Annotated in this window: 55 protein-coding genes and 5 pseudogenes (2 of these 60 running past the window's edge); 27 read left to right on the top strand and 33 right to left on the bottom strand. The window is 72.2% G+C overall.

Annotation, left to right across the window (positions count from 1 at the left end):
* Positions 1-283 carry the 5' end (the start) of a DNA-3-methyladenine glycosylase gene (locus AMK31_RS21480; RefSeq protein ID WP_073942205.1) on the bottom strand. The gene continues 359 nt to the left of window position 1, outside the view, so 283 of the gene's 642 nt are visible here — the first part of the coding sequence; the start codon lies at positions 281-283; its stop codon lies beyond the left edge, outside the window.
* Between the two features lie 93 nt (positions 284-376).
* On the opposite strand from AMK31_RS21480, the gene AMK31_RS21485 reads away from it, so the two are divergent.
* The 3 genes from AMK31_RS21485 (at position 377) to AMK31_RS21495 (ending at position 2,390) form a co-directional block, all read left to right on the top strand.
* Positions 377-1,159, top strand: coding sequence for a sporulation protein (locus tag AMK31_RS21485; protein ID WP_073942206.1), 783 nt, complete (start codon positions 377-379; stop codon positions 1,157-1,159).
* 40 nt (positions 1,160-1,199) lie between these two features.
* Positions 1,200-1,739, top strand: coding sequence for a YbhB/YbcL family Raf kinase inhibitor-like protein (locus AMK31_RS21490; RefSeq protein WP_073942207.1), 540 nt, complete (start codon positions 1,200-1,202; stop codon positions 1,737-1,739).
* A 144-nt stretch (positions 1,740-1,883) separates the two neighbouring features.
* Complete coding sequence (locus AMK31_RS21495; RefSeq protein WP_073942208.1) at positions 1,884-2,390, top strand: HNH endonuclease; 507 nt, start codon at positions 1,884-1,886, stop codon at positions 2,388-2,390.
* A 76-nt stretch (positions 2,391-2,466) separates the two neighbouring features.
* Here the strand turns inward: AMK31_RS21495 and AMK31_RS21500 are convergent, their stop codons facing one another.
* The 3 genes from AMK31_RS21500 to AMK31_RS21510 all read right to left on the bottom strand — a co-directional run bounded on the left by AMK31_RS21500 (position 2,467) and on the right by AMK31_RS21510 (position 4,887).
* Entirely contained in the window at positions 2,467-3,420 is a 954-nt protein-coding gene (locus AMK31_RS21500) for an SPFH domain-containing protein (RefSeq protein ID WP_073942209.1), read from the bottom strand.
* Positions 3,421-3,575: 155 nt separating this feature from the next.
* A complete protein-coding gene (locus AMK31_RS21505) occupies positions 3,576-4,007 on the bottom strand; it encodes an NfeD family protein (protein ID WP_073942210.1) in 432 nt (143 codons plus the stop codon).
* Between the two features lie 82 nt (positions 4,008-4,089).
* Positions 4,090-4,887 carry an ABC transporter ATP-binding protein gene (locus AMK31_RS21510; RefSeq protein ID WP_073942211.1) on the bottom strand — a complete coding sequence of 266 codons (798 nt, stop codon included), beginning with the start codon at positions 4,885-4,887 and terminating at the stop codon, positions 4,090-4,092.
* Positions 4,888-5,038: 151 nt separating this feature from the next.
* On the opposite strand from AMK31_RS21510, the gene AMK31_RS21515 reads away from it, so the two are divergent.
* Positions 5,039-5,827 (top strand): hypothetical protein, encoded by a 789-nt coding sequence (locus tag AMK31_RS21515; RefSeq protein ID WP_073942212.1) that lies wholly within the window; start codon positions 5,039-5,041, stop codon positions 5,825-5,827.
* 120 nt (positions 5,828-5,947) lie between these two features.
* Here AMK31_RS21515 and AMK31_RS21520 read toward each other — a convergent pair whose 3' ends face one another.
* From AMK31_RS21520 to AMK31_RS21530, 3 genes are all read right to left on the bottom strand, one after another.
* Positions 5,948-6,193, bottom strand: coding sequence for a chaplin (locus tag AMK31_RS21520; RefSeq protein ID WP_073942213.1), 246 nt, complete (start codon positions 6,191-6,193; stop codon positions 5,948-5,950).
* Between the two features lie 169 nt (positions 6,194-6,362).
* The gene (locus AMK31_RS21525) at positions 6,363-7,004 is read right to left on the bottom strand and encodes a response regulator (protein WP_073942214.1); all 642 of its coding nucleotides are present in this window, start codon (positions 7,002-7,004) and stop codon (positions 6,363-6,365) included.
* Entirely contained in the window at positions 6,997-8,142 is a 1,146-nt protein-coding gene (locus tag AMK31_RS21530; protein ID WP_073942215.1) for a GAF domain-containing sensor histidine kinase, read from the bottom strand. The genes AMK31_RS21525 and AMK31_RS21530 overlap by 8 nt, the downstream gene beginning before the upstream one ends.
* A gap of 212 nt (positions 8,143-8,354) precedes the next feature.
* On the opposite strand from AMK31_RS21530, the pseudogene AMK31_RS21535 reads away from it, so the two are divergent.
* The 3 genes and pseudogenes from AMK31_RS21535 to AMK31_RS21540 all read left to right on the top strand — a co-directional run.
* A pseudogene (locus AMK31_RS21535) lies at positions 8,355-8,775 on the top strand (SDR family NAD(P)-dependent oxidoreductase); the annotation flags it as partial.
* Positions 8,776-8,838: 63 nt separating this feature from the next.
* A pseudogene (locus AMK31_RS39220) lies at positions 8,839-9,216 on the top strand (S-adenosylmethionine:tRNA ribosyltransferase-isomerase); the annotation flags it as partial.
* A 333-nt stretch (positions 9,217-9,549) separates the two neighbouring features.
* Positions 9,550-10,308 carry a transglycosylase SLT domain-containing protein gene (locus AMK31_RS21540; RefSeq protein ID WP_073942216.1) on the top strand — a complete coding sequence of 253 codons (759 nt, stop codon included), beginning with the start codon at positions 9,550-9,552 and terminating at the stop codon, positions 10,306-10,308.
* 85 nt (positions 10,309-10,393) lie between these two features.
* Here AMK31_RS21540 and AMK31_RS21545 read toward each other — a convergent pair whose 3' ends face one another.
* Positions 10,394-12,955: an ABC transporter ATP-binding protein/permease gene (locus tag AMK31_RS21545; protein ID WP_198948531.1), complete on the bottom strand. Its 2,562-nt coding sequence runs from the start codon at positions 12,953-12,955 to the stop codon at positions 10,394-10,396.
* Positions 12,956-13,198: 243 nt separating this feature from the next.
* On the opposite strand from AMK31_RS21545, the pseudogene AMK31_RS21550 reads away from it, so the two are divergent.
* A pseudogene (locus AMK31_RS21550) lies at positions 13,199-14,944 on the top strand (streptophobe family protein); the annotation flags it as partial.
* Between the two features lie 684 nt (positions 14,945-15,628).
* Positions 15,629-16,837, top strand: a complete 1,209-nt coding sequence (serB, locus tag AMK31_RS21555) for a phosphoserine phosphatase SerB (protein ID WP_073942218.1) — start codon at positions 15,629-15,631, stop codon at positions 16,835-16,837.
* 111 nt (positions 16,838-16,948) lie between these two features.
* Here the strand turns inward: serB and AMK31_RS21560 are convergent, their stop codons facing one another.
* The 4 genes from AMK31_RS21560 to AMK31_RS21570 form a co-directional block, all read right to left on the bottom strand.
* Positions 16,949-17,467, bottom strand: a complete 519-nt coding sequence (locus AMK31_RS21560) for a SixA phosphatase family protein (RefSeq protein WP_073942219.1) — start codon at positions 17,465-17,467, stop codon at positions 16,949-16,951.
* A gap of 65 nt (positions 17,468-17,532) precedes the next feature.
* On the bottom strand, positions 17,533-17,739 hold the full coding sequence (locus AMK31_RS21565; RefSeq protein ID WP_073942220.1) for a hypothetical protein: 207 nt from the start codon (positions 17,737-17,739) through the stop codon (positions 17,533-17,535).
* Positions 17,740-17,940: 201 nt separating this feature from the next.
* Positions 17,941-18,057, bottom strand: coding sequence for an SGM_5486 family transporter-associated protein (locus tag AMK31_RS42160; protein ID WP_274535971.1), 117 nt, complete (start codon positions 18,055-18,057; stop codon positions 17,941-17,943).
* Between the two features lie 55 nt (positions 18,058-18,112).
* Positions 18,113-19,459: a CynX/NimT family MFS transporter gene (locus tag AMK31_RS21570; RefSeq protein WP_079186894.1), complete on the bottom strand. Its 1,347-nt coding sequence runs from the start codon at positions 19,457-19,459 to the stop codon at positions 18,113-18,115.
* A gap of 82 nt (positions 19,460-19,541) precedes the next feature.
* On the opposite strand from AMK31_RS21570, the gene AMK31_RS21575 reads away from it, so the two are divergent.
* Complete coding sequence (locus AMK31_RS21575) at positions 19,542-20,237, top strand: FadR/GntR family transcriptional regulator (protein WP_073942222.1); 696 nt, start codon at positions 19,542-19,544, stop codon at positions 20,235-20,237.
* Here the strand turns inward: AMK31_RS21575 and AMK31_RS21580 are convergent.
* From AMK31_RS21580 to fabG, 3 genes are all read right to left on the bottom strand, one after another.
* Positions 20,212-20,565, bottom strand: a complete 354-nt coding sequence (locus tag AMK31_RS21580) for a hypothetical protein (RefSeq protein WP_073942223.1) — start codon at positions 20,563-20,565, stop codon at positions 20,212-20,214. The two genes, AMK31_RS21575 and AMK31_RS21580, sit on opposite strands and share 26 nt — an antisense overlap.
* 173 nt (positions 20,566-20,738) lie before the next feature.
* Positions 20,739-21,506, bottom strand: coding sequence for an enoyl-ACP reductase FabI (gene fabI, locus AMK31_RS21585; RefSeq protein WP_073942224.1), 768 nt, complete (start codon positions 21,504-21,506; stop codon positions 20,739-20,741).
* A 5-nt stretch (positions 21,507-21,511) separates the two neighbouring features.
* A complete protein-coding gene (fabG, locus tag AMK31_RS21590; RefSeq protein WP_073942225.1) occupies positions 21,512-22,216 on the bottom strand; it encodes a 3-oxoacyl-[acyl-carrier-protein] reductase in 705 nt (234 codons plus the stop codon).
* A gap of 252 nt (positions 22,217-22,468) precedes the next feature.
* Between fabG and AMK31_RS21595 the strand changes: the two genes are divergently transcribed.
* The 3 genes from AMK31_RS21595 (at position 22,469) to tyrS (ending at position 26,715) form a co-directional block, all read left to right on the top strand.
* On the top strand, positions 22,469-23,992 hold the full coding sequence (locus AMK31_RS21595; RefSeq protein ID WP_073942226.1) for a TldD/PmbA family protein: 1,524 nt from the start codon (positions 22,469-22,471) through the stop codon (positions 23,990-23,992).
* Positions 23,989-25,383, top strand: coding sequence for a TldD/PmbA family protein (locus tag AMK31_RS21600; RefSeq protein ID WP_073942227.1), 1,395 nt, complete (start codon positions 23,989-23,991; stop codon positions 25,381-25,383). Before AMK31_RS21595 ends, AMK31_RS21600 begins: the two co-directional genes overlap by 4 nt.
* A 63-nt stretch (positions 25,384-25,446) precedes the next feature.
* Positions 25,447-26,715 carry a tyrosine--tRNA ligase gene (gene tyrS, locus AMK31_RS21605; protein WP_073942228.1) on the top strand — a complete coding sequence of 423 codons (1,269 nt, stop codon included), beginning with the start codon at positions 25,447-25,449 and terminating at the stop codon, positions 26,713-26,715.
* Between the two features lie 84 nt (positions 26,716-26,799).
* Here tyrS and AMK31_RS21610 read toward each other — a convergent pair whose 3' ends face one another.
* On the bottom strand, positions 26,800-27,078 hold the full coding sequence (locus tag AMK31_RS21610) for a GlsB/YeaQ/YmgE family stress response membrane protein (RefSeq protein ID WP_073942229.1): 279 nt from the start codon (positions 27,076-27,078) through the stop codon (positions 26,800-26,802).
* A 248-nt stretch (positions 27,079-27,326) separates the two neighbouring features.
* Here AMK31_RS21610 and AMK31_RS21615 point away from each other — a divergent pair, with 248 nt between their 5' ends.
* Positions 27,327-27,689, top strand: coding sequence for a DUF3099 domain-containing protein (locus tag AMK31_RS21615; protein WP_079186887.1), 363 nt, complete (start codon positions 27,327-27,329; stop codon positions 27,687-27,689).
* Between the two features lie 191 nt (positions 27,690-27,880).
* Entirely contained in the window at positions 27,881-28,102 is a 222-nt protein-coding gene (locus AMK31_RS21620) for a hypothetical protein (RefSeq protein ID WP_073942231.1), read from the top strand.
* A 9-nt stretch (positions 28,103-28,111) separates the two neighbouring features.
* Here AMK31_RS21620 and moaA read toward each other — a convergent pair whose 3' ends face one another.
* The 3 genes from moaA to AMK31_RS21635 all read right to left on the bottom strand — a co-directional run bounded on the left by moaA (position 28,112) and on the right by AMK31_RS21635 (position 31,232).
* Positions 28,112-29,101, bottom strand: coding sequence for a GTP 3',8-cyclase MoaA (gene moaA / locus AMK31_RS21625; protein WP_073942232.1), 990 nt, complete (start codon positions 29,099-29,101; stop codon positions 28,112-28,114).
* 155 nt (positions 29,102-29,256) lie between these two features.
* Positions 29,257-30,879 carry a solute symporter family protein gene (locus tag AMK31_RS21630; protein WP_073942233.1) on the bottom strand — a complete coding sequence of 541 codons (1,623 nt, stop codon included), beginning with the start codon at positions 30,877-30,879 and terminating at the stop codon, positions 29,257-29,259.
* Entirely contained in the window at positions 30,876-31,232 is a 357-nt protein-coding gene (locus AMK31_RS21635) for a DUF485 domain-containing protein (RefSeq protein ID WP_073942234.1), read from the bottom strand. The genes AMK31_RS21630 and AMK31_RS21635 overlap by 4 nt, the downstream gene beginning before the upstream one ends.
* Positions 31,233-31,536: 304 nt before the next feature.
* On the opposite strand from AMK31_RS21635, the gene AMK31_RS21640 reads away from it, so the two are divergent.
* The 4 genes and pseudogenes from AMK31_RS21640 to AMK31_RS42435 form a co-directional block, all read left to right on the top strand.
* The gene (locus AMK31_RS21640) at positions 31,537-33,066 is read left to right on the top strand and encodes a S8 family serine peptidase (protein WP_073942235.1); all 1,530 of its coding nucleotides are present in this window, start codon (positions 31,537-31,539) and stop codon (positions 33,064-33,066) included.
* Positions 33,067-33,145: 79 nt separating this feature from the next.
* Positions 33,146-34,525 (top strand): CoA transferase, encoded by a 1,380-nt coding sequence (locus tag AMK31_RS21645; protein ID WP_073942236.1) that lies wholly within the window; start codon positions 33,146-33,148, stop codon positions 34,523-34,525.
* A 108-nt stretch (positions 34,526-34,633) separates the two neighbouring features.
* Positions 34,634-34,969 (top strand): annotated as a pseudogene (locus AMK31_RS42430) (hypothetical protein); the annotation flags it as partial.
* A gap of 177 nt (positions 34,970-35,146) precedes the next feature.
* A pseudogene (locus AMK31_RS42435) lies at positions 35,147-35,818 on the top strand (CopD family protein); the annotation flags it as partial.
* Between the two features lie 3 nt (positions 35,819-35,821).
* Here the strand turns inward: AMK31_RS42435 and AMK31_RS21660 are convergent.
* From AMK31_RS21660 to AMK31_RS21670, 3 genes are all read right to left on the bottom strand, one after another.
* Positions 35,822-36,475, bottom strand: coding sequence for a lysoplasmalogenase (locus AMK31_RS21660; protein ID WP_073942237.1), 654 nt, complete (start codon positions 36,473-36,475; stop codon positions 35,822-35,824).
* The gene (locus AMK31_RS21665; RefSeq protein ID WP_073942238.1) at positions 36,472-37,341 is read right to left on the bottom strand and encodes a sterol desaturase family protein; all 870 of its coding nucleotides are present in this window, start codon (positions 37,339-37,341) and stop codon (positions 36,472-36,474) included. Before AMK31_RS21665 ends, AMK31_RS21660 begins: the two co-directional genes overlap by 4 nt.
* A gap of 118 nt (positions 37,342-37,459) precedes the next feature.
* On the bottom strand, positions 37,460-38,179 hold the full coding sequence (locus AMK31_RS21670) for a VIT1/CCC1 transporter family protein (protein ID WP_073942239.1): 720 nt from the start codon (positions 38,177-38,179) through the stop codon (positions 37,460-37,462).
* A 158-nt stretch (positions 38,180-38,337) separates the two neighbouring features.
* Here AMK31_RS21670 and AMK31_RS21675 point away from each other — a divergent pair, with 158 nt between their 5' ends.
* The 5 genes from AMK31_RS21675 (at position 38,338) to AMK31_RS21695 (ending at position 43,202) form a co-directional block, all read left to right on the top strand.
* Positions 38,338-39,339: a DEDDh family exonuclease gene (locus AMK31_RS21675; protein WP_073942240.1), complete on the top strand. Its 1,002-nt coding sequence runs from the start codon at positions 38,338-38,340 to the stop codon at positions 39,337-39,339.
* Positions 39,340-39,418: 79 nt separating this feature from the next.
* The gene (locus tag AMK31_RS21680; protein ID WP_073942431.1) at positions 39,419-39,652 is read left to right on the top strand and encodes a hypothetical protein; all 234 of its coding nucleotides are present in this window, start codon (positions 39,419-39,421) and stop codon (positions 39,650-39,652) included.
* A gap of 60 nt (positions 39,653-39,712) precedes the next feature.
* On the top strand, positions 39,713-40,561 hold the full coding sequence (locus tag AMK31_RS21685; protein WP_079186888.1) for an SURF1 family cytochrome oxidase biogenesis protein: 849 nt from the start codon (positions 39,713-39,715) through the stop codon (positions 40,559-40,561).
* 92 nt (positions 40,562-40,653) lie between these two features.
* Entirely contained in the window at positions 40,654-42,441 is a 1,788-nt protein-coding gene (locus AMK31_RS21690) for a glycoside hydrolase family 15 protein (protein ID WP_073942241.1), read from the top strand.
* 5 nt (positions 42,442-42,446) lie between these two features.
* Positions 42,447-43,202, top strand: coding sequence for an SDR family oxidoreductase (locus AMK31_RS21695; RefSeq protein ID WP_073942242.1), 756 nt, complete (start codon positions 42,447-42,449; stop codon positions 43,200-43,202).
* A 32-nt stretch (positions 43,203-43,234) separates the two neighbouring features.
* Here AMK31_RS21695 and amaP read toward each other — a convergent pair whose 3' ends face one another.
* From amaP to AMK31_RS21720, 5 genes are read right to left on the bottom strand one after another with little or no spacing between them, the layout of a single operon-like run.
* Complete coding sequence (gene amaP / locus AMK31_RS21700) at positions 43,235-43,813, bottom strand: alkaline shock response membrane anchor protein AmaP (RefSeq protein ID WP_073942432.1); 579 nt, start codon at positions 43,811-43,813, stop codon at positions 43,235-43,237.
* A 5-nt stretch (positions 43,814-43,818) separates the two neighbouring features.
* Complete coding sequence (locus AMK31_RS21705) at positions 43,819-44,463, bottom strand: DUF6286 domain-containing protein (RefSeq protein ID WP_073942243.1); 645 nt, start codon at positions 44,461-44,463, stop codon at positions 43,819-43,821.
* On the bottom strand, positions 44,460-44,843 hold the full coding sequence (locus tag AMK31_RS21710; RefSeq protein ID WP_073942244.1) for an Asp23/Gls24 family envelope stress response protein: 384 nt from the start codon (positions 44,841-44,843) through the stop codon (positions 44,460-44,462). Before AMK31_RS21710 ends, AMK31_RS21705 begins: the two co-directional genes overlap by 4 nt.
* Complete coding sequence (locus tag AMK31_RS21715; RefSeq protein ID WP_073942245.1) at positions 44,840-45,025, bottom strand: hypothetical protein; 186 nt, start codon at positions 45,023-45,025, stop codon at positions 44,840-44,842. The genes AMK31_RS21710 and AMK31_RS21715 overlap by 4 nt, the downstream gene beginning before the upstream one ends.
* A 19-nt stretch (positions 45,026-45,044) precedes the next feature.
* On the bottom strand, positions 45,045-45,533 hold the full coding sequence (locus AMK31_RS21720; protein ID WP_073942246.1) for an Asp23/Gls24 family envelope stress response protein: 489 nt from the start codon (positions 45,531-45,533) through the stop codon (positions 45,045-45,047).
* 90 nt (positions 45,534-45,623) lie between these two features.
* Here AMK31_RS21720 and AMK31_RS21725 point away from each other — a divergent pair, with 90 nt between their 5' ends.
* The gene (locus AMK31_RS21725) at positions 45,624-46,382 is read left to right on the top strand and encodes a nucleopolyhedrovirus P10 family protein (RefSeq protein ID WP_073942247.1); all 759 of its coding nucleotides are present in this window, start codon (positions 45,624-45,626) and stop codon (positions 46,380-46,382) included.
* 20 nt (positions 46,383-46,402) lie between these two features.
* Here AMK31_RS21725 and AMK31_RS21730 read toward each other — a convergent pair whose 3' ends face one another.
* The 3 genes from AMK31_RS21730 to AMK31_RS21740 all read right to left on the bottom strand — a co-directional run bounded on the left by AMK31_RS21730 (position 46,403) and on the right by AMK31_RS21740 (position 49,498).
* On the bottom strand, positions 46,403-47,206 hold the full coding sequence (locus tag AMK31_RS21730; protein WP_073942248.1) for an enoyl-CoA hydratase/isomerase family protein: 804 nt from the start codon (positions 47,204-47,206) through the stop codon (positions 46,403-46,405).
* Positions 47,207-47,342: 136 nt separating this feature from the next.
* Positions 47,343-47,564: a helix-turn-helix domain-containing protein gene (locus tag AMK31_RS21735; protein ID WP_003976983.1), complete on the bottom strand. Its 222-nt coding sequence runs from the start codon at positions 47,562-47,564 to the stop codon at positions 47,343-47,345.
* 335 nt (positions 47,565-47,899) lie between these two features.
* Entirely contained in the window at positions 47,900-49,498 is a 1,599-nt protein-coding gene (locus AMK31_RS21740; protein ID WP_073942249.1) for an ABC-F family ATP-binding cassette domain-containing protein, read from the bottom strand.
* Between the two features lie 289 nt (positions 49,499-49,787).
* On the opposite strand from AMK31_RS21740, the gene AMK31_RS21745 reads away from it, so the two are divergent.
* Positions 49,788-50,201, top strand: coding sequence for a VOC family protein (locus tag AMK31_RS21745; RefSeq protein ID WP_073942433.1), 414 nt, complete (start codon positions 49,788-49,790; stop codon positions 50,199-50,201).
* Positions 50,202-50,240: 39 nt separating this feature from the next.
* On the opposite strand, the gene AMK31_RS21750 is transcribed toward AMK31_RS21745, so the two are convergent.
* From AMK31_RS21750 to AMK31_RS21760, 3 genes are all read right to left on the bottom strand, one after another.
* Positions 50,241-51,662, bottom strand: coding sequence for a hypothetical protein (locus AMK31_RS21750; RefSeq protein ID WP_198948533.1), 1,422 nt, complete (start codon positions 51,660-51,662; stop codon positions 50,241-50,243).
* A 215-nt stretch (positions 51,663-51,877) separates the two neighbouring features.
* The gene (locus AMK31_RS21755; RefSeq protein WP_073942250.1) at positions 51,878-53,005 is read right to left on the bottom strand and encodes an alpha/beta hydrolase; all 1,128 of its coding nucleotides are present in this window, start codon (positions 53,003-53,005) and stop codon (positions 51,878-51,880) included.
* Between the two features lie 87 nt (positions 53,006-53,092).
* On the bottom strand, positions 53,093-53,830 hold the full coding sequence (locus tag AMK31_RS21760; RefSeq protein ID WP_073942251.1) for a class II aldolase/adducin family protein: 738 nt from the start codon (positions 53,828-53,830) through the stop codon (positions 53,093-53,095).
* Between the two features lie 237 nt (positions 53,831-54,067).
* Here AMK31_RS21760 and AMK31_RS21765 point away from each other — a divergent pair, with 237 nt between their 5' ends.
* Positions 54,068-54,287: the start of an inorganic phosphate transporter gene (locus AMK31_RS21765; RefSeq protein ID WP_073942252.1), read on the top strand. It continues 1,031 nt past the right edge of the window; only the first 220 of its 1,251 coding nucleotides appear in the window; its start codon is at positions 54,068-54,070; the stop codon falls past the right edge of the window.

The following is a 54,287-nucleotide window of genomic DNA, read 5'->3' on the forward strand; positions in this document are numbered from 1 at the left end:
CGCACACCAGGTTCATGCAGTGCCACATGCCGTAGGTGAAGTAGACGTACACATGGCCGGGCCGGCCGAACATCACCGCGTTGCGGGCCGTGCGGCCGCGGTACGCGTGGGAACCCGGGTCGTTCTGGCCGTCGTAGGCCTCGACCTCGGTGAGGCGCACGGAGATCGGACCGTCCGGGGTGGTGCGTACGAGGATGCGGCCGAGAAGGTCGGGGGCGACCTCCAGAACGGGCCGGTCGAAGAACTCTCTGGGGAGGGGCGTACGGTCGGGGGTCGCGATCATGCCGTCCGAGGGTAGTGCAGGGAGAGGGCCCGGAACCGGGCGCCGTCTGTTCGCGTTTGTAGGGATCAAGGGTCACTCGCTAGAGGGAGAGTCATGCCGTTCAAGAAGCTGCTCGCGAGCCTGGGTGCCGGTGGGGCGTCCGTCGAGACCGTGCTGACCGAGGTCAACGTGGTGCCGGGCGGTGTCGTCCAGGGTGAGGTGCGCATCCAGGGCGGGTCCGTGAACCAGCAGATCGAGGCGCTGTCGGTCGGTCTTCAGGCCCGGGTCGAGGTCGAGGGCCAGGACACCGAGTACAAGCAGGACATCGAGTTCACCAAGGTGCGGCTCGGCGGTGCCTTCGAGCTTCAGGCGAACGCCGTGCACGCGGTGCCGTTCACGCTGGACATCCCGTGGGAGACGCCGATCACCATGATCGACGGTCAGGCGCTGCGCGGCATGGACATCGGTGTGACGACCGAGCTGGAGATCGCGCGGGCCGTGGACTCCGGTGACCTCGACCCGATCAACGTGCACCCGCTGCCGGCGCAGAAGGCGATCCTGGACGCCTTCATCCAGCTCGGCTTCCGCTTCAAGAACGCGGACATGGAGCGCGGGCACATCCGGGGCACCCGGCAGAAGCTGCCGTTCTACCAGGAGATCGAGTTCCTGCCGCCGCAGCAGTACCGCGGCCTGAACCAGGTCGAGCTGAGCTTCGTGGCCGACCAGAACGCGATGGACGTCGTGCTGGAGATGGACAAGAAGCCGGGTCTGTTCAGCGAGGGCAGCGACACGTTCCGGTCGTTCCAGGTGGGGCTGAACGACTACCAGGGGACCGACTGGGCGGCGTACCTCAACCAGTGGCTGTCCGAGGTCGGCAGCAAGCGCAACTGGTTCTAGGCTCGGTACCCACGGACCGAAACGATCAGGAGGTACCGAGGTGACCGAGCTGAAGCGGCGGCCTCTCCCCCACGACTTCCATCCGCCCGTGCCGTCGTTCACGGTGACCAGCGGGGACGTCGAGGAGGGCGCCACGCTGAAGGACGCTCAGGTCTACGCGGCCGGGAACACCTCTCCGCAGCTGCGCTGGGAGGGCTTCCCCGCCGAGACCAAGAGCTTCGCCGTGACCTGCTACGACCCGGACGCCCCGACGGGCAGCGGGTTCTGGCACTGGGTCGTGTTCGACATCCCGGCCTCCGTCACCGAGCTGCCGGCGGGTGCGGGCAGCGGCAAGTTCGAGGGGCTGCCCGAGGGTGCCGTGCAGGCGCGGAACGACTACGGGACGAAGGACTTCGGTGGTGCCGCGCCGCCGCCCGGGGACGGGCCGCACCGGTATGTGTTCACGGTGTACGCGGTGGATCAGGAGAAGCTGGGCCCGGACTCGGACGCCAGTCCCGCCGTGGTCGGCTTCAACCTGCGGTTCCACACGCTGGCGCGTGCCCAGCTGATCGGCGAGTACGAGGTGCCCGCCGAAGCCTGACGTTCACGGAACGTTCGCCCGCCCCCGGTCTTGTTCGCGACCGGGGGCGGGCACTTTTTATTGCGTTGTCCATCTCGGCGTGCCCGGCCAGAGTTGATCCAGCCCGCCAAGGGGTGGGCCGGTGCGCACGGGAGGTGGGCTGGTATGCGGGACACGCTGGTACTGAACGCGAGCTTCGAGCCGTTGTCGACGGTGACGCTGAACCGAGCCGTCGTTCTGGTGCTGCAGGACAAGGCCGTCGTCGAGCAGGCCCATCCCGAGCTGCGGATGCGGGGAGCGGCGGTCGACATACCGGCGCCGCGGGTGATCCGGTTGTGCAGGTACGTACGGGTGCCGTTCCGAAGACAAGCCCCGTGGTCGAGGCGGGGTGTGCTGGTGCGGGACCGGCACCGGTGCGCGTACTGCGGCCGGCGGGCGACGACGGTGGACCATGTGGTGCCGCGGTCGCAGGGTGGCGGGGACACCTGGCTGAACACGGTCGCCTCGTGTGCGGAGGACAATCACCGGAAGGCGGACCGGACGCCGGAGGAGGCGGGGATGCCGCTGCTCTCCGAGCCGTTCGAGCCGACGCCGGCGGACGCGATGCTGCTGGCGCTGGCCGAGGAGGAGTTCGAGGCGCTGCCGGACTGGCTGGCGCGGTCGGCTGCCTGACGTAGACCGTGGCTCGTCGCGCCCGCGCGGCGAAGCCGCATATCGGGCAGAGCCCCGCGCCCCTGGGGAGCTGCCGTCAGTCGATGGTCGGCTTCTCGCGGCGTTCCGTGGCCTGGGGGCCGATGGTGGGGGCGCCGCCGCCGGAACCGCTCGACATGGGGCCGAAGTTGCCGAGGGCGCCGGAGAGGCCCTTGAGGGCGTCGCCGATCTCGCTGGGGACGATCCAGAGCTTGTTGGCGTCGCCCTCGGCGATCTTCGGGAGCATCTGCAGGTACTGGTAGGACAGCAGCTTCTGGTCCGGGTCGCCGGCGTGGATGGACTCGAAGACCGTGCGGATGGCCTGGGCCTCGCCCTCGGCTCGCAGGGCGGCGGCCTTGGCCTCACCCTCGGCGCGGAGGATCTGGGACTGCTTCTCGCCCTCGGCGCGCAGGATCTCGGACTGGCGGACACCCTCGGCCTGGAGGATCGCGGCGCGCTTGTCGCGGTCGGCGCGCATCTGCTTCTCCATCGAGTCCTGGATGGAGGTGGGCGGCTCGATGGCCTTGAGCTCGACGCGGTTGACGCGGATGCCCCACTTGCCGGTGGCCTCGTCCAGGACGCCGCGCAGGGCGGCGTTGATCTCCTCGCGGGAGGTGAGGGTGCGCTCCAGGTCCATGCCGCCGATGATGTTGCGGAGCGTGGTGACCGTCAGCTGTTCGATCGCCTGGATGTAGCTGGCGACCTCGTAGGTGGCGGCGCGGGCGTCGGTGACCTGGTAGTAGATGACCGTGTCGATGTTGACGACCAGGTTGTCCTGGGTGATCACCGGCTGCGGCGGGAACGGCACGACCTGTTCGCGCAGGTCGATGCGGTTGCGGATGGTGTCGATGAACGGGACGACGATGTTCAGGCCCGCGTTGAGGGTCCGTGTGTAGCGGCCGAAGCGCTCGACGATGGCGGCGCTGGCCTGTGGGATGACCTGGATCGTCTTGATCAGGGCGATGAAGACCAACACCACCAGGATGATCAAGACGATGATGATCGGTTCCATCGCTGCTTCCCCGTACCCTTCTCCGCCTCGGCGCTCTTGGAAGATCTTATGGCTCTGAAGATCTTGCTGGTCGAGTCTTGCAGACCGTCACGCAACTCGTAGGGTGTTCGGTCCACTTGTGTCGTGCGAGCTGTCGTGCGAGGTGTCGTTCGAGGTCACATGACGATCGCGGTCGCCCCCTCGATGTCCACCACGTCCACTTCCTGACCGACTTCGTAGGCACGGTCGGTGTCGAGGGCGCGGGCCGACCAGACCTCGCCGGCGAGCTTGATGCGTCCGCCGGAGCCGTCCACTCGTTCCAGGACGACGGCCTGTTTGCCCTTCAGCGCCTCGACGCCGCTGACGAGTTGGGGCCGTTGGGCGCGGTGCCGGGTCGCGATGGGGCGTACGACCGCCAGGAGCGCGACCGAGACCGCGACGAAGACGAGCACCTGGACCACGACGTCGCCGCCCAGGGCGGCGGCGATCGCGCCCGCGATCGCGCCGACCGCGAGCATGCCGAGTTCGGGCATGGCGGTGACCACGAGCGGGATTCCGAGCGCGGCCGCGCCGACGAGCCACCACACCCATGCGTCGATGTCGTTCACACGGTCATGGTAGGTCCGTGGTCCCGTCGCCGACAGGGCGCGGTCGGGCGGGAACGCGCCCTGTGGCCGAGGGCGTTGGGGTTCAGCCGAGCGGCAGGCCCTGGGCCGTCCAGCGCTCGCCGACCTGCTCGACGACGAGCGGCAGGCCGAAGCAGAGGGAGAGGTTGCGGGAGGTGAGTTCGAGCTCCAGCGGGCCCGCGGCGAGGACCTTGCCCTGGCGGATCATGAGGACGTGGGTGAAGCCGGGGGCGATCTCCTCGACGTGGTGGGTGACCATGAGCATCGAGGGGGCGATGGGGTCGCGGGCGAGCCGGCCGAGGCGGCGGACCAGGTCCTCGCGGCCGCCGAGGTCGAGGCCGGCGGCGGGCTCGTCGAGGAGCAGCAGCTCCGGGTCGGTCATCAGGGCGCGGGCGATGAGGGTGCGCTTGCGCTCGCCCTCGGAGAGGGTGCCGAACTTGCGGTCCAGGTAGTCGGACATGCCGAGGCGGTCGAGGAAGGCGCGGGCGCGCTGCTCGTCGACGTCCTCGTACTCCTCCTGCCAGGCGGCGGTCATGCCGTAGGCGGCGGTGAGCACGGTCTGGAGGACGGTCTGGCGCTTGGGGAGCTTGTCGGCCATGGCGATGCCGGCCATGCCGATGCGGGGGCGCAGTTCGAAGACGTCGGTGCCGGGCTTGCCGAGGGTCTCGCCGAGGATGGTGGCGGTGCCCTTGCTGGGGTAGAGGTAGCTCGAGGCGACGTTGAGGAGGGTGGTCTTGCCGGCGCCGTTGGGGCCGAGGATCACCCAGCGCTCGCCCTCCTTGACCGACCAGGAGACCTGGTCCACCAGAGCCCGGCCCTCGCGGACCACGGATACGTCCTGAAGCTCCAGAACATCGCTCATGAGCGCGTTGTCTCCCCTTGCAGTGTCGCCGGTCTCGGCTGTCGCGTACGCCTGTGGCTCGGTCGGTCGCGCCGGTGGGCGCAGCCCTCCATGAAATCTACGCCACCGGTCGGCCCGGACATTCCCTCGGTCCGGTCCTTAGGGTGGAGGCATGCTCTCGGAACCACGCTCAGGACGTCTTGCCGCATGGGGAAATGCCCTACTTGCCGGACTTGTCTCACCGGATGACGCCGTGCTCGCCGTCGTCGGGGACGATGCCGTGCACCGGGTGGCGGGGCTGCCCGGCGAGTCGGCGCCCGTCGGGCTCACGCTCGCGCTGGGTCGGCTGCGCACGCTCGGGGTGACCGCGCTGCGGGTCGCGCTGCCCGCGCCGGGGCATCCGCTCGGTCTGAGCGGGCCGCCGGAGTTCAACCAGCGGGCGATCGACGCCGAGGAGGCGGTGATCTGCCACGGCGCTGCCCTGGGCCTGGTGCCGGAGGTGTACGAGGCCGGGCCCGAGGGTGATGTGCATGTCGAGGTCGTCTGGCACTGCCTGGCGGTGCGGGAGGCGCCGCCGGCCGATGTGCCCTCGCTCGGCGAGGCGGAGCGGGAGCTGGCGGAGGCCCTGCGGGAGGCGACCGAGGTGCTGACGCGGCTGGACGTGGCCGCGTCGGGGCCGGTTGCGGAGGCGGCGATCGACGCGTACCGCGGGCGTACGGAGCGTGGGCGTGAGGTGCTGGCGCCGGGGTATCCGCCGCGGGCGGTGCGGGTGCTGGAGCTGGCGCAGCGGGTCGGGACGCTGATCTCGGTGGCGTACGAGAACGGGCACGGGGGCGCGGTGAGCGCCGGGGAGATGGCGGCTCGGGCGCAGGCGCTCAGGCCGGTGGAGCGGACGGCGCGGCGGGCGCAGGTGGCGGCGTACAACGCCGTTGTGGAGGAGCGCGAGCGGGGGATGCGGTGAGCGCGGGTTCGCGCTGACCGGCGCCGGCGGACCGGTGGCCGCCACGGCGGCCTTCCCGGCGATGTGCTCAGCCGGCGAAGGCCGCCGCGGCCGGTCGTCCCGCGACCGCGGGACGCGACGTCAGTGGTTGACGCCCAGGTTGCCGAAGGCCGGGTTCAGCACGCCGACGACGTTCACGCTGTTGCCGACCACGTTCACCGGGACGTGGACCGGGGCCTGGACGAGGTTGCCCGAGACGACGCCCGGCGAGTGCTCCGCCTTGCCGGCCGCCAGGGAGCCCTCGGTGGCGGAGGCCATGCCCGCACCGGCGGCCACCAGGCCACCGGCCACCATCGTCACAGCCGCTGCCTTCTTCAGGTTCTTCACTTCTGAGCCCTCTCTAGCGATCACTGCGGCAGGCGCCGCAGCACGCACTGGAGAACGCCGGAGATCCGCGGAGGATGCGCCATCCGGGGGACATTCCCACGACGGTATGAATCTCAGCCCGGAGCGGAACCTTCCGTATTGCCGTCCGTAGTGCCGTACGGAGGGCTTGTCAGCCGGTGACGCCATGGCGTACGGCCCACAGGGCGGCCTGCGTGCGGTCCGCCAGGTCGAGCTTCATCAGGATGTTCGAGACGTGGGTCTTGACGGTCTTCTCGGACAGCACCAGGGCGCGGGCGATCTCCCGGTTGGAGCGGCCGTCGGCTATCAGGCCCAGCACCTCGCGTTCCCGCTCGGTGAGCGAACCGCCTCTGCCCTGGCCGGTGGTGGAGTCCTCCTGGGCCAGCAGGGCGCCCGCAACCTCCGGCTGGAGCAGGATGTGCCCGGCGTGCACCGAGCGGATGGCACCGGCCAGGGCGTCGGGGTCGACGTCCTTGTACACGTACCCCGCGGCGCCGGCGCGCAGGGCCGGGACCACCGTGCGCTGCTCGGTGAAGCTGGTGACGATGAGCACGCGCGCGGGGTTGTCGAGTTCGCGGAGTCTGCGCAGGGCCTCGACGCCGTCCATGCCCGGCATCTTGATGTCCATCAGCACGACGTCGGGCCGCAGTTCCTCGGCGCGCTCGACGCCCTCGGCTCCGTCGGCTGCCTCTCCGACGACCTCGATGTCGTCCTGCACTTCGAGGAAGGTGCGCAGGCCCCGGCGGACGACCTGGTGGTCGTCGACGAGCAGCACCTTGATTGCGTCAGCCACCGGGGACCTCCATCTCGATCGTGGTGCCCTTGCCGGGCGCCGATTCCACGGTCAGTCTGCCGCCGACTCCACCGGCCCGGTCCCGCATGGAGACCAGGCCGAGATGGCGTCCCGCGCGGCGGACCTGGCGCGGGTCGAATCCGCTGCCGTCGTCCGTGACGCGCAGCACCGCGCCGTTGCCGCGTTTCTCCAGGGCCACGTCGACGCGGTCGGCGCCGGAGTGCCGCAGGGCGTTGTGCAGGGCCTCCTGGGCGACGCGCAGCAGGGCCTCCTCCTGGGTGGCGGGCAGGGCGCGCACCCCGCAGCTGTCGAAGGACACGCGCGCGGTGTGGGCGCGGTCGAGGACCTGGATCTGGGTGCGCAGGGTGGCGACGAGGCCGTCCTCGTCGAGGGCGGCGGGGCGCAGCTCGACGACGGCGGCGCGCAGTTCGTCGGCGGCCTCCGCGGCGAGGGCGGCCACCTGCTGCAGTTCGCACTTGGCACGGGCCGGGTCGCGGTCGACGAGGGCGGTGGCGGCCTGTGCGGTCAGGCGCAGGGAGAACAGCTTCTGGCTGACGGCGTCGTGCAGTTCGTGGGCGAGGCGGGAGCGTTCCTCGGCGATGGTCAGCTCGCGGCTGCGTTCGTAGAGCCGGGCGTTGGTCAGGGCGATGGCGGCGTGCTGGGCGAGGATGGTGAGCAGTTCCTCGTCGTCCTCGGTGAAGTTGCAGCCGCCGGCGGGCAGCGCGCAGTTCTTGTTGGCCAGGAAGAGGGCGCCGAGGATCTCGTCGCCGTCGCGGATGGGCACGCCCAGGAAGTCGGCCAGCTCGGGGTGGGCGGAGGGCCAGCCCTCGAAGCGGGGGTCCTCCCGGACGTCGGCGAGGCGTTCGGCGCGGGCCTCGTGGAGCATCGAGGCGAGGATGCCGTGCTGGCGCGGGAGGGGGCCGATGGCCTTCCACTGCTCCTCACTGACGCCGTCGACGACGAACTGGGCGAAGCCGCCGTGGTCGTCGGGGACGCCGAGGGCGGCGTACTGCGCGTCGAGCAGTTCGCGGGCGGACGCGACGATCGTCTTGAGGACGTCGCGCACCTCGAGATGCCTGCTCATGGCCAGCAGCGCGGAGCTCACCGCGGCGAGGCCGGACCTGGGGCCTTGACTCATGTCTCCACGCTACCGGCGGGGTGTGACAGCGCGGATCCGACCGGTGACGGCGGCCGTCTGGTCCCGAGGTCCTAGGGCGCAGGTCCCGGGGGTTCGGCGTGGGACTCAGGGCCCCGCCGGTTCGCGGCCCGCGTCCGGGGCGGGGCGGACGGGCCGGTTCCTACGGTGCGGGCACGCCGAGGGGAGGGTTCGAGGACGAGGGGACGTCGGTCATGCCGGTGGCGATCGTCACGGGGGCTTCGAAGGGGCTCGGGCGGGCGCTCGCCGAGGCGCTGGCGGGGCGCGGCTGGGATCTGGTGCTGGACGCGTGGAACGCCGAGGTGCTGATGGGGGCGGCGGGGCTCGCCGGTGCACGGGACCCGCGTGGCGGCCGTGCCCGGGGACGCGGCGCACCGCGCGGAGCTGGTGGCGGCGGCCCGGCGGCTGAGCGGGGCGCCTGCTGGTGAGCAGCGCGAGCGCGCTCGATGCCGAGCCGCTGGTACGGCTGGAGCGGCTGCCGCTGGACGGGTTGCGGCGGGCACTGGAGGTGAGCGTGGTGGCCGCGCTGGGTCTGGTCCAGGACGCGCTGCCGCTGCTGCGGGCCTCGGGGCGGGGACGGTGGTGGCGGTCAGCTCGGACGCGGCCGCCGAGGCGTGCGCGGGTGCCCGCCGAGCAGCGGGGGCCCGGCCTGGACCGAGACGCAGCCGCTGAGCGGGGCGGGCGGCCGGTGCGGACGCCCGCGCGGTGCTGCGTGAGCACGGTCGGCCCATCCCGTACTCCTGCACGGAGCGGGACCAGCCGCTGTCCGTGTACCAGACGGTGTTCGCGCTGCCGTCGGCCGACGGGGAGGGGAGCGAGGAGATGCCGGCGTCGGCGGAGGCCTGCGAGCCCGCCGTACCCGGAGATGTTCGTGCGTAGGGACGACCGCGGTGCGGGCCAGTGGAGTCGGCGGTGGGCGCCGGCGGGGTCGTACGCGCGCGTTCGGGGTGGACGGATGCCGTGGTCACTCCGGGGTGCGGGGTGCGGGTGGTGGGCGGGCTGCACGAGCCGGAGGCGTCGCGTCTGCCGATGCCGGAGGAGGCCTCTCACCGAGCCCTTACATAGGGCATTGCTTCCGCAACGGTCAGTGAGACGGGGTGGGGCGCGGTGTGAGCCCTCGCATAGGGCGCAGGTCACGTACGAAGGCCCTTAGGAGATGGACAGCCTCCACATGAGCGGGAAAGACGGTCCAATCTGTCCTGATTTGCCCCTAGGTGATCCACTATCGGACATCGTACGTCACACCTTTGCCACCGAATTTTGCGGCCGCTAAGAATTGCAGCCGTCGCTCAGCGCCGCGGGTTTCCGCCCGCGGCGTTCGTGCGGGACGAACCCGTGTCCCCCGCCGGACGCAGAGCGACTCCGCGCTATTCGAAGAGGTCCATTCGCATGCTGCAGAACCATCAGAAGCCCAGTCGTAGTCGCTCGCTGACCAAGACGCACAAGATCGCGCTCGCCGGTGTCGCCGCCCTCGGTACCGCCGCCGTCGCGCTCTCCGCCGCCCCGGCCGGTGCCAAGACCACCACGACCGAGGCCGGTTCCGCGGCTGCCGTCGCCTACAGCCCCGCGCAGGTCAAGGACGTCAAGACGACCGTCACCGACCAGCTCGCCGCCACCAGCGTGAAGATCGAGGCCATCGAGGCCAAGCACCAGGCCGTCGTCAAGGCCGCGGCGAAGAAGGCCGAGGCCGCCGCCAAGCAGAAGGCCGAGGCCCTGGCCGCGAAGCAGGCCGCCGCCAAGAAGGCCGCGCAGGAGCGCGCCGCCAAGGCCGCCGCGAGCCGGTCCGCGCAGCGCGCCGCGGTCAAGCCGGCCGCCGTCCAGGCCTACCCGAACAACCTCGACGGCTGGATCCGCGAGTCGCTGGCGATCCTGAAGAAGCACGGCATCCCGGCTTCCTACGACGGCATCCACCGCAACGTCATGCGCGAGTCCTCGGGCAACCCGAACGCCATCAACAACTGGGACATCAACGCCATCAACGGCATCCCGTCCAAGGGCCTGCTCCAGGTCATCCCGCCGACCTTCAAGGCCTACCACGTCCCCGGCACGTCCTGGAACATCTACGACCCGGTCGCCAACATCACCGCCGCCTGCAACTACGCGGCCGACCGGTACGGCTCGATGGACAACGTCAACAGCGCGTACTGAGGCAGGCGCGGACCTCGGTACACAGCGCCGAAGGGCGGCACCCCCCTGACGGGGTGCCGCCCTTCGGCGTCGCGCGGACCGGCGCCTACTTGCGCATGACCTCCGGCTCGTGGCGGCGCAGGAAGCGGGCCACGAAGAAGCCGCAGAGGACGCCCAGGGCGATCAGGGCGGCCATGTCCAGACCCCAGGTGCCCAGGCTGTGCTCCCACAGCGGGTCGTTGTCGGCGCCCTCCTCGGGCGGGCTGATCTTGTTGAAGTCCAGCGTGGCGCCCGCGGCGGCGACCGCCCAGCGCGACGGCATCAGGTACGAGAACTGGTTGACGCCGACCGTGCCGTTCAGGGCGAAGAGGCAGCCGGTGAACACGACCTGGATGATCGCGAACATCACCAGCAGCGGCATCGTCTTCTCGGCGGTCTTCACCAGCGAGGAGATGATCAGGCCGAACATCATCGAGGTGAAGCCCAGCGCCATGATCGGCAGGGACAGCTCGACGAGCGTGGCGCCGCCCAGGATCAGGCCCTCCTCGGGGATCTCCCGGCTGGCGAAGCCGATCACGCCGACCAGCAGGCCCTGGAGCACGGTGATCATGCCGAGCACGAACACCTTGGACATCAGGTACGCCGAACGGGACAGGCCGGTGGCGCGCTCCCGCTCGTAGATGACCCGTTCCTTGATCAGCTCACGCACGGAGTTCGCCGCGCCGGCGAAGCAGGCGCCGACGGCGAGGATCAGCAGGACGGTGGTCGCCGTGCCGTTCGGGATGATCCGACCGGTCTGCGGGTTCGCCGGGTTGGGCAGCAGACCGCGGTCCGGGTCGATGAGCAGGCTCACCGCGCCGAGCACGGCCGGCAGGATCACCATCAGGGCGAGGAAGCCCTTGTCGGAGGCGATCACCGAGACGTAGCGGCGGACCAGCGTGACCCACTGCGACATCCAGCCCTGCGGCTTCGGCGGCTTCATCGCCTGCATCTGCGGCATCTGTACGGCCTGCGGGGCGACGGCGTCGATGTCCGCGGCGTACATCTGGTAGTGCTGCGAGCCCTTCCAGCGGCCCGCCCAGTCGTAGTCGCGGTAGTTCTCGAAGGCGGAGAACACATCGGCCCAGGTTTCGTAGCCGAAGAAGTTCAGCGCCTCCTCGGGCGGGCCGAAGTAGGCGACGGAACCGCCCGGCGCCATCACCAGCAGCTTGTCGCACAGCGCCAGCTCGGCCACCGAGTGGGTGACGACGAGAACCGTGCGGCCGTCGTCGGCGAGGCCGCGCAGCAGCTGCATGACATCGCGGTCCATGCCCGGGTCGAGGCCGGAGGTCGGCTCGTCCAGGAAGATCAGCGACGGCTTGGTCAGCAGCTCCAGGGCGACGGAGACGCGCTTGCGCTGGCCGCCGGAGAGCGAGGTGACCTTCTTGTCCTTGTGGATGTCGAGCTTCAGCTCGCGCAGCACCTCGTCGATGCGGGCCTCGCGCTCGGACGCCGTGGTGTCGGCGGGGAAGCGGAGCTTGGCCGCGTACTTGAGGGCCTTCTTGACGGTCAGCTCCTTGTGCAGGATGTCGTCCTGCGGGACCAGACCGATGCGCTGGCGCAGCTCGGCGAACTGCTTGTAGAGGTTCCGGTTGTCGTACAGCACCTCGCCCTGGTTGGCGGGCCGGTAGCCGGTCAGCGCCTTGAGCAGGGTGGACTTGCCGGAGCCGGACGGGCCGATGACCGCGATCAGCGACTTCTCCGGGACGCCGAACGAGACGTCCTTGAGGATCTGCTTGCCGCCGTCGACCGTGACCGTCAGATGGCGGGCGGAGAAGGACACCTCGCCGGTGTCGACGAACTCCTCCAGCCGGTCGCCGACGATCCGGAACGTCGAGTGGCCGACGCCGACGATGTCGGCCGGGCCGAGCAGCGCCGCGCCGCCCTTGGCGATCGGCTGGCCGTTGACGTACGTGCCGTTGTGCGAGCCGAGGTCGCGGATCTCCATGCGGCCGTCGGGCGTGGCGTGGAACTCCGCGTGGTGGCGGGAGACCTGGAGGTCGGAGACGACCAGGTCGTTCTCCAGGGCACGTCCGATGCGCATGACGCGGCCGAGCGCGAACTGGTGGAACGTGGTGGGGCTGCGGTCGCCGTGGACCGGCGGCGCCCCCGCGGCACCGCCGGGCACCTTCTGCACGTAGTTCTCCGCCGGGGCCTGCTGCTGCGGGATGTGCGCGCCCGCCTGCGGCTGCTGCGGCTGCTGCCAGCCGGCCTGCGGGGCCTGCTGGTGGGGGATCTGCTGCTGCGGCGCCGGCGCCTGCTGGGCCCAGCCCGCGCCCGCGCCCTGCGCCGCGTACGGCTGCTGCTGCGGCTGGGCCTGCGGCGTCACGGCGGCCGCGGCGCCGGAGAGCGTCACGAGCGGACCGTCGGTGCCGTTGCCCAGGTGCACCACCGAGCCGGCACCGATCTCCATCTGCTGGATCCGCTGGCCGTGCACGAACGTGCCGTTGGTGCTGCCATGGTCCTCGATGACCCAACTGCGGCCGTTGAAGCTGACCGTGGCGTGCCGCCAGGAGACCCTGGCGTCGTCGAACACGACGTCACCCTGAGGGTCACGTCCGAGTGTGTAGGCCCTGGACGAATCGAGCGTCCAGGTCCGTCCATTTGATTCCAGTACGAGTTCCGGCACTCCATGCCCCACTGAGTTGTCCCCCGAGTTACCCCCGTCGCAGGGAGTCTAGGGATGTCGAACATCGGGGGGAACTATTTCAGGAGCGGCCCCCTGACCGAAAGTCGGGCCTTGTGAAGACCGCGTACGGGCGCATCGAAGCGTTGTCGTTGACGGGGGTTGAAACTCGCCCGGAGAGTGGTAATCCCCCGCGAGGGGGACAAGCGCGGCGCTCCTGCCGCGCCGCGGATCGGGGGGTCTGCCATGAGCGACGAGACCGCGCGGTACGGCACGAAGGTGCCCTGGGTCGATGTGCTGCTGTCCGCGATCGCCGCCGTGAGCTGGGCGTTGATCGGGATGGCCGGGACGGCGGCGCTCGGGCTGCGGCTCCTGGAGGCCGACGCGGCCGGTTCGTTGGGGCCGATGACCGCGGCGGTTGTGGCGCTCGGGACGGGTGGTTCCGTCACCCCGTCCGGGGATGTGTCCGTGTTCGGCCTGGAGGGCGCCGAGGCCACGACCGCCATCGAGATCACGCCATTGGGAGTGAGCCTGGTCGGCGCACTGCTGCTGTCGTGGTTCTTCCTACGGTCCTTGCGCGCGGCCGGAGTTGTCGTCTCCCCCGCCGAACTCCTCGCCCGCGCGGGGGCGGTGGTCGCGCTGTTCGTCGCCACGCTGGGCGGGCTGGCCTGGGCGGGGCACGACGTCATCACCCTCGACGGTGGCGCACTCGGCCTCGACGACGTGCCCGGGGCGGGATCCGGTGCCGGTTCCGGTTCCGGGGGCATCGAGATCCCGGGGCTCGGGGACGTCGGGGATCTCGGGGACATCGGCGGGCTGCTGCCCGACCGGCTCGGCGACCTCGTCGACGCGGAGGCGGCGGTCGGGTTCACCGTCGACACCGCGCCGACGCTGCTGGGCGGGGCGGCCTGGGTGACCGGGGTGCTGGTGGTCGCGCTGCTCGCGTCGCGCCGCACGCCGCTGCCGCGCGGCTGGGACGTGGTGCACCGCGTGGTACGGCCGACCGTGTCGGCGCTCGTCACAGTGCTGCTGGTCGCCGTCGCGGCGGGGTGCGCGGCGGCGGCGTACGCGGCGATCGGCGACGACCACCCGAAGCGGATCGCGGGAGCGGCGCTGCTCGGCGCGCCGAACGGGGTGTGGCTGGGGACCTCGATCGGCCTCGTCGTCCCCTGGCACGGCGAGGCCTCCGGCGCCCTCACCCGCTTCCTGCCCGACCCGCTCGACGACCTCCTCGCCGACTCCGGCCAGCGGGTCACCCTGGGGCGGCTGGCGGAGCTGGACGGACGGGTGTGGCTGCTGGGGGTGGCGGCGGTGCTGGCGATGCTGGCGGCGGGGGTGCTGCAGGCGGTGCGGACGCCGGTGGAGGTGGGTGCGGCGGGCTCGGCCGGGACTGTACGTGGCCGGGGCGCCGTCGGCTTCGCGGGGTGCTGCGCGCTGCGGCTGGGGCCGGCCACCGCGCTCGCGCTGCCGCTGCTCGGACTGCTGACCGAGGTGTCCCTGGACGCCTCGTTCTCGATCCTGGGGGTCGACGCGTTCGGGGCCGGGGTGGACCTGAGCCCACACCTCGGCACGGCACTGCTGCTCGGCGCGGTGTGGGGCGCGGCCGCGGGAGCCGGCGGGGCGCTGCTGGCGTTGGCCGCCGGGGCCGCCGGGCGGCGGGCGGCACCGTTGGCACGGGGTGCCGTGCGGCGGGGTCTCGCGGACCAGGCCCAGGGCCCGGGGCCGTATCTCCCGGGCACTCCGTACCGCCCACCGAACCCGGCCACCAATCCGTACCTGCGCCTACCGGAGGGCTTGCACCGCGACCGGGACCGGGACACGGAGGTGCTGCGGCCGGGTGAACGGGGGGCTTGGGGAGGGACGGCTGGGGGGCCGGCGCAGGGGGCCGCTTCTCGGGGAGGGGCGGTTGGGGAGGTGCCGCCGCGGGGGTGGGGTGACAGCAGCGGAGGCGCGGCCGAGGGGCCGCCGCGAGGGACGGGGTCTCGGGGAGGGGCGGCTGGGGAGGTGCCGCCGCGCGGCTGGGAACCCAGCGCAGGGGCATCCGGGCAGACACCGCCCGGAGGGCGCTCTCCCGAAGGGGCAGCCGAGGATGCGCCATGGCACGGACGGGAGGGCAACGGAAGTCCGACCGGAGAACCACCGCGCGGATGGGGCCGCAGCGGAGGGGCGGCCGGTGAACCGCCGGAAGAGCCACGCTCACGCGTGGAGGCGTCAGAGGATGCGTCGCCGCGCGGGTGGGGCTCTCGGCCCGGGGCGTCAGGGGTGCCGGCGGCCGGGCAGAGCCCCCATGAAGGGGCGCCCGGCGCACCGGGGGTCGGGCGCGGTGTCGGAGATGGGGCTGCTGAGCAGTCGTTCTCCGGGGAATCCGGGGAGGGGGCGGACCGGGGGATCTGGGATGACGGGCTGTACGGGGCGCCGACCGTTGTGCGTCCCGTGGAGCCGCCTCCGCGTTCCCCCCGGCGGGCGCCGACGTCGCCCGAGGAGGGGCCGCCGCCGCCCCCGCCCCCCGCGCCACCCCCGCCGGGCAGGCCCGAGTAGGGTGCCGGGCGGGGCAGGAGTTTGGCGTCGTGGCCGGTGTGTCACACGGACGTCATCCGGGCGTCGACCAGTGTTCCGTGTCCGCTAGGCGGACCTCGGGGGCGGGCGGCACTGGGTGCCGGTTACCGTGGGAGCACCATGAGCGCTTTGCAGACCTCTGACGTCCCCACTCTCCTGGTCAAGATCTTCGGCAAGGACAGGCCGGGGATCACGGCCGGGCTCTTCGACACCCTCGCCGCCTACTCGGTCGACGTGGTCGACATCGAGCAGGTCGTCACCCGTGGCCGGATCGTGCTGTGCGCGCTCGTGACCGAGCCGCCCCACGGGCTGGAGGGCGACCTCCGGGCCACCGTCCACAGCTGGGCCGAGTCGATGAAGATGCAGGCCGAGATCATCTCCGGCCTCGGCGACAACCGCCCCCGCGGCCTCGGCCGCTCCCTGGTGACCGTGCTCGGTCACCCCCTCACCGCCGAGGCCACCGCCGCGATCGCCGCCAAGATCACCAAGGCCGGCGGCAACATCGACCGTATCTTCCGGCTCGCCAAGTACCCCGTGACCGCCGTGGAGTTCGCGGTGTCCGGCGTGGAGACCGAACCGCTGCGCACCACCCTGGTCACCGACGCGGCGGCGCTCGGCGTCGACGTGGCGGTCGTCGCGGCGGGACTGCACCGGCGCGCCCAGCGCCTGGTCGTCATGGACGTGGACTCCACCCTGATCCAGGACGAGGTGATCGAGCTCTTCGCCGCGCACGCCGGCTGCGAGGACCAGGTCGCCGAGGTGACGGCCGCCGCGATGCGCGGCGAGCTGGACTTCGAGCAGTCGCTGCACGCGCGGGTGGCGCTGCTGAAGGGCCTGGACGCCTCGGTGGTGGACAAGGTGCGCAGCGAGGTCCGGCTGACGCCGGGCGCCCGTACGCTGATCCGCACGCTGAAGCGGCTCGGCTACCAAGTCGGTGTGGTCTCCGGCGGGTTCACCCAGGTCACGGACGATCTGAAGGAACGCCTGGGGCTGGACTTCGCCCAGGCCAACACCCTGGAGATCGTCGACGGCAAGCTGACCGGCCGGGTCACCGGGGAGATCGTGGACCGCGCGGGCAAGGCGCGGCTGCTGCGCCGGTTCGCCGCGGAGGCGGGCGTACCGCTGTCGCAGACCGTGGCGATCGGCGACGGCGCCAACGACCTGGACATGCTGAACGCGGCCGGGCTCGGGGTCGCCTTCAACGCGAAGCCGGTGGTGCGGGAGGCCGCGCACACGGCGGTGAACGTGCCGTTCCTGGACACCGTGCTCTACCTGCTCGGTGTCACCCGGGAAGAGGTCGAGGCGGCGGACGCGCACGAGGAGAGCTGATCCGGCCGGGCGGCTCCGGGGAGCCGGTGCCGCCCGTCGTGGTGTGACGTCGTCGTGTGACGGGACCGGTACCGCCGTGGTGCCGGCCCCGTCAGCTGTACCGGGGTCGGCTCACTCGCTCGGGGCCCAGTAGTCGACCAGAGTGCCCACGCCCGGTTCGAGGGTCTTCCAGGAGCCGGTGAAGGACAGCACCGCGAAGGCGGCGGCCGGGAAGCCGCGGCGGGCCATCCGCCGGCGGGCCTCGTCGTCGGCCGAGCCTGCCAGCACCTCGGCGAGGCCGTGCACGCCGGGGTTGTGGCCGATCAGGAGGAGGTTCTGGGCGTCGTCGGGGGTTTCGTTGAGCACGGCGATCAGCTCGCCGGGCGAGGCCTCGTAGATCCGCTCCTCGTAGACCGTCTTCGGCCGGTGCGAGAACTCGTGGACGGCGAGCTTCCAGGTCTCGCGGGTCCGGGTCGCCGTGGAGCAGAGGGCCAGGTCGAAGGGGATGCCGGTGTCGGCCAGCCTGCGTCCGGCTTCGGCGGCGTCCATGCGGCCCCGGTCGGCGAGCGGCCGCTCGTGGTCGTTGACCTGGGGCCAGTCGGCCTTCGCATGCCGGAAGAGGACGATCCTGCGGGGTTCTGCGACGCTCATGACTCCCAGCTTCGCATGAAACAGGCCATGGGGCGCAGGGAGTTGACGAGCGGTTTCGCGGGTGCTCAGCGGGTCAGCAGCTGCCGGACGTGGTCCATGAGCCGGGCCATGGCGGGGTCGCCGCCCGCGGCGTGGGCGTCGGCCGGGTTCAGGATGAGCGTCAGCAGGGCGACGAAGGCGAGCGTCGGCAGGGCGAGGGCCCACCAGGGCAGGCGAGTTTCGACGCCCCGGGTGCCGACCGGGCGGGGGCGGGGCTGGGTGCGGGCCGACATGATGCCTCCGTGGATCCGTCCTCGACTGGCGTGGTCCGCCTCCCGCGGCCACACTTCGACGCTACGGAACGCAGAGGCGTCAACCCATCCGGTGACCCACCCACTTGACCCTGACACTCACCCCCTAGGGGATGGTGGGGACAACCCCACCATGAGCGTGCCATCGGGGCATCAGGGCCGGGGAGCCGAGGGCCACGGGTCCTATGGCGCGGCGATCGACGCGATGACGGCGATGATCACGAAGATGGCGAAGAACGAGCCGAAGACGAGCAGCATCTTCTTCTGGCCGTTCTTGGGGTTCGGGTCGAGCACTGGCATACCGCAAGTCTCGCACCCGTCCCCCGAGCCCGTCCCGCCGGGGGTCAGCCGGGGGTCAGCCGGCGGCAGCCGCCTCGTCCTCCACCGTGCGGTCGCGGCCCGCCAGCCAGCCGACCGCCATCTGCGGGACCATCAGGGCGATCATCAGGGCGATCGGCAGCCCCCAGCCGCCGCTGTGCTGGTAGAGCACGCCCACCAGGAGCGGTCCGGGGATGGAGATCAGATAGCCGGTGCTCTGCGCGAACGCGGACAGCTGGGCCACGCCCGGCCCGGACCGCGCGCGCATCCCGACCATGGTCAGCGCCAGCGGGAAGGCGCAGTTGGAGACGCCCAGCAGCACGGCCCACGCCCAGGCGCCGCCGGCGGGTGCGAGGTAGAGCCCGGCGTATCCGGCGAGGCCGCACACGCCGAGGGCGAGCACGATGGGCCCCTGGTGGGGCAGCCGGGTGGCCAGCCGGGGGATGACGAAGGCCAGCGGCACGCCCATCACCATGGTGACGGCCAGGAGCAGACCGGCGGTGCCGGCGGGGACCCCGGCGTCGCGGAAGATCTGCGCCATCCAGCCCATGGTGATGTAGGCGGCGGTGGCCTGGAGGCCGAAGAAGGCGGCGAGCGCCCACGCGGTACGGCTGCGGGTGATGCGCAGCGCGGGGGCCTGCGCCTCCCCCGGGGCTGCCGCGGGGTCGGCCTGTCCGGCGCCGGAGGCCGCGCCCCGGTCCCGCAGGACCGGCAGCCAGGGCAGTACGGCCGCGGCGGCGAGCGCGGCCCACACGGCGAGCCCGGCCTGCCAGTCGCCGCCCAGCGCGTCGGTGACCGGCACGGTCACGGCGGCGGCGGTGGAGGTGCCGAGGGCGAGGGCCATGGAGTACGCGCCGGTCATGGACCCGACCCGGTCGGGGAACCAGCGCTTGACGATGACCGGCATCAGGACGTTGCTGACCGCGATGCCCATGAGGGCGAGCGCGCTGGCGGCCAGGAATCCGGGGGTGCCGCCCGTGAACGGCCGGATCAGCAGGCCGGCGGCGATGGCGGCCATGCCGGCGCAGACCACCGCGGCGGGGCCGAAGCGGCGGGCCAGGCGGGGCGCCATGACACCGAAGACGGCGAAGCAGAGCGGCGGCACGGAGGTGAGCAGTCCGGCGACGCTGCCGCTCATGCCGAGGCCGTCGCGGACCTCTTCGAGGAGGGCGCCGAGGCTGGTGATGGCGGGGCGGAGGTTGAGGGCGGACAGCATGATGCCGACGACGACCAGGCGTACGGTCCACGCGCGCGTGGTGCTCTCGCGCGTGGTGCTCTTCTGCGTCGCGGTCGTGCGCGGCGCGTCATCGGAGCCGCCTGCCGCCGGACGGCCTGCGTCCTGCGACTCCGGGGACTTCTTCGTCTGTATCTCCTCGCCTGCCATGCGGCCCATCATAGAATCATGGGATGATTGGTTGTCCATTCCCCGGGCGCCCGATGCCGCCCGGCCCGTGCGAAGGTGTGCCATGCCCTTGAGCCACCCCCGTCGCTCGGCGTTGTCCGAGCAGGTCATCGCCGAGCTGCGCAACCAGATCACCTCGGGCGAGTGGCCGGTCGGCTCCCGCATCCCCACCGAGCCGGAACTGGTCGAGCAGCTCGGCGTGGCCCGCAACACGGTCCGCGAGGCGGTCCGGGCGCTGGCGCACAACGGCCTGCTGGACATCCGCCAGGGCTCCGGCACCTATGTCGTGGCGACCAGTGAGCTGGCGGGCGTGATGCACCGCCGTTTCGCGGGCGCCGATCCCCGGCACATCGCCGAGCTGCGCTCGACCCTGGAGTCGGCCGCCGCGAAGCTGGCCGCCGAGCGGCGCACCGAGAAGGACCTCAAGCAGCTGGACGCGCTGCTGGTGCGGCGCGAGGAGGCCTGGGAGACCGGGGACGCGGAGACGTTCGTGACGGCGGACGCGACGTTCCACCTGGCCGTGGTGGCCGCCTCGCACAACGACGTCATGACGGCGATGTACGCGGACCTGGGCGAGGTGCTGCGGGACTGGCTGCGCGAGGACGTGGGCGAGACGCTCACCCCGGAGACGTACATGGACCACGCGCGGCTGGTGGACGCCATCCGCGCGGGCGACGCGGAGACGGCGGAGACGGAGGCGGCGGGCTATCCGTTCCTGTGCCGCCCGGGCCGGTTCAGCTCCCCTGGTTCTGGTGGCTGATCCACACCGCGCGGACCTCCTTCCAGCAGCGGCCGGTCAGGCGCACGGTCATCGCGGGACCGGCGTCGGCCGGGGCGCTGTCGGTGTCCAGGTCCCACCAGCGGACGCATTCGATGTGCAGCCGCACGCGGTCCGTGTCCACATAGGGGTTGTGACAGTGAGCGGTCACCTCGGAGCCGTGGATCCGCGTGCGGCACGCGGCTCCGAACGGCTGGGGCGTTTCCGGTTCGCGCGCCTCCACGCGCGCGTGGGGCATCGCTTCGTGCGGCAGGGAAAGCACCAGGGCGGCGGCCAGGGTCACTGAGGCCAGGCTTCGGAACAGGCACACAAGGGAACCTCCTCGGCCGTGCTGGGGAGGGACGCGTTGGTGGACGCGTAATCAGAGTGCCCGGTTGCCTCGGGCTTCCGCCCGGCCGGGTAGGCCGAACGGGTGACGCCCCGCTCCCCGCGCGAAGCGGGAAACGGGGCGTCGGCGCCGTGGGCGATGCCTTACGGGACGGGTCACGCGCCGATGGCGTGCAGGCCACCGTCCACGTGGATGATCTCGCCGGTGGTCTTCGGGAACCAGTCGCTCAGCAGTGCGACCACACCGCGGCCGGCCGGCTCCGGGTCCTTCAGGTCCCACTCCAGCGGGGAACGGCTGTCCCACACCGAGGCCAGCTCGCTGAAGCCCGGGATGGACTTGGCGGCCATGGAGCCGATCGGGCCCGCCGAGATGAGGTTGCAGCGGATGCCCTGCTTGCCCAGGTCACGCGCCATGTAGCGGTTCGTGGCCTCCAGGGCGGCCTTGGCCGGGCCCATCCAGTCGTACTGCGGCCAGGCGTACTGGGCGTCGAAGGTGAGGCCGACGACCGAGCCGCCGTTCTGCATCAGCGGCAGGCAGGCCATGGTCAGCGACTTCAGCGAGAACGCCGAGACGTGCATGGCGGTGGCCACCGACTCGAACGGCGTGTTGAGGAAGTTGCCGCCGAGCGCGTCCTGCGGGGCGAAGCCGATGGAGTGGACGACGCCGTCGAGGCCGCCCAGCTCCTGGCCGACGATCTCCTCCAGCCGGCCCAGGTGCTCGTCGTTGGTGACGTCGAGCTCGATGACCTTGGTGGGCTTGGGCAGCTTCTTGGCGATGCGCTCGGTCAGCGTGGGCCGCGGGAACGCGGTCAGGATGATCTCGGCGCCCTGCTCCTGGGCCAGCTTGGCGGTGTGGAAGGCGATGGAGGACTCCATCAGCACACCGGTGATCAGGACGCGCTTGCCCTCGAGAATTCCGCTCATGGTGATCAGTGACCCATTCCCAGTCCGCCGTCTACGGGGATGACGGCTCCAGTGATGTACGAGGCGTCGTCCGAGGCGAGGAACCGCACCGTCGCGGCGATCTCCTCGGGCTGCGCGTAACGGCCGAGCGGCACCTGAGACATGATGTTCTCGCGCTGCTCGTCGCTGAGCGCCCGGGTCATGTCCGTGTCGACGAAACCGGGCGCGACGACGTTGAAAGTGATGTTGCGCGAGCCCAGCTCACGGGCGAGGGAGCGCGCGAAGCCGACGAGGGCGGCCTTGGACGCGGCATAGTTCGCCTGGCCGGCCGAGCCCAGCAGGCCGACGACCGACGAGATGAGGACGACCCGGCCCTTCTTGGCGCGCAGCATGCCGCGGTTGGCCCGCTTCACGACGCGGAAGGTGCCGGTGAGGTTGGTGTCGATGACCGAGGTGAACTCCTCCTCGGACATGCGCATCAGCAGCTGGTCCTTGGTGACGCCGGCGTTGGCCACCAGCACCTCGACCGGGCCGTGCTCGGCCTCGATCTCCTTGTAGGCCTGCTCCACCTGCTCGGGGTCGGTGATGTCGCACTTGACGGCGAGGAAACCGGCCGGCGGCTCGCCGGACCGGTACGTGATCGCGACCTTGTCGCCGGCGTCGGCGAAAGCGCGGGCGATGGCGAGGCCGATGCCCCGGTTGCCTCCGGTGACGAGAACCGAGCGGCTCAACGGATCACCCTTTCGATAGCGGTCTGATACCCCGCCCGGCACCTGGACGACAGGCGGCCATGACAGGCGGCTTCACCGAAAACCTATCGGTCGGCCGCGGGCGCCGGACATTCGGGCACCCACAGTGGCGCAGGGGGCTCACTGTCGAATCCCTACAGAAAGCCCCGGTCGCCGGATACAAACGTGTGGTCCGCGGGCCCGCGGGCGCGTCATGATCGGAGCCGACAGGCGACGACAGCAGGGAGACCTCGGGTGCCTCATACCATCGACGAAGCCTTCACGGCACTTCCGCTACGCGCCCTCGCCGACGCCGCGCTGGCACGCGCGCGTGCCCTCGGCGCGGAACACGCGGACTTCCGGTTCGAGCGGGTGCGCAGCGCGTCCTGGCGGCTGCGGGACGGCAGGCCGTCCGGGTCGTCGGACACCACCGACCTGGGCTACGCGGTGCGGGTGGTGCACGGCGGGACGTGGGGCTTCGCGTCCGGCGTGGACCTGACCATGGACGCCGCCGCGAAGGTGGCGGGCCAGGCGGTGGCGATGGCCAAGCTCTCCGCGCAGGTGATCAAGGCGGCCGGGTCGGACGAGCGGGTGGAGCTGGCGGGTGAGCCGGTGCACGCCGACAGGACGTGGATCTCGTCGTACGAGATCGATCCGTTCACCGTGCCCGACGAGGAGAAGGCCGGGCTGCTGGCGGAGTGGAGCCGGCGACTGCTCGCGGCCGACGGGGTGGACCATGTCGACGCCTCGCTGCTCACCGTGCACGAGAACAAGTTCTACGCCGACACGGCCGGGACCGTGACCACCCAGCAGCGGGTCCGGCTGCATCCGCAGCTCACGGCGGTGTCGGTCGACGATTCGAGCGGCGAGTTCGACTCGATGCGCACGCTCGCGCCGCCGGTCGGGCGCGGCTGGGAGTACCTGACGGGCACCGGCTGGGACTGGGACGCCGAGCTGGCCGAGATGCCGGAGCTGCTGGCGCAGAAGATGCGCGCGCCGAGCGTGGAGCCGGGGCTGTACGACCTGGTCGTGGACCCGTCCAACCTGTGGCTGACGATCCACGAGTCCATCGGGCACGCGACCGAGCTGGACCGCGCGCTGGGCTACGAGGCCGCGTACGCCGGCACCTCGTTCGCCACGTTCGACCAGCTCGGCACGTTGAAGTACGGCTCGGAACTGATGAACGTCACCGGCGACCGCACCGCCGAGCACGGCCTGGCGACCGTCGGGTACGACGACGAGGGCGTCGAGGCGCAGTCCTGGGACCTGGTGAAGGACGGCACGCTCGTCGGGTACCAGCTGGACCGCAGGATCGCGAAGCTCACCGGGCTCGGGCGGTCCAACGGGTGCGCCTTCGCCGACTCCCCCGGGCATGTGCCGGTGCAGCGGATGGCCAACGTCTCGCTGCGGCCCGATCCGGCCGGCATGTCCACCGAGGACCTGATCGGCGGCGTCGACCGCGGCATCTACGTCGTCGGGGACCGGTCCTGGTCCATCGACATGCAGCGGTACAACTTCCAGTTCACCGGCCAGCGGTTCTTCAAGATCGAGAACGGGCGGATCACCGGGCAGCTGCGGGACGTCGCCTACCAGGCGACCACCACCGACTTCTGGGGTTCGATGGTCGCGGTCGGCGGGCCGCAGACCTACGTCCTCGGCGGCGCCTTCAACTGCGGCAAGGCCCAGCCGGGCCAGGTCGCCGCCGTCTCCCACGGCTGCCCGTCCGCCCTGTTCCGGGGCGTGAACATCCTTAACACCACGCAGGAGGCCGGCCGATGAGCGCCCCGACGAACAAGCCGTACGAGATCGTCGAGCGGGCCCTGGAGCTGTCCCGGGCCGACGGCTGTGTGGTGATCGCCGACGAGGAGTCCAGCGCCAACCTGCGCTGGGCGGGCAACGCGCTGACCACCAACGGTGTCACGCGCGGGCGTACGCTCACCGTCATCGCGACCGTCGACGGCAAGGAGGGCACCGCCTCCGGGGTGGTGTCCCGGTCCGCCGTGACCGCGGACGAGCTGGAGCCGCTGGTGCGGGCCGCGGAGGCCGCCGCGCGCGGCGCCGAGCCCGCCGAGGACGCCCGGCCGCTCGTCGCGGACGTGCCCTCCTCCCCCGACTTCACGGACGCGCCCGCGGAGACCTCCTCGGCGGTGTTCGCCGACTTCGCGCCCGCCCTGGGCGAGGCGTTCGCCCGCGCGCGGGCGGGCGGCCGGGAACTGTACGGCTTCGCCAACCACGAGCTGACCAGCAGCTACCTGGGCACGTCCACGGGGCTGCGGCTGCGCCACGACCAGCCCAACGGCACGCTGGAGCTGAACGCCAAGTCGCCGGACCGCTCCCGCTCGGCATGGGCCGGACGCTCCACCCGGGACTTCGAGGACGTCGACCCGGCGGCGCTCGACGCGGAGCTGGCCGTCCGTCTCGGCTGGGCCGAGCGCCGGATCGAGCTGCCCGCCGGGCGGTACGAGACGCTGCTGCCGCCGACGGCGGTCGCGGACCTGCTGATCTACCAGATGTGGTCGGCGTCGGGCCGGGACGCGAGCGAGGGCCGCACGGTGTTCTCCAAGCCCGGTGGCGGCACCCGGCTCGGCGAGCGGCTGAGCGAGCTGCCGCTGACGCTGCGCAGCGACCCGCACGAGCCGGGCCTCCAGGCCGCGCCGTTCGTGCTCGCGCACTCCTCCGGCGGTGACTCGTCGGTGTTCGACAACGGGCTGCCGCTCACGCCCACCGAGTGGATCAGCCGGGGCGAGCTGAAGCACCTGATCACCAGCCGGCACAGCGCGGACCTCACCGGGCTGCCGGTGTCGCCGGGCATCGACAACCTGATCCTGGACGGCGGCGACGACCGCACCCTGGACGAGATGGTCGCGAGCACCGAGCGCGGGCTGCTGCTGACCTGCCTGTGGTACATCCGCGAGGTGGACCCGGCGACGCTGCTGCTCACCGGTCTGACCAGGGACGGCGTGTACCTGGTCGAGAACGGCGAGGTGACCGGCGAGGTGAACAACTTCCGGTTCAACGAGTCGCCGGTCGGGCTGCTGGGCCGGGCCACGGAGGCGGGGCGCACGGAGAAGACGCTGCCGAGGGAGTGGAGCGACTGGTTCACCAGGGCCGCGATGCCGCCGCTGCGGGTGCCCGACTTCAACATGAGCTCGGTCAGTCGCGGCGTCTGAGCCGACGGCAGGCCCCCATAGACTGGGGGAAGCCCTTTTCACCGTTCAAGGAGACATACGACCGTGACGGACATCGTCGACGAGCTGAAGTGGCGTGGGCTGTTCGCCCAGTCCACTGACGAGGACGCTTTGCGCAAGGCGCTCGCGGACGGTCCCGTCACGTTCTATTGCGGCTTCGACCCGACCGCGCCGTCCCTGCACGTGGGGCACCTGGTGCAGGTGCTCACCGTGCGCCGGCTCCAGCAGGCCGGGCACCGGCCGCTGGCCCTGGTGGGCGGCGCCACGGGCCTGATCGGCGACCCCCGCCCGACCGCGGAGCGCACGCTGAACGACCCGGAGACGGTCAAGGGCTGGGTCGAGAAGCTGCGCCGCCAGATCGAGCCGTTCCTGTCCTTCGAGGGCGAGAACGCGGCCCTGATGGTCAACAACCTCGACTGGACCGAGGGCCTGTCCGCGATCGAGTTCCTGCGCGACATCGGCAAGCACTTCCGCGTCAACAAGATGCTGACGAAGGACTCGGTCGCCCGTCGCCTGGAGTCCTCCGAGGGCATCAGCTACACGGAGTTCAGCTACCAGCTGCTGCAGGGCATGGACTTCCTCCAGCTCTACCGGCGGTACGGGTGCAGCCTCCAGCAGGGCGGCAGCGACCAGTGGGGCAACCTCACGGCCGGCCTGGACCTGATCCACCGGCTGGAGCCGCAGGCCGACGTGCACGCCCTGGCCACCCCGCTGATGACGAAGGCGGACGGCACCAAGTTCGGCAAGACCGAGGGCGGCGCCGTCTGGCTCGACCCGGAGATGACCACGCCGTACGCGTTCTACCAGTTCTGGCTGAACGTGGACGACCGTGACATCTCCCGTTACATGCGCATCCTCTCCTTCAAGTCCCGCGAGGAGCTCGAGGAGCTGGAGAAGCTGACCGAGGAGCGGCCGCAGGCCCGTGCCGCGCAGCGCGCGCTCGCCGAGGAGCTGACGACGCTGGTGCACGGCGCCGACCAGACCGCCGCGGTGATCGCCGCGTCGAAGGCGCTGTTCGGGCAGGGCGAGCTGACCGACCTGGACGAGCGGACGCTGGCCGCGGCCCTCTCCGAGGTGCCGCACATCCGGGTCGGCGAGCTCGGCCCGGTCGTGGACCTGTTCGCCGAGGTCGGCCTGGTGGCCAGCAAGTCCGCGGCGCGGCGCACGGTGAAGGAGGGCGGCGCGTACGTGAACAACGTGAAGGTCGCCGCGGAGGACGCCGTCCCGGCGAAGGAGGAGCTGCTGCACGGGCGGTGGCTCGTGCTGCGGCGCGGCAAGAAGAACCTTGCCGCGGTCGAGGTTCTGGGCGCCTAGTTTCCGTAGGGGTGCGGACGGTCCGCGGGCCGCGGCTTCGCCGTGGCCGCTCGCACGGTTCCCCGCGCCCCTTCGCCGCGTTTCTCAGACCCGGTGTTTCCGCTTGCCCAGCGTCGCCATGTACAGCATGTCGCCGACGGCGACGATGATGATGGCGGCGATGAGCTGGAAGATGTGCCGGCTCCAGTCGATGCCGGGCGTCTCCTCGACGCCGAAGCCGCGCGCTATGGCGTTGCCCGCCACGGCGCCGAGCATGCCGAAGATGGTGACCAGCCAGAGGGGGCTGTGCTGTTTGCCCGGGATGATCGCCTTGGCAATCAGGCCCAGCACGAATCCCACGATGATCGCCCACAACCAGCCCATGGTTTCCTCCTCGTCCGGCTCGACGTGAGCAGTACGCCCAGTCTCGGCCGGTAGGCCGTACGGCGCATGTCGGGTGCCGCCGTACGCGGGAGGGGTGAGGTCGTCCGCGCAGGCCGGAGGGTGACCCGGTCTCGTGGCCTGCGCAGGCCAGGCGTAACGTGGAGTCGTCCCGGCCGGGCGTCCGATCCGGTACGGCGGACGTCGGGGCGGGCCGGGGAGAGTCCGATGCGGGCGGATGGTGGAATGTGATGCGGAAGCTAGGGGACGGCGGCAACGCCCAGGTGTTCCGGATCACTGGGGCCCGGCAGGGTCTCCAGGACGATGTCCGCGGGCGCCAGCGCCGGTATGTGATCTCGATGAGCGTCCGTACGGTCTCGGTGATCCTGGCCGCGGTGCTCTGGAACGTGGAACGGCACGTCGCGATCGTGGCGTTGGTGCTCGGCGCGGTGTTGCCGTACATCGCGGTGGTGATCGCGAACGCGGGGCGGGAGAACGCGCCGTCGCTGCCCTCGACGTTCGTGTCGGTGCCGCCCCGGACGATGATCGCGCCGCCGGCGGAATCCGGTGCGGAGGACGCGGGGAAGGATCCGGGAGCGGCGTCGCGGGACTGACCGCCGGTGCCGGGTCCGTCCGAAGCTCAGGAAATGCTCAGATCAATCATGTAGTTCCAGTGCCCGGCAACCGGTTACCCGTGACATACTTCGTAGGCGCTCCGCATCCCCCGTCGGAGCGATGGACCGACGCCGGGCAGCTCCCCCCGTGGCTGCTCGGCGTCGCTTTTTTGCGCTGGTGAGACGAAACAGTGAGTGACGAGACCTCCCCGATCTGTTCCGCCAAGGGCTGCCGGGACGCCGCCGTGTGGGTGCTGGCCTGGAACAACCCGAAGATCCACACGCCGGAGCGGCGCAAGACCTGGCTCGCCTGTGAGGAGCACCGCGAGCATCTGTCGCAGTTCCTCGGGGTGCGCGGGTTCCTGAAGGACGTGGTGCTGCTGAAGGAGTGGGAGCAGCGGGCGGAGGGCTGACGCGCGGCGTCAGCCGCCGATGGCGGACATCGGCCGGTCCGGCTGGACGAACGTCGGGTCGTCCAGGCCCGCGCCGGCCTTCTTGCCCCACATCGCCAGCCGCCAGATCCGGGCGATCTCCTCGTCGGGGGCGCCGGAGCGCAGCGCGGCCCTGAGGTCGGTCTCCTCGGTGGCGAACAGGCAGGTGCGGACCTGGCCGTCGGCCGTGAGGCGGGTGCGGTCGCAGGCGGAGCAGAAGGGGCGGGTGACGGAGGCGATGACGCCCACCCGGTGCGGGCCGCCGTCGACCAGCCAGCGTTCGGCCGGGGCGGAGCCGCGGGCCTCGGAACCCTCCTCGGTCAGCTCGAAGCGGGTGCGCAGGGAGGTGAGGATGTCCCCGGCGGTGATCATGCCGTCGCGCTTCCAGCCGTGCTGGGCGTCCAGGGGCATCTGCTCGATGAACCGCAGCTCGTAGTCGTGCTCGACGGCCCAGGCCAGCAGGTCGGGGGCCTCGTCCTCGTTGAGCCCCGGCATCAGGACGGAGTTGACCTTGACGGGGGTGAGGCCGGCCGCGCGGGCGGCTTCGAGGCCTTCCAGGACGTCCTTGTGCCGGTCGCGGCGGGTGAGGGTCTTGAAGACGTCGGGGCGCAGGGTGTCCAGGGAGACGTTGACCCGGTCCAGGCCGGCGGCCTTCAGGGCGGGGGCGGTGCGCTTGAGGCCGATGCCGTTGGTGGTGAGGGACATCTGGGGGCGCGGCTCCAGGGCGGCGACCCGCTCGACGATGCCGACCAGGCCGGGGCGCAGCAGGGGCTCACCGCCGGTGAAGCGGACTTCCTCGATGCCGAGTGAGGTGACGGCGATGTCGATGAGGCGGACGATTTCGTCGTCCGTGAGCAGGTCCGGCTTGGCCAGCCACTGCAGGCCCTCCTCGGGCATGCAGTAGGTGCAGCGCAGGTTGCACCGGTCGGTGAGCGAGACCCGCAGGTCGGTGGCCACCCGGCCGTAGGTGTCGATGAGCACTGGGCCCCCTCCCTCGTACGGAGCACACACGGAGCACGCTTGATTCCGTCACCAGTGAGCCTACGTGACGGCACCGACAACGACAGAGCCCGATCCCACGAGGTAAGACACGGCCGCGTCGTAGGGTTCTACGACGCGGCCGTGCCGGGGTGGGCTCAGTGAGCGCCGGTGCCGGTGAGGGAGCGGACCTCCAGCTCGGCGTACTTGCCCTTGTCCGGCTCCTCCTTCGACAGCAGGGTGCCGACGACGCCCAGCAGGAAGCCGACCGGGATCGAGATGAGGCCGGGGTTCTCCAGCGGGAACCAGTGGAAGTCGACGTCGGGGAACATCGAGGTGGGCTTGCCGGAGACGACCGGCGAGAACAGCACCAGGCCGACCGCGGTGACCAGGCCGCCGTAGATCGACCACAGGGCGCCCTGGGTGGTGAAACGCTTCCAGAACAGGCTGTAGAGGATCGTCGGCAGGTTGGCGGAGGCGGCGACCGCGAAGGCCAGGGCGACCAGGCCGGCGACGTTCAGGTCGCGGGCGAGGGCGCCGAGCACGATGGAGACCGCGCCGATGCCGACGGTCGCCCAGCGGGCCGCGCTGATCTCCTCCTTCTCGGTGGCCGTGCCCTTCTTGATGACGTTGGCGTAGATGTCGTGCGCGAACGACGAGGACGAGGCGAGGGTGAGGCCGGCGACGACCGCGAGGATCGTGGCGAAGGCGACCGCGGAGATGGTGGCGAGCAGGATGGCGCCCCAGCTGGAGTCGACGCCGCCGAGGTGCAGGGCGAGCAGCGGGGCGGCGGTGTTGCCCGCCTTGTTGGAGCTGGTGATCTCCTCGGGGCTGATCAGCGCGGCGGCGCCGAAGCCGAGGGCGAGGGTCATCAGGTAGAAGGCGCCGATCAGGCCGATCGCCCAGATCACGGACTTGCGGGCGGCCTGGGCGGTGGGGACGGTGTAGAAGCGGATCAGGATGTGCGGCAGACCGGCGGTGCCGAGGACGAGGGCGATGCCGAGCGAGAGGAAGTCGAGCTTGGTGGTGCCGCTGGCGCCGTACTTGAGGCCGGGCTCCAGGAAGGCCGCGGCGTGGCCGCTCTTGTCGGCGGCGGTGCCGAGCAGCTCGGAGATGTTGAAGTCGAACTTCAGCAGCACCAGGAAGGTCAGCAGCAACGCGCCCGCCATCAGCAGCACGGCCTTGACCATCTGCACCCAGGTGGTGCCCTTCATGCCGCCGATGCTGACGTACACGATCATCAGGACGCCGACCAGGGCGACGATGGCGATCTTGCCGCCGTCGCTGGTGATCCCGAGCAGCAGGGAGACCAGGACGCCCGCGCCCGCCATCTGGGCCAGCAGGTAGAAGATCGACACGACGATGGTGGAGGTGCCGGCGGCGGTGCGGACCGGGCGCTGGCGCATCCGGTAGGCGAGGACGTCGCCCATGGTGTAGCGGCCGGAGTTGCGCAGCGGTTCGGCGACCAGCAGCAGGGCGACGAGCCAGGCGACCAGGAAGCCGATGGAGTACAGGAAGCCGTCGTAGCCGAAGAGGGCGATGGCGCCCGCGATGCCGAGGAAGGACGCGGCGGACATGTAGTCGCCGGAGACGGCGAGGCCGTTCTGGAAGCCGGTGAACTGGCGGCCGCCGGCGTAGAAGTCGGCGGCGTCCTTGGTCTGCCGGCCCGCCCAGATGGTGATGACCAGGGTCGCGACCACGAACAACCCGAACAGGCTGATGATCAGCCCGCGGTGCTCGCTCGCCTCACCGGCTGCCAGGGTGAAAGCGGCGGTGCTCATTCGGCGGCCTCCATACGGGTCTTGATGGCCTCGGCCTTGGGGTCGAGCTTCGCGGCGGCGTGCCGCGCGTACCACCAGGCGATGAGGAACGTGGTGAGGAACTGGGCGAGGCCGAGGGCCAGGGCCACGTTGACGTTGCCGAACAGCTTGGTGCCCATGAAGCCGCCCGCGTAGTTGGAGAGCAGGACGTACAGCAGGTACCAGGCGATGAAGGCGACGGTCAGCGGGAAGGCGAAGGAGCGGTAGGAGCGGCGCAGTTCACCGAACTCCGCGCTCTCCTGCACCCTGGTGAACTCCTCGGTGGACGGTAGCCGGTGTTCGGTCTTCGAGGGGGGCGGTGCGTCGGTGGCCACGGAGTCTCCTCGCGGTGCGGGTGGCGACAGGGGTGATCTGGATCACTTCGACCGGGCGGCGATGTTAGTTGCCCCCGGTGTGATCCGACAGAGGGCTCGCTTGTGCTCGGCCTCCTGTCCAACGTCACGGCGCCGTCCGGGAACCGGTTCAACGACGATCGTCGTAAATCTGAGAAGTCATCGCGGTTACGCATTGCTGGTCAGCGAGTTCGGGGGATAGCTTCGCTCTGCACCATCGTCATGCACCTGCCCGAGCACCACCTGTGTCTCGGGCCGTTTCGTTTCCGGATGATGTGGAGACCCCATGGCTCATCTGCGCTCCAGACGCCGACTCGCACTCGCCGTGCCCGTCGTGCTGTCGTTGACCGCCTCGCTCGGCTTCCTGCCCGCGACCGCCTCGGCCGCGCCCGGCGGGAAGACCTCGACGCAGGCGGCGGACGCGCCCGAGCTGGCGTACGTCGTCAACACCAAGGTGGACAAGCGCACCGTCGCGGCGGTGAAGAAGGCCGTGGAGGCGGCCGGCGGCACCGTGGTGACGGCGTACGAGAAGATCGGTGTGATCGTCGCGCACTCGGCGAACCCCGACTTCGCCAAGCAGATACGCACGGTCCGCGGCGTGCAGTCGGCGGGTGCCACCCGCACCGCGCCGCTGACCCCCGCGGGCACGACGGACGAGGGCGGCGCGGACTACCTGACGGCCGCGGAGGCCGCGAAGGTGAAGGCCGCGTCGGCGGCCACCCCGGAGGCCGAGCCCCTCGAGGCCGACCAGTGGGACCTGCGGGCGATCGGCGCCGACAAGGCCGCGCAGATCAACCCGGGCAGCAGAAACGTCACGGTCGCCGTCATCGACACCGGTGTCGACGACACCCATCCGGACCTCGCCCCGAACTTCTCCAGGTCCCAGTCCGCCAACTGCGCGGGCGGCGTCGCCGACACCAGCGAGGGCGCCTGGCGGCCGTACACCGAAGCGGACTACCACGGCACCCACGTGGCCGGTGAGATCGCCGCCGCCCGCAACGGCGTCGGTGTGGCCGGTGTCGCGCCCGGGGTGAAGGTCGCCGGCATCCAGGTGACCGACCCGAAGAGCGGCCTCTTCTACGCGGAGAGCGTCGTCTGCGCGTTCGTGTTCGCCGCCGACCACGGCGTCGAGATCACGAACAACAGCTACTACGTCGACCCGTGGCTGTACAACTGCATGGACGACCCCGACCAGCGGGCCATCGTCGACGCGGTCAACCGGGCCCAGCTCTACGGCCGGAAGAAGGGCACCCTCCACCTGGCGTCCGCGGGCAACTCCAACCACGACCTCGACGCCGACGCGATCCTCGACGACACCAGCCCCAACGACACCACGCCGGTCGAACGCACCATCGACCCGCACGAGTGCTACGACGTGCCGACCCAGCTGCCGGGCGTCGTCACGGTCAGCGCGACGGGCGTGAACAACCTCAAGTCGTACTACTCCTCGTACGGCGAGGGCGTGGTGGACGTGGCGGCGCCGGGCGGCGACCGGCTCTACCAGATCCCGGACACGCCGTCGAAGAACGGCCGCATCCTGTCCACGATGCCGAACAACCAGTACGGCTTCCTCCAGGGCACCTCGATGGCCGCGCCGCACGCCTCGGGCGTCGCCGCGCTGCTGAAGTCGGAGCACCCGTACGCCACTCCCGCCCAGCTCCAGGCGCTGCTGAAGGCGCAGGCGGACAACCCGGGCTGCCCCGAGTCCTACGACCAGGACGGCGACGGCGACCAGGACGCGGTGTGCGAGGGCGGCAAGCGCGTCAACGGCTTCTACGGCTTCGGCGTCGTCAACGCGCTGGACGCGGTGAAGTAGGACTCGACGCGAGTCAATAGGAGTCATCTCTCCATGCCGGGCCGTGCGGGGCAGCCGCGCGGCCCGGCATGGTTCGTCCATGAAGGACATCACTCACGCGTGGTCAGCGATCGGCGGAGACCCCGCACTGGTCGACCGGGTGGCGGTGACGGCCCGGCGGGGCGCGCTGGAGGCGCGTCTGCCGGTCCTGGAGTCGGCGCGGGCCTGTGTGGCCGTGTGCGCGCTGGCCGCCGCGGAACTGGCGGCCCGGCGGTACGGGCTCGCGCGGGTGCCCCGGGTACGGGTGGACGACGGGGCGGTGGCCACCGCGTTCACCAGCGAGCGGCAGTTGCTGGTCGACGGGCGCGCGCCGGTCAACTTCGCCCCGCTCTCCCGGTTCTGGCGCACGGCCGACGGCTGGGTACGCACCCACGCCAACTACCCGCACCACCGGGAACGGCTGCTGTCCGCGCTGGGCGTCGGCGCGGACGGGGTGGCGGCCGCGCTGGCCACGCGGAGCGCCGCGGACGTCGAGGAGACCGTGTACGCGGCAGGCGGCCTCGCCGTCGCCGTACGGACCCCCGAGGAGTGGGCCGGGCATCCGCAGGCGGCGGCCGTGGCGCGGCGACCGCTGGTCGAGCGCGGACGCCTGGACACGGCTCCCGCGCGGGTGTTCGCCGCTCCGGCGGACACGGCGGATGCTCCCCTGCTGCCCGCCGCCGGGCTGCGCGTGCTGGATCTGTCCCGGGTCCTCGCCGGGCCCGTGGCCACCCGCACCCTCGCCCTGCTCGGCGCGGACGTGCTGCGCCTGGACCCGCCCGGCCTGCCCGAACTCCCCGACCAGCACGCCGACACGGGCTTCGGCAAACGCTCGGCGACCCTCGGCCTCGCCGCCGACCGGCGCGTCTTCGAGGAACTGCTCGCGGCGGCGGACGTCGTCGTCACCGGCTACCGTCCGGGCGCGCTGGACCGGTTCGGGCTGTCCCCCGAGGCGCTCGTCGAGCGGCGTCCCGGGCTGGTGGTGGCCCAGGTGTCGGCGTGGGGGGCGTACGGGCCGTGGGGCGGGCGGCGCGGCTTCGACAGCCTGGTGCAGGCCGCCACCGGCATCGCCGTCGTCGAGGGCACGCCGGAACAGCCCGGCGCCCTGCCCGCGCAGGCCCTCGACCACGGCTCCGGCCATCTGCTCGCGGCGGCGGTGCTGCGGGCGCTGACGGAGCAGTCGTACGACGGCTGCGGGCGGTTCGTCCGGGTGGCGTTGGCGCGGACCGCGCGGTGGCTGACACAGGAGGTCACGGCCGGCGGCGACACGGACACGCGGGAACCGGGCTCCCACGACGACGCCGGCGCCTGGCTGGCCGAGCGGGACAGCCGGATCGGCCGCCTGCGGTACGCGCTGCCGCCGGTCGCCTTCGAGGGCGGCCCCGAGGACTGGGCCCGGCCGCCGGGGCCGCTGGGGGCGGACGCGGCGCGCTGGGCCTGAGCCGACGAGGGCGGCACCCGGCCGGATTCGCTCCCCGCGCGGAACGCCGGTCTGTCAGTTGTCCGCGGAGGCGTGCCCAGTTCTGTGGCGACTGGTGAGGATCGTGCGGTGACCTCCATACGACCGGCCGGCGAGGCCACCGGGAATCGCGGCACCGCGCGGCGGGCCGGTACCGGTGGGGCCGTCACCCTGCTGGTCCTGGTGACCCTGGGAGCGCTGATCCCGCTGCTCGGGCCGTCCGCCGCGCTGCACGGCACCGGCGAGTCCGCCGCGCCCGGCGTCGGCGGCATCGCCCTGCTGCGCGCGGTCCTCTTCGCGGCACTGTGCGTCCCGCTGGGCGAGCTGTTCGTACGGCGGCTGGCCCGCGCCGTGCCCGGCGCCCCGGCGGAGCTGCCGCGCAGCTGGGCGGTGTGGGCGGCCGGTGCCGGGTTCGCCGCCGCGCTGGGCCCTGTCGTCAGATTCCCGTCGTCCGCCCGGAGGGCGGGCCCGGTGGCGTCAGGTGCGTGCTCTCGGCGTGCCGGGCCCTGGGCCTCGTACTGGATGTACGTGGGCCAGGGCCCGGTGCGGCGAGAGTGCGTGCATGGCGTCGCCGGGCAGGCGGGAATCTGACGACAGGGCCCAGGGCTGGCCTCGGTGGTGGCCACCGGCAACCTGGTGCCGCACGGCCCCGGCCAGATCGACGTCGGCGGCCTGTACGCCTCCCGGGACGGCAAGCTGGCCCTGCTGGAGGTCAACGCGTTCGCGGTGGCGGGGCTGTGCGCCCGGTCGGGCCGCCCGGGGACGCAGGTGTGGCCGCTGGCCGCGGTGGCCGTCGCGGAGGCGCTGCGCGCCCCTCCGGTGACCGAGCACGGCCCGCTGGCCGGCTCGGCCCTGACGCTCGTTCACGTGCTGTGCGCGTCGCTGTGGACGGGCGGTCTGCTGTACGCGCTGCGCACGCTGCGCCGGTGGGGGGCGGACCGGGCGGGCGCCGCCCTGTTGGGGCTCTACGCGCGCGTGGCGGCGGTGCTGCTCGGCGCGCTCACCGCGACGGGCGTCTGGAGCACCCTGCGCCGGATGCCGCCGGAGACCGTGCCGGAGCAGCTGACGACGACGGCGTACGGGCGTGCCCTGCTCGCGAAGGTGCTGCTCGTGGCCGCCGTCGGCGCGCTGGCGCTGTGGGCGCGGATCCGGCTGTCCCGCGCGGCCGACCCGCTGGCCGCCTGCTCCCCCGCGCGGGCGGAGGTGGTGGTGCTGGCGGTGGTGGTCGCGGTGTCGGGGCTGCTGACGGCGCTGCCGGTGCCCATCCGGTGGTGACCGTCAGACGGTCGCCCTCGCCGTGTCCCCGCCCGGTACCCGGTCGCGCAGTGTGCCTCTGGCGAGCAGGAACTGCGCGGCGATGTACGTGAGCATGATCCACAGGTCGGGGCGCGGCGCCTGCGGCCATTCGGCGACGCCGGTCGCGATGAGGGTGTCGGAGAGCACGAAGAGCGCGCCGCCGATCCCCGCGAGGCGTCCGAACCGGCTCGCCGCCGCGTACGCCATGGCCGTGAGCAGCAGGCTGTAGCCGGCCACGGGGACGCGCAGGTCGGCCGGCAGGTCGGGCCAGAGCGCGGCGACGGTGGCGGCGAGGACGACGCCGTAGGCCGCGAGCAGCGGGCCGGGACGGGTGCCCGCACGGCCGTACGCCTTGAACAGCGTCAGGTAGCAGACGTGTCCGGCGGCGAACGAGGCCATCCCGGCGAGGAAGGCGGGCTCCGCGTCGGAGAGCAGCAGTACGTCGCCGCCCCAGCCGCACAGCAGGGCCGCGATCAGCAGCCGGGGTGCGCCGGAGAGCGCGGCGTGGGCGGCCAGCAGGGGCATCAGGAGGGGCTTGGCGACCATGTGCCCGGGCTCGAACCCGGCCGCGAGGGAGGCGAGGTCGGCGACGGCGGCGAGGCCGAAGGCCCACAGGAGGGCGCGGCGCGGCGTCATGCGACCACGGTCTCCTCCGAGGCGTCCTTCTTCGGCGGGGCGGGCTGCCAGCCGGGCCCGCCGAAGACGCGCCCGGCCCGTTCGCGCCAGCCGGAGGCGGCCTTCACGTCCCTGGCGATGGCGACGTACTCGTGGGTGGCGACCCGCAGCGGGTTGTACGTGTCGATGTTCTTCGTCAGCCCGAACACGGGCCGCTCGGTCTCGGCGGTGAACGAGCCGAAGAGGCGGTCCCAGACGATGAGGATGCCGCCGAAGTTGCGGTCCAGGTAGCCGCCCTGGGAGGCGTGGTGCACCCGGTGGTGGGAGGGGGTGTTGAAGACGAACTCGAACCAGCGGGGCATCTTGTCGATCCGCTCGGTGTGGATCCAGAACTGGTAGACGAGGTTCGCGGAGGAGCAGAACGCGAGGGCGGCCGGGTGCACGCCGGCGGCGATCAGGGGGACGTAGAACGGCCAGACGGTCAGCGAGGTCCAGGGCTGGCGCAGCGCGGTGGTGAGGTTGAACTTGCGGCTGGAGTGGTGGACCACGTGGCAGGCCCACAGGATGCGGATGACGTGGTGGCCGCGGTGCGACCAGTAGTAGAAGAAGTCCTGCGCGAGGAGCATCAGGGCCACGGTCCACCACAGCACGGGCACGCGCAGCGGGGTGAGTTCGTAGACGGCCGTGTAGATGGCGACGATCGGGAACTTCCACAGGAAGTCGAAGACGAGACTGCCGAGCCCCATGGTCACACTGGTCGCGGCGTCCTTCGTCTCGTACCCGGCCTGTTCCTCGTCGGGATGGAGCCGGACACTGATGATCTCGAGGATCGTGAGCAGCGCGAAGGCGGGTATCGACCAGACCACGACGTCGGGGAGGTTCGGCATTACTGCACCGTAGGACCGTCGTCGGGCCGGGGCTAGACGTTGTTACCGATAAGTATTACCAGCGGTAAGCGCTTGTTTGTTGGCGATCTCCGCCAATGGCGATCTTCACCGGCGACGCTCACACCCCCGCCGCCCCCAGCAGCGACCCGACCGCGTAAGTGACCCCCATCGCCAACGCCCCGCCCCCCACGTTCCGCACCACGGCCCGGCGTGGCGCCGCCTCCCCCAGCCGGGCGCTGCTCCAGCCGGTGCAGACCAGCGCGAGCAGGACGGACCCCACGGTCACCGGCACGCGCCAGTCCACCGGCGGCAGCACGATGGCCAGCAGCGGGAGCAGGGCGCCCGCCGTGAACGCCAGGAAGCTCGCCCAGGCGGCGTGCCACGGGTTGGTCAGCACGTCGGGGTCGATGCCGAGCTCCACGCGCGCGTGGGCGCGCAGCGCGTCACGCTCCGTCAGCTGGACGGCCGCCTCGCGGGCGACGTCCCGGGACAGGCCCCGCTCCTCGAGCAGGCCCGTCAGCTCCGCCAGCTCGGCTTCCGGCTGCTCCCGCAGCTCCCGCTTCTCCACGGCCAACGCGGCCTTCTCGGAGTCCCGTTGGGTGGAGACCGAGACATACTCCCCGGCGGCCATCGACAGGGAGCCGGCGAGCAGGCCGGCGAGGCCCGCCGTGAGGAGCGAGGAGCGGTCGCCGGTCGCACCGGCGACGCCGACGACGAGACCGGCGGTGGACACGATGCCGTCGTTGGCGCCCAGTACGGCCGCGCGCAGCCAGTTCAGCCGCTCGGCCAGCGCGCCCCCGCGGGCACCGGCGGGCGGCGGTCCGGTCGGTTCGGTCACCCCCGGAGGATGACATTCCGGACATCGCCCGACCGGTACCGACTCGGTACCGACTCGGTACCGACTCACGCGCACGCACATCGGACCCTCGAACACACGGCCGTACTCGGCCACCTGAGGGACAGCAGTGTCAGTCCCGGCCCGTATCCTCAGGGACCATGCTCGAAGACCGCACGACCGCAGCGTCCTCCGCCACGAAGTGGCCGGCCGCGTATCCGCACGGATACGCGGTCGTTGACGTGGAGACCACCGGACTGGCCCGCGACGACCGGATAATCTCCGCGGCCGTCTACCGGCTGGACGCGCGAGGCGAGGTCCAGGACCACTGGTACACGCTGGTCAACCCCGAGCGCGATCCCGGCCCGGTGTGGATCCACGGACTCACCAGCGAGGCGCTGGAGGGCGCGCCGCTCTTCGCGGACATCGCCGACGAGTTCGCGACCCGGCTGGAGGGCCGGGTGCTCGTCGCGCACAACGCCGTCTTCGACTGGCAGATGATCGCCCGGGAGTACGCGCGCGCCCGGCGCGAGGCGCCGGTGCGGCAGCGGCTGTGCACCATCGCCCTGTCCAAGGCGCTGGAGCTGCCGCTGCCCAACCACAAGCTGGAGTCGCTGGCCGCCCACTTCGGCGTCGTCCAGCGGCGCGCGCACCACGCGCTGGACGACGCGCGCGTACTGGCAGAGGCCTTCCGGCCGAGCCTGCACGCCGCCGCCTCGGGGCACGTACGGCTGCCGCTGCACGAGTGCCGGCCGCTGACCGAGTGGGCCGACCGGCCCGCACCCCGCATCGGACAGCAGGCGGGCGGCCCGGGCGGCTACGGCGGCTACCGGCCGACCAGTTGGCGCCCCTCCCGGAAACGGCCCGCATGCCCCTATCCCAACCCAGGGCGGTACGAAGAGGGCAAAAGACTCAAGCAGGGCATGCGAGTGGCGTTCTCCGGCGACACGTCCGTGGAGCGGGAGCTGCTGGAGGACCGGGCGACCGAGGCCGGGCTGCACGTCGCGACCAGCCTGTCCCGGCTGACCAGCCTGCTCGTCACCAACGACCCGGACTCGGGCACCTCCAAGGTGCTCAAGGCCCGGCAGTACGGCACACCGGTGGTCGACGAGGCCGCGTTCGGACAGCTGCTGCGGGATGTGGAACCGGCGTCGGAGCAGTGACCGTACGGACGGGTGATTGCCGCGCGACTCGCCCGCCGCCCGCTCGCCCGCGCGGCGGCGACGGCTCACCCTGTGGCGCATGGCGACTTGCGAAGTTTGCGGCAACAACTACGGAATGACCTTCGAGGTGCACGCGCAGGGCGCGGTGCACGTCTTCGACTGCTTCTCCTGCGCGATCCACCGCATGGCTCCCATCTGCGAGCACTGCCGGGTGCAGATCATCGGCCAGGGCGTCGAGGTCGAGGGCCACTGGTACTGCGGCGCCCACTGCGCCCGCTCGGAGGGGAAGGTGGGCATCGTCGACCGCGTCTGAGCCCCCGGTCCCGGCACCCCTGCCGACGGCACCCCACGGCCTGCGAGGTACGGTCGTGGGGTGTACCGCTTCCTGTTGTCCCGGCAGTGGGTGATCCTCACCCTCGTCGTCCTCGCGCTCATCCCGACGATGATCGAGCTGGGCTTCTGGCAGCTGCACCGGCATGAGCACCGGGTCGCGTTGAACAAGGTGATCGCCGACTCGCTGGCCGCGAAGCCGGTGCCCGCCGAGTCGCTGACCTCGCCCGGAGCCGTGATCGAGGACGCGGACCTGTACCGCCGGGTGTCGGCCACGGGCCGGTTCGACACCGCCCACGAGGTCGTCGTACGGCGTCGGACGAACGCCAACGACGAGATCGGCTACCACGTGCTGACCCCCTTCGTCCTCACCGACGGCAAGGTCCTGCTGGTCAACCGGGGCTGGGTGCCCGCGGGCGCGACCCAGCGCACGTTCCCGGAGGTCCCGGCGCCGCCGCGCGGCGAGGTGACCGTCACCGGGCGGCTGATGGCCGACCAGACGACCGCCGAGAGCGGCATCAAGGACCTCGAGGGGCTGCCCGACCGCCAGATCATGCTGATCAACAGCGCGCAGGAGGCGAAGCGGCTGGGCAAGCAGGTCCTCGGCGGATACGTCGAACTGACCGATCCGCGGCCCGAGGGCGACACCCCGCAGCTGATCCCGGCCCCCGACCACGACGACATCGGCCCCCACATGGCGTACGCCGTGCAGTGGTGGCTGTTCTCCGGGGCCGTCCCGCTCGGCTGGGTGATCCTGGCCCGCCGGGAGGCCCGCGACCGCGCGCAGGCACGGGAGCAGGAGAACGAGAAGGAGAACGGGAAGGAGAACGGGAAGGAGAACGGGAAGGAGAACGACGGCGAGACGCCGGAGACCCAACCGGCCACGGTGTAGCGCCCTCGCGCACCTTCACCCGCCCGGCCGCGGCCTCACCCGCCCGGCCGTAGCCCCGATTGGCCCCCAGGCCCGCCGGGAACCCGCACCCCGTGCATCCCCGTATCGAGGACTACGCGCTCATCGGCGACGCTCAGACCGCCGCCCTCGTCGGCAAGGACGGTTCGGTCGACTGGCTGTGCCTGCCCCGCTTCGACTCGGCCGCGTGCTTCGCGAAGCTGCTCGGCGACGAGGAGAACGGCCACTGGCGTCTCGCCCCCAAGGACGCCGAAGGCCCCTGCACCCGGCGCGCCTACCGTCCCGGCACGCTGGTGCTGGACACCGAGTGGGAGACCCCGCAGGGGGCGGTCCGGGTCACCGACCTGATGCCGCAGCGCGACCGCGCCCCCGATCTGGTCCGCGTGGTGGAGGGCCTGAGCGGCAGCGTCACCATGCACGGCACGCTGCGGCTGCGCTTCGACTACGGCTCGATCGTGCCGTGGGTGCGCCGCTCCGACGGCCATCGCGTGGCCGTCGCGGGCCCGGACTCGGTGTGGCTGCGCAGCGAGCCCCCGGTGCACACCTGGGGCCAGGACTTCTGCACTCACTCGGAGTTCACGGTGCGGGCGGGCGAGCGGGTGGCGTTCGTGCTCACCTGGCATCCCTCGCACGAGCCGCGCCCGCCGCTGGTCCACCCGTTCACCGCGCTGGAGTCGAGCGTCGCGGACTGGCAGGCGTGGGCGGCCCGCTGCCGCTACCAGGGCCCCTACCGGGACGAGGTGATCCGCTCCCTGATCACCCTCAAGGCGCTCACCTACGCGCCGACCGGCGGCATCGTCGCCGCCCCCACCACGTCCCTGCCCGAGGAGATCGGCGGGGTCCGCAACTGGGACTACCGCTACTGCTGGCTGCGCGACTCCACGCTGACCCTCGGCGCGCTGCTCGCGGGCGGCTACGCGGAGGAGGCGGCGGCCTGGCGGGACTGGCTGCTGCGCGCGGTCGCGGGTGACCCGGCGGACCTGCAGATCATGTACGGCGTGGCGGGCGAGCGGCGGCTGCCGGAGGCGGAACTGCCGTGGCTGCCGGGGTTCGAGCAGTCCCAGCCGGTGCGGATCGGGAACGCCGCCGTCAAGCAGGTGCAGCTGGACGTGTACGGCGAGGTCATGGACTCGCTGTCGCTGGCCCGCACGGCGGGCATGCCGATCGTGCCGCAGGGGTGGGAGATCCAGCGGGCGATGGTGGACTTCCTGAGCCGGGCCTGGCGGCAGCCGGACGAGGGGCTGTGGGAGGTGCGCGGCGGGCGCCGGCACTTCGTGCACTCGAAGGTGATGGTGTGGGTGGCGTTCGACCGCGCGGTGCGGGCCCTGGAGCGCTATCCGCAGCTGGACGGCGACCGGGAGACCTGGCGGGCGATGCGCGAGGAGGTGCACCAGGAGGTGTGCGAGCGCGGCTACGACCCCGCGCGGAACACCTTCACCCAGTACTACGGCTCCAAGGAGCTGGACGCCGCCCTGCTGCTGATCCCGCGCGTCGGCTTCCTGCCGCCGGACGATCCCCGGGTGCTCGGCACCATCGAGGCGGTCCGCGAGGAACTGGAGCACGACGGTCTGCTGCGCCGCTACAGCGCCCGGCGGACGACCGTCGACGGGCTGCCCGGGGAGGAGGGCACCTTCCTGGTGTGCTCGTTCTGGCTGGCCGACGCCCTGCACATGGCGGGCCGTACGGACGAGGCCCGCCGGCTGTTCGAGCGGCTGGTGGGGCTGGTCAACGACGTGGGGCTGCTGGGCGAGGAGTACGACCCGGCGACCGGCCGCCAGCTCGGGAACTACCCGCAGGCGTTCAGCCATATCGGGCTGGTGAACACCGCTCTCGCCCTGTTCGGGGACGAGCGGGCAGGATAGGGGTCATGGATCTTGGACTGAAGGACCGGGTGTACGTCGTCACCGGGGCCACGCGCGGCCTCGGCAACGCCTCCGCGCGCGAGCTGGTCGCCGACGGGGCGCGGGTGATCATCACCGGGCGGGACGAGAAGACGGTCGCGGACGCGGCCGACGCGCTGGGACCGAACGCGGTGGGCGTGGCCGTGGACAACTCCGACCCGGAGGCACCCACCCGGCTGATCGCGACCGCGCGGGAGCGGTTCGGCCGGTTCGACGGCATCCTCATCAGCGTCGGCGGGCCCCCGGCCGGTTTCGTGGCCGACAACTCCGACGAGCAGTGGCAGGCCGCGTTCGAGTCGGTGTTCCTGGGCGCGGTGCGGCTGGCCCGCGCGGCGGCCGCCGAGCTGGACGAGGGCGGTGTCATCGGGTTCGTGCTGTCCGGATCGGTGTACGAGCCGATCGCGGGGCTGACCATCTCCAACGGCCTGCGGCCGGGACTCGCGGGCCTGGCCAAGTCGCTGTCGGACGAGCTGGGTCCGCGCGGCATCCGGGTGGTCGGGGTGCTGCCCGGCCGGATCGACACCGACCGGGTGCGCGAGCTGGACTCGCTGTCCGCGGACCCGGAGGCGACGCGAGCGGCAGCGGAGTCGCGGATTCCGCTGCGCCGGTACGGCACGCCGGAGGAGTTCGGGCGGACGGCGGCGTTCCTGCTGTCTCCGGCCGCCTCCTATCTGACGGGTGTGATGGTGCCGGTGGACGGCGGGGCGCGGCACGGGTTCTGAGGGCTCTTGGCGGGAGCCGGTCTCCGCCGCTCTCAAGTGACCCGTTCCGCGCGGTGCTTGACACCCCGCAGGCGGACCTCCGTCGGCAGGCTCGCCAGGCCCGCCGAGTCACGGGCGTGGGTCAGGACCCGGTCCGTGAGATGCTCCAGCGTCTCTCCCGGGTCCACGTGGGGTTCCAGCGCCAGGCGCACCCGGGCCTCGGGGGCCGTACGGCGGCCGGTGAGCTGGACGTGGGCGCCTGTGACGCCGTCCAGGCCGGCCGTCTCGCTCTCCAGGACGTCCTCCAGGGCCCGGCCGCGCAGCAGGGCGCCCTCGCCGTCGCCGGTGTCGACCAGGACCTCGTTCAGGCGGCGCCGGCGCAGCACCGCGATCAGCCACCACAGGGCGAGCAGCACGAGGACGGCGAGCGCGGCGAGCACGGCCGGCCACCACCAGTCGGCGTCCCGCCAGCGGGTCCGCTCGGCGGCGGTGAGCAGGACGTCGTGGCGGCTCTGGTGGACCCACCAGGAGGGTGGCGGGGCGCCCAGCCCGACGGCGAGGACGGAGCCGCCCAGGGCGACGAGGACGAGGCCGACGAGGCCGAGCAGTACCCGGTTGACGGTCCTGAGCATGGTGGTCACCCCTTCCTGCCGGGTCGCCGGACGCGCACGGACAGGGCCGGCGGGTGGGCGAGTCCCAGCCCCGCGAGCGCGTCGCCGAGCACGGCGTCCAGGTCGGCGCGTACGTCGTCCAGTTCGCGGAAGTGGGACACCGCGCGGACGGTGGCCTTGCGGCGGCGCACCTTCGCCCGTGCCGACTGCACGCCCGCCACCTCCATGGCCCGGTCGCGCAGCACGGTCGCGGCGGCCGGCCGGTGCAGTGCCGCGCGGACGTCCGGTCGGGTGCCGCGCATCGGCAGCAGGGCGCGCAGGCCGGGCGTGACGGCCAGGACGACGAGCCAGAGGCCGAGGGCCGCGGCGACGCCGGCGCCGGTGAGGACCCAGGGGTCGTCCAGGGGCCGTTCGGCGAGTTGCCGGGCCAGTTCGCGGCGCCAGCGCATGGCCGGCCGGTCGGCACGTACGGCGGCGATGTCGTAGAGGAAGAGGCCCGACACGCCGAGCAGGAGGGCGGCGACGATGCCCGCGGGCACGCGGCGCGCGGACCAGAAGCGCCGGCCGGCGCTCTTGGCGGGCGGGGCGGGCTCGGGGCCCGGGGCCCGTTCCGCCTTCTCCAGGACCGGCATCCGCTGTGTGGTGCCGTCGGAGCCGTGGGGTTCGCTCATCGCGTCCTCCCCCGTGCCGCGCCGAGCGCCTTCGGCAGGTGCAGGCGTTCCACCTGGACGGCGACCTCCGGCACCTCGAATCCCACCAGCGTGCCCACCCGTTCGGCGACCCGGCGTCGTACCGCGCGGCAGCGGGAGCCGATGTCGGCGGGGTAGCCGAGTTCGAGGTGGATGCGGATCCGCGCGGCGTCGTGGTGGACGGCCACGTTCGCGTGCGGCGGCGCCGCCTCGGCGGGCACCGCGCCGAGCGCCTCGCGTGCCGCCTGGGCGGCGATCTTCGCGACGACGCGGTCGGCGATCCGCGTGGCACCGCGTTCGCCCGGCGGTGGGGCGCCGAGGGGTCGGGGGATCTCACCGGCGCCGCTGTTCACCGGCGTCACCCCTGCCGGCTGCCGCGCGGCCGGAAGAAGTCGCGCAGGTCCATGTCTCCCTCGAGGAGCCGGCCTACGACGAACCCGACGGCGCCCAGTGCGGCCACCAGCAGGAACGCGCCGAAACCGCCGAAGTACCCGGCGAAGCCCAGCGCCATCCCGGCGATCATTCCGGCCACGGCCATGTTCATCCTGTGCTCCTCCGGTGCGTCACTGCAGCCTTGGCTCCGGCTGTTCCTCTTCCTCTTCGTCCGGCAGCTTCACGTCGCTGACCGCGATGTTCACCTCCACGACCTCCAGGCCGGTCATCCGCTCCACGGCCGCGATGACGTTCTCGCGGACATCGCGGGCGACGTCGGCGATCGAGACGCCGTAGTCGATGACGATCTCCAGGTCGAGTGCGGTCTGCTTCTCGCCGACCTCGGCCTTGACGCCGCGGGTCACCGATTTGGTCCCGCCGGGTACCCGGTCGCGTACGGCGCCGATGGTGCGGCTGAGGCCGCTGCCCATGGCGTGCACGCCGACGACGTCCCGGGTGGCGAGCCCGGCGATCTTCTCCACCACGCCGTCGGCGATGGTGGTGCGCCCCCTGGTGCCGGGGTCTCCCCCGCCGCGCCGGGTGGCCTTGTGGGTCTGCACGGGCGAGTCGGTCCCGCCCTCCGGGGTCTGCGTCCTGTTCCGGTCCGTCATGTCGGTCATCGCCGTACGTCCCTTTCGGTTCGTCACCCCCTGCGACAACGGTAAGCGCGGTTGCTCGGTCGCGCGCCAGGAATGAGGCAGGCTGGAGCAATGACGACGGCGGACCGGTGGACGCGGGCGGTGCGGGATCAGCTGGGGCTCGGCAGGATCCTGCCGCTGGGTGACGCGCGTGATGGGGCTTGGATCGCGGAGGCCGCGGCGCGCGCGGTGCTGTGGCGCGCGGCGGACGAGGTGACGGGGGTGCGGCTGGGCGCGTTGCGGATCGCGCTGGCCGACCCGGACCACACCTACGACCCGGCCGTGCCGGCGCCGCCGAGCGCGCTGCCGCCGGGCCCGCTGCGGCTGACGGCGGAGTTCGCGGCCTGGGCGGCGGCGCCGCTCCCGGAGTCCGCGGCGCGGGTGCGCGCGGCCCTGCTGGAAGCGTCGGCGCGGCGGCTGGGACTGCGGGTCGCGGAGGTCGATCTGCGGGTGACGGACCTGCTGGACGAGGAGCGGGAGCCGGCCGTCGTACGGCCGCCGGAGCCGCCGGACGCGCGGGAGGCGGCGGGCGGCGACGAGGCGCGGGTCGCTGACCTGGTGCTGTCCGTGCCGGGCGTGGCGCGGTTGACCGGCACGCTGGGCGGTGCGGGCCGGGCGGTGCACGTCGAGGAACGGGCGGTGGGCGCCGGGGAGGGACCGGACGCGGCCGGGGCGGCGCCGCACGCGTTGCCGCGGCGGCACGTCCGGCTGGAGGTCGCCCTGCGTGCGGACCACCGGGCCGTGGACGTGGCCCGGGAGGTCCGCGCGCGGGTGGGTGAGGCGCTGCCGGATCACCCGTCGGTGGCCGTGCTGGTCACCTCGGTGGGCTGACCGGCGGCGTGCCGGGGTGGTCAGTCGCCGATCCCGGCCAGGTCGCGCAGCCGGCGGGCCTGGGCCTGGCGCTCGGCGGCGCGCTGCTCCTCGTAGGTGCGGTCCTGGGCGCCACGCAGCAGCGCCTTGGTCTCGACGACGGCGTCGCGCGGCGCGGCCAGCAGGGCGGCGGCCAGGTCGCGTACGGCGCCGTCGAGCTGGTCTCCGGGCACGGCGACGTTCGCGAGTCCGGTGGTGACGGCCTCCTCGGCGTGGACGAACCGTCCGGTGGCGCAGATCTCCAGCGCGCGGGCGTACCCGACGAGGCTCACCAGCGGATGGGTGCCGGTGAGGTCGGGGACGAGTCCCAGGCTGGTCTCACGCATGGCGAACTGCACGTCGTCGGCGACGACGCGCAGGTCGCAGGCGAGCGCCAGCTGGAATCCGGCGCCGATGGCATGCCCCTGGACGGCGGCGATGGACACGAGGTCGCTGCGCCGCCACCAGGTGAACGCCTCCTGGTACTCGGCGATGGTGGCGTCCAGTTCGGCGTCGCCGCCGCGCGCGAGGTCGATGAACGACGGCTCGCCGTCGAAGCCCTCGGGCGTGAACGCCTGCCGGTCGAGTCCGGCCGAGAACGACTTGCCCTCGGCGCGCAGCACGACCACGCGGACGGTGCCCGGCAGCAGCCGGCCCGCCTCGGCCAGCGCCCGCCACAGAGCGGGGCTCTGCGCATTGCGCTTGGCCGGGTTGGTCAGCGTCACCGTGGCGAGCGCGTCGTCGACGGTGAGCCGTACGCCGTCCTTGTCGAGTACCGGGTCGATTACCGGGTCGAGCGAAGCCATGGGGCGCCTCCGATGGGTGCGGTCATCGCGAGTGCCGTCTGCGGGCACTCCTAAGTGACTGCACAGTAACCACCCGGCCGATCAGCCGACCGACCGGGTGGCCACCATCGAAGCCGTGGGGCCACCCGGGGGCTGGTCAGGCCGACGTGGCCTTCTTGCCCCGGGTCGCCCCGCCACGCCCACGGAGCGTGACGCCCGACTCGCTGAGCATGCGGTGCACGAAGCCATACGAGCGGCCGGTCTCCTCGGCCAACGCCCGGATGCTCGCACCGGCGTCGTACTTCTTCTTCAGGTCTGCCGCGAGCTTGTCGCGCGCGGCGCCGGTCACCCGGCTGCCCTTCTTCAGAGTCTCGGCCACCCGTGCCTCCTCATGGGAAGTGCGCTCTGGTCTCCTCATGATCACCCCTCTGGGGCTTCATGGCCACCCATTCGGCAAGGTCCGTAGATGAGGGTTTTGACGACGGGAGCACATCCCCACAAGCGGAATCGACTGTTCCACGTGATGGACGGCATACGTCCGAACGGGTTGTTCCGCGAAATTCCAGGTCAGGGACGCGAGGCGGCCGACCCCTTGTCGACAAAGGAGTCGGCCGCGAAATCGGTGTAGGACACACCCTGGGGTGAGGAGATCTCACACAGATGATGGATCACGGCTGGGCCGAATGATCCATACGCGGTGGATCACACTCTCGATCAGGCCAGGGCGACGAGATCCGCGTAGTCGGAACCCCACAGGTCCTCCACGCCGTCCGGCAGCAGGATGATCCGCTCCGGCTGGAGCGCCTCCACGGCGCCCTCGTCGTGGGTGACCAGGACCACCGCGCCCTTGTAGGTGCGCAGCGCGCCGAGGATCTCCTCGCGGCTGGCCGGGTCGAGGTTGTTGGTGGGCTCGTCGAGCAGCAGCACGTTCGCCGAGGAGACCACCAGGGTGGCCAGCGCGAGCCGGGTCTTCTCACCGCCGGAGAGGACGCCTGCGGGCTTGTCGACGTCGTCACCGGAGAACAGGAACGAACCGAGCACCTTGCGGACCTCGACCAGGTCCATGTCGGGCGCGGCGGAGCGCATGTTCTCCAGGACCGTGCGGTCGGGGTCCAGGGTCTCGTGCTCCTGCGCGTAGTAGCCGAGCTTCAGGCCGTGGCCCTCGATCACCCGGCCGGTGTCGGGCTTCTCCACGCCCCCGAGCAGACGCAGCAGGGTGGTCTTGCCGGCGCCGTTGAGGCCGAGGATGACCACGCGGGAGCCCTTGTCGATGGCCAGGTCGACGTCGGTGAAGATCTCCAGCGAGCCGTACGACTTCGACAGGCCCTCGGCGGTCAGCGGGGTCTTGCCGCAGGGCGCGGGCTCCGGGAAGCGCAGCTTGGCGACCTTGTCGGACTGCCGCACCTCGTCCAGACCGGCGAGCAGCTTCTCCGCGCGGCGGGCCATGTTCTGCGCGGCGACCGTCTTGGTGGCCTTGGCGCGCATCTTGTCGGCCTGGGCGTTGAGGGCGGCGGCCTTCTTCTCGGCGTTGGCGCGCTCGCGCTTGCGGCGCTTCTCGTCGGCCTCGCGCTGCTGCTGGTAGAGCTTCCAGCCCATGTTGTAGATGTCGATCGTGGCGCGGTTGGCGTCCAGGTAGAATACCTTGTTGACGACCGTGTCCACCAGGTCGACGTCGTGCGAGATGACGATGAAGCCGCCGCGGTAGGTCTTGAGGTAGTCCCGCAGCCAGACGATCGAGTCGGCGTCGAGGTGGTTGGTCGGCTCGTCGAGCAGCAGGGTGTCGGCGTCCGAGAAGAGGATGCGGGCCAGCTCCACGCGGCGGCGCTGACCGCCGGAGAGCGTGTGCAGCGGCTGGCCGAGCACCCGGTCGGGCAGGTTGAGCGCGGCGGCGATGGTGGCGGCCTCCGCCTCGGCGGCGTACCCGCCCTTGGTCAGGAACTCCGTCTCCTGACGCTCGTACTGCCGCATCGCCTTCTCGCGGGTGGCGCCCTTGCCGCTGGCGATGCGCTGCTCGTTCTCGCGCATCTTGCGGATCAGCAGGTCGAGGCCGCGCGCGGAGAGGATGCGGTCGCGGGCGAGGACGTCGAGGTCGCCGGTGCGGGGGTCCTGCGGGAGGTAGCCGACCTCGCCGGAGCGGGCGATGGTGCCGGCGGCGGGGATGCCCTCGCCGGCCAGGCACTTGGTGAGGGTGGTCTTGCCGGCGCCGTTGCGGCCGACCAGGCCGATGCGGTCGCCCTTGGCGACACGGAAGGTGGCGGACTCGATGAGGACGCGGGCACCGGCGCGCAGCTCGATACCGGAGGCGGAGATCACGGACAGACTCCAGGGCGGATGGTGGGCGGGACGGGGGGCTTCGGGACGTTCCCGCCGTCTAATGCGCGAGGAGAATGGCCATGGGGCCAGTCTAACGGGGTGGTGCAAGCACTTTTTCTGCGTCCGGGTGTTCGATCTCGGGCCGGGAAGATCGTTGTCCAGGGGCTGCCGGCATGCGGCGACACGCCCCGGGCCGTTGTCAGTGGTGGCTGCAAGACTGGATTGCGCGGTGGGCCCCGGTGGCGGGGTCCCGGCGCGGGCCGGTGTCGAGCACGAGGGAGTGATCGGTATGGCGGGCACGGACAACGGACGTCCGAGCATCTTCCCGGCGTTGTCGTACGCGGACGCGAAAGCGGCGATCCGGCAGCTCACGGAGGCCCTGGGCTTCACCGAGCTGACGGTGTACGAGGGTGAGGACGGCGTGGTGCTGCACGCGGAGCTGGTGCAGGGCAACGGCGCGGTGATGCTCGGCTCGAAGGGCCGCGGCGGCGTCTTCGACACGGCGATGAAGGGCTCAGGCCCGGCCGGGGCGTACATCGTCGTGGACGACGTCGACGCACACCACCGGCAGGCCGTGGACCACGGCGTGGAGATCCTGATGCCCCCGACGGACCAGGAACACGGCTCCCGGGACTACATGGCCAGGGACCTCGAGGGCAACGTCTGGACGTTCGGCACGTACGCCCCGCAGATACGCCCCTGAGCCGCCGCGGCGCCCGGGCCCGCGCGCCCCGGCGGCGCCTCAGCTCCCCCCGGTGTGCACCTGGAAGGCGGCGCGGCGCACGGCCTTGGCCAGCGCGGGGTCCGGGTGGGCCGCCGCGAGCGCGACGAGGACCTGCACGGTGCGCGGATGACCGACGGCGCGCACCTCGTCGAGCAGGGCGGGCACGGTCGGCTGCACCGCGGACTCCAGGTGCCGCACCAGCATCGGCGCCTCGCCGTGGTCGGCGACCGCCGCGGCGGTGTCGACCCACAGCCAGGTGGCCTCGTCCCGGGTCAGCACCTCATGGGCGTCCTCGGGGTCGGTGCCCTCCTGCTCGGCGAGCCACAGCAGGGCGTAGGGCCGCAGCGTCGGCTCGTCCACCACGAGGCGCACATCGGGCTCGGCGGGGGCGCCGACGACCCGCAGCGCCTCGAAGGCGAGCCCGCGCAGCAGCGCGTCGTCGCCCCGTGCGGCGTCGAGGAGCTCGGTGACCGCGCTCCCGACGGGGCGGGCGGCGAGCCAGGCCCGGTACTCGGCGCGGGCCGCGTTGGGCCGCAGCTGGGCGCAGCCGCGCAACATGTCCTCGGCGGCGGCCTCGATGTTGCCGGCGGGGCTCTGCGCGGCGACGCAGATCTGCTCCAGCTTGACCCAGACCGCCCAGCTGCCCAGCGGGGTGAGGGTCGCCTGGTCGTCGGCGCAGGTGAGGGCGCCGACGGAGGCGAGGGCGTGCAGGGCCCAGTCGAGCAGCGGGGCGAGTTCGGCGTCGGCCGGGGCGGCGGGCTGCGCGAGGCCGGCGACGGGCCGCGCGGGTTCGCGCTGGGGGCCGTACGGCACTTCGCAGCGCTCGGTGCGCAGTTCCCGCACCCGCTGCTGGAGCAGGTCGAGCAGCTGCTCGACGGGGACGGGCCCGGCGGACAGCTGGAGGAAGGAGAGCACCTGCGGCATGGCCGAGACGACCTCGGCGACGGCGGCGGGCTCGTGGTCGACGGGCTCCGGGTAGGCGAGCGACCAGGCGTCGAAGAGGGCGACCCAGCCGCGCAGTACGGCGCTGTCGTCGCGGTGCCAGGCGCGCAGCCGCCAGCCGGGGCGGGCGCTGTCGCCGTGCACCTCGACGAGGCCGGCCAGCCGGGCGGTGTCCCAGTCGGCGCGGACCTGCGACGGCGTCAGGCCCAGCTCCAGGGCCGCCCGTTCGGCGGTCGCGTCGGTGAGGGTGGCCTTGCCGTCGGCGGTCGCGCCGGCTCTGCCGGGGCGCAGGGCGGTGTCGGCCCAGCGGGCGACACGGGCGGCACCGGCCAGTCTTGAGCGTGCCATTCCGGCCAGCTCCGCGGGGGCCGGGGTGCCCTCCGGCGGGCGCGGGGCGGGGCGGCGCGCGGGCCGCTGGTTCATCGCTCGGGGGGCGGCGGCCAGGGGTCGCGGGCGGACGAGTCGAAGCCTGGAGTCGCGCGGGATACGGGACGTCACGGGTGCAGTCTTCCGGTTGACGGTCCGAAAACCCAAACGGAATGTCACCGCGGGCGACGGGACTGGCCAAGGGAGGGGGTTCGGCAGGGGCCCGAAGGCCATGAACCGGACAGTGGTACGACGCTAAACGGAATCGCCGCGACCGGATGAGGAGCGGGCGGGGAGCGGGTGTGTTCGAAACGGATGTACGCGGGAAGGCGCCAGGGCCCACGGGCTCACATGAAGGGCGTGAGGAAGCGCCTCAGGGCCTCCTCGTAGGCCTCGGGGTCGGCGTTCCACATGGCGCCGTGCGGGGCCTGCGGGACCGTGTGCAGGGCGACCAGGCCCGGGCGGCGCGCGGCCAGGCGGCGGGAGAACACCCAGGGGGCCACCGTGTCGTCCGGGCCGTGGAAGAGCAGGACCGGGACGTCGAGCCGGCCGGCCTGGGCGGCGTCGTCGGCGTGGTCGCCGAGCAGCCCGGTGCGGCCCTGCGCGGCGCGCACCGCGAGCGGCAGCAGCGCACCCGGGGTGCGGCGCGCGGACGCGAGGGCGCGCAGCGTGGACTCCCAGTGCAGCACCGGCGAGTCCAGCACCAGTCCGGCGATCCGGTCGCGCACGGCGGAGTGGGCGGCGGCCCGCAGGGCCATGGTGGCGCCGGTGGACCAGCCGTACACGACGACGCGTCGGGCGCCGTACCGGGTGGCGTAGCGGATCGCGGCGTCCAGGTCGCGCCACTCGCTCTCGCCGAGGTGGTTCAGGCCGTCGGCGGGGCGGGGCGCGCCGAGGTCGCCGCGGTAGGCGAGGTCGAGCACCGGGAAGCGCTGGCGGTGCAGGAACCCCATGACGTTCATGGGGTGCTCCCGGGTGGCGCCGAGGCCGTGCACGGTGATGACCCAGGTGTCGCGGGCGCCGGGCACGAACCAGGCGGGCAGGGCGCCGAGTTCGCCGGGGACGTCGACGTCGGCGTGTTCCAGGCCGAGGGCGGCGTGCGGGTCGCCGATGTACGCGTTCGGGGTGAGCCAGACCTTGTCGCCGGGCTCCAGGGTGCCGTGGGTGACGCGGTGCAGCCTCCGGACGACGGTGTCGGCGGTGTGCGGGGCGGATTCGAGGACCGGCCCGACGACCGCGTGCAGCCCGTCGCCGGCCAGGCCGTACGTGCCGGGGCGCAGCGAGGCGAGGTCCCGGGTGAGGACGATCTGCCCCGCGGCCGTGCCGTGCACGGTGAGCCGGGGTTCGGTGGGCAGCGGGCGGCCCGGTGGCGCCTTGAGCGCGGCATCGCTGGCGAACCGGCCGGCGGCCACCGCGGCGGCACCGGCGACTGTCATGGCGGTGACGGCAGCGGCCGTCGCTTTGACAGGGCGCACGGATCCAGTGTCCGGGCGGAGGCGGCGCCCGGCCAGTGGGCGGACGGGTTCCGTGTCCGCGTCAGCCCCGCCCGCGCCCCCGCGACCTCACTCCGCACCCCTCTGGCCATAGCCCCGCAGGCGCTCCTCCACCGCTTTCAGCTGGGGCTCGGACAGGAGGCTCGGGGTCAGGCCCGGCACCGAGGAGGCGGTGAGCCAGAGGCGGCACATCCACTCCAGCTGGGCGGTGCGGTCGTAGGCCTGGTCGAGGGTGGCGCCGTAGGTGATCGTGCCGTGGTTCTGGAGGAGGCAGCCGGAGCGGTCGGCGAGGGCGTGGAGCATGTTCTCGGCCAACTCGTCGGTGCCGTATGTCGCATACGGGGCAACCCGGACGGGTCCGCCGAGCGCCGCGGTCATGTAGTGGATCACCGGCAGCTCCGGGACGAGCGTCGAGACGGCCGTCGCGTGCACCGCGTGGGTGTGGACGACGGCCCGGGCGCCGGTGGAGCGGTAGACGGCGAGATGCATCGGCAGCTCGCTGGTCGGCACGAGGGTGCCGCGCACCTGCCGGCCGGTGAGGTCCACGCCGGTGAGGTCGGCGGGTGTGAGCCGGTCGTAGGGGACGCCCGACGGTGTGACCAGGACGATGTCCCCGACCCGTACGGACACGTTGCCGGACGTGCCGACGACCAGCCCGTCGGCGACGGTCCGCCGCGCGGTGGCGACCAGGGCGTCCCAGGCCCGCGCCTCCTCCTCGCGCACGCCGCTCCCGCGCGGCTCCGTCACCTCCGCTGCGCCCTCCCGGCTGCCCCGCACGTCCCGCCGATCCCCTCGCTGCTCAGCCATGACGCGATCCTGCCAGGCGGGCCGGGGCGGCGGAGCCGGGAACGCTGCCGGCCGGGGTGACCAGAATCTCTTCAACGGCTCGACGGACCGGCTCAGGGCGTTCGCCAAGGGCCCGTGAGCCGTACGGAAGGGCGGTCCTCCTTCAGAGACACCGTGATGCCCTTCCCAGTTCACCTGGCGTTCACCTGGGTTACCTACCTTCGTCCAGCCAATGACCTCGAACGATTGCCTGGGTAAATGGAAGGCATCTCGCTGATCCTCGCGATTGTGGTGGTAACCGCACTCGCGTTCGATTTCACGAACGGTTTCCACGACACCGCCAACGCGATGGCCACCACCATCTCGACCGGTGCGCTCAAGCCGAAGGTCGCGGTGGCCATGTCCGCCGTCCTGAATCTCGTCGGTGCCTTCCTCTCGGTGGAAGTCGCCAACACCATCTCCAAGGGCCTGGTCGACG

The sequence above is a fragment of the Streptomyces sp. TSRI0107 genome, from assembly GCF_001905845.1.
GTDB lineage: Bacteria > Actinomycetota > Actinomycetes > Streptomycetales > Streptomycetaceae > Streptomyces.

What these genes read in the sequence shown, in the direction of transcription:
- AMK31_RS42160 (WP_274535971.1), bottom strand. Translation starts at nt 18,057, where the DNA reads ATGCCAGTGCTCGACCCGAACCCCAAGAACGGCCAGAAGAAGATGCTG.
- AMK31_RS21510 (WP_073942211.1), bottom strand. Translation starts at nt 4,887, where the DNA reads ATGAGCGATGTTCTGGAGCTTCAGGACGTATCCGTGGTCCGCGAGGGC.
- AMK31_RS21705 (WP_073942243.1), bottom strand. Translation starts at nt 44,463, where the DNA reads ATGAGCGAACCCCACGGCTCCGACGGCACCACACAGCGGATGCCGGTC.
- serB (WP_073942218.1), top strand. Translation starts at nt 15,629, where the DNA reads ATGAGCGCTTTGCAGACCTCTGACGTCCCCACTCTCCTGGTCAAGATC.
- AMK31_RS21530 (WP_073942215.1), bottom strand. Translation starts at nt 8,142, where the DNA reads ATGAGTCAAGGCCCCAGGTCCGGCCTCGCCGCGGTGAGCTCCGCGCTG.
- AMK31_RS21515 (WP_073942212.1), top strand. Translation starts at nt 5,039, where the DNA reads ATGCTCTCGGAACCACGCTCAGGACGTCTTGCCGCATGGGGAAATGCC.
- AMK31_RS21570 (WP_079186894.1), bottom strand. Translation starts at nt 19,459, where the DNA reads ATGGCAGGCGAGGAGATACAGACGAAGAAGTCCCCGGAGTCGCAGGAC.
- AMK31_RS21760 (WP_073942251.1), bottom strand. Translation starts at nt 53,830, where the DNA reads ATGGCTGAGCAGCGAGGGGATCGGCGGGACGTGCGGGGCAGCCGGGAG.
- AMK31_RS21575 (WP_073942222.1), top strand. Translation starts at nt 19,542, where the DNA reads ATGCCCTTGAGCCACCCCCGTCGCTCGGCGTTGTCCGAGCAGGTCATC.
- AMK31_RS21640 (WP_073942235.1), top strand. Translation starts at nt 31,537, where the DNA reads ATGGCTCATCTGCGCTCCAGACGCCGACTCGCACTCGCCGTGCCCGTC.
- AMK31_RS21725 (WP_073942247.1), top strand. Translation starts at nt 45,624, where the DNA reads ATGACGACGGCGGACCGGTGGACGCGGGCGGTGCGGGATCAGCTGGGG.
- AMK31_RS21680 (WP_073942431.1), top strand. Translation starts at nt 39,419, where the DNA reads ATGGCGACTTGCGAAGTTTGCGGCAACAACTACGGAATGACCTTCGAG.
- AMK31_RS21730 (WP_073942248.1), bottom strand. Translation starts at nt 47,206, where the DNA reads ATGGCTTCGCTCGACCCGGTAATCGACCCGGTACTCGACAAGGACGGC.
- AMK31_RS21745 (WP_073942433.1), top strand. Translation starts at nt 49,788, where the DNA reads ATGGCGGGCACGGACAACGGACGTCCGAGCATCTTCCCGGCGTTGTCG.
- AMK31_RS21600 (WP_073942227.1), top strand. Translation starts at nt 23,989, where the DNA reads ATGAGCGCCCCGACGAACAAGCCGTACGAGATCGTCGAGCGGGCCCTG.
- AMK31_RS21665 (WP_073942238.1), bottom strand. Translation starts at nt 37,341, where the DNA reads ATGCCGAACCTCCCCGACGTCGTGGTCTGGTCGATACCCGCCTTCGCG.
- AMK31_RS21560 (WP_073942219.1), bottom strand. Translation starts at nt 17,467, where the DNA reads ATGAGCGTCGCAGAACCCCGCAGGATCGTCCTCTTCCGGCATGCGAAG.
- AMK31_RS21500 (WP_073942209.1), bottom strand. Translation starts at nt 3,420, where the DNA reads ATGGAACCGATCATCATCGTCTTGATCATCCTGGTGGTGTTGGTCTTC.
- AMK31_RS21715 (WP_073942245.1), bottom strand. Translation starts at nt 45,025, where the DNA reads ATGAACATGGCCGTGGCCGGAATGATCGCCGGGATGGCGCTGGGCTTC.
- AMK31_RS21660 (WP_073942237.1), bottom strand. Translation starts at nt 36,475, where the DNA reads ATGACGCCGCGCCGCGCCCTCCTGTGGGCCTTCGGCCTCGCCGCCGTC.
- AMK31_RS21615 (WP_079186887.1), top strand. Translation starts at nt 27,327, where the DNA reads ATGCGGAAGCTAGGGGACGGCGGCAACGCCCAGGTGTTCCGGATCACT.
- AMK31_RS21565 (WP_073942220.1), bottom strand. Translation starts at nt 17,739, where the DNA reads ATGTCGGCCCGCACCCAGCCCCGCCCCCGCCCGGTCGGCACCCGGGGC.
- AMK31_RS21720 (WP_073942246.1), bottom strand. Translation starts at nt 45,533, where the DNA reads ATGACCGACATGACGGACCGGAACAGGACGCAGACCCCGGAGGGCGGG.
- AMK31_RS21610 (WP_073942229.1), bottom strand. Translation starts at nt 27,078, where the DNA reads ATGGGCTGGTTGTGGGCGATCATCGTGGGATTCGTGCTGGGCCTGATT.
- fabI (WP_073942224.1), bottom strand. Translation starts at nt 21,506, where the DNA reads ATGAGCGGAATTCTCGAGGGCAAGCGCGTCCTGATCACCGGTGTGCTG.
- AMK31_RS21630 (WP_073942233.1), bottom strand. Translation starts at nt 30,879, where the DNA reads ATGAGCACCGCCGCTTTCACCCTGGCAGCCGGTGAGGCGAGCGAGCAC.
- AMK31_RS21485 (WP_073942206.1), top strand. Translation starts at nt 377, where the DNA reads ATGCCGTTCAAGAAGCTGCTCGCGAGCCTGGGTGCCGGTGGGGCGTCC.
- AMK31_RS21675 (WP_073942240.1), top strand. Translation starts at nt 38,338, where the DNA reads ATGCTCGAAGACCGCACGACCGCAGCGTCCTCCGCCACGAAGTGGCCG.
- AMK31_RS21495 (WP_073942208.1), top strand. Translation starts at nt 1,884, where the DNA reads ATGCGGGACACGCTGGTACTGAACGCGAGCTTCGAGCCGTTGTCGACG.
- amaP (WP_073942432.1), bottom strand. Translation starts at nt 43,813, where the DNA reads ATGCTCAGGACCGTCAACCGGGTACTGCTCGGCCTCGTCGGCCTCGTC.
- AMK31_RS21540 (WP_073942216.1), top strand. Translation starts at nt 9,550, where the DNA reads ATGCTGCAGAACCATCAGAAGCCCAGTCGTAGTCGCTCGCTGACCAAG.
- AMK31_RS21645 (WP_073942236.1), top strand. Translation starts at nt 33,146, where the DNA reads ATGAAGGACATCACTCACGCGTGGTCAGCGATCGGCGGAGACCCCGCA.
- AMK31_RS21695 (WP_073942242.1), top strand. Translation starts at nt 42,447, where the DNA reads ATGGATCTTGGACTGAAGGACCGGGTGTACGTCGTCACCGGGGCCACG.